Annotated in this window: 47 protein-coding genes (1 of these 47 only partly in view); 20 read left to right on the forward strand and 27 right to left on the reverse strand. The window is 61.7% G+C overall.

The features are described 5' to 3' along the window. From creD to rloA2, 4 genes are all read right to left on the reverse strand, one after another. A protein-coding gene (gene creD, locus PBDP_RS27375) for a cell envelope integrity protein CreD (RefSeq protein WP_109755021.1) crosses the window boundary here: on the reverse strand, positions 1-1,038 show its 5' portion. The gene continues 336 nt to the left of window position 1, outside the view; 1,038 of the gene's 1,374 nt are visible here — the first part of the coding sequence; the start codon lies at positions 1,036-1,038; the stop codon falls past the left edge of the window. A gap of 177 nt (positions 1,039-1,215) precedes the next feature. Then, positions 1,216-2,634 carry a two-component system sensor histidine kinase CreC gene (gene creC, locus PBDP_RS27380; RefSeq protein ID WP_109755022.1) on the reverse strand — a complete coding sequence of 473 codons (1,419 nt, stop codon included), beginning with the start codon at positions 2,632-2,634 and terminating at the stop codon, positions 1,216-1,218. Continuing rightward, a complete protein-coding gene (gene creB / locus PBDP_RS27385; RefSeq protein WP_109755023.1) occupies positions 2,634-3,314 on the reverse strand; it encodes a two-component system response regulator CreB in 681 nt (226 codons plus the stop codon). Before creB ends, creC begins: the two co-directional genes overlap by 1 nt. Positions 3,315-3,383: 69 nt before the next feature. Continuing rightward, positions 3,384-3,890 (reverse strand): retropepsin-like aspartic peptidase RloA2, encoded by a 507-nt coding sequence (gene rloA2, locus PBDP_RS27390; RefSeq protein ID WP_109755024.1) that lies wholly within the window; start codon positions 3,888-3,890, stop codon positions 3,384-3,386. A 355-nt stretch (positions 3,891-4,245) separates the two neighbouring features. Here rloA2 and yihG point away from each other — a divergent pair, with 355 nt between their 5' ends. Beyond that, positions 4,246-5,133 carry a 1-acylglycerol-3-phosphate O-acyltransferase, YihG family gene (yihG, locus tag PBDP_RS27395; protein WP_212801552.1) on the forward strand — a complete coding sequence of 296 codons (888 nt, stop codon included), beginning with the start codon at positions 4,246-4,248 and terminating at the stop codon, positions 5,131-5,133. On the opposite strand, the gene PBDP_RS27400 is transcribed toward yihG, so the two are convergent. Then, on the reverse strand, positions 5,134-5,709 hold the full coding sequence (locus PBDP_RS27400) for a DUF2780 domain-containing protein (protein ID WP_109755026.1): 576 nt from the start codon (positions 5,707-5,709) through the stop codon (positions 5,134-5,136). Positions 5,710-6,010: 301 nt separating this feature from the next. Between PBDP_RS27400 and PBDP_RS27405 the strand changes: the two genes are divergently transcribed. The 3 genes from PBDP_RS27405 to PBDP_RS27415 all read left to right on the forward strand — a co-directional run bounded on the left by PBDP_RS27405 (position 6,011) and on the right by PBDP_RS27415 (position 7,485). Then, positions 6,011-6,433: a DUF3757 domain-containing protein gene (locus PBDP_RS27405; RefSeq protein ID WP_212801553.1), complete on the forward strand. Its 423-nt coding sequence runs from the start codon at positions 6,011-6,013 to the stop codon at positions 6,431-6,433. Between the two features lie 98 nt (positions 6,434-6,531). Beyond that, complete coding sequence (locus PBDP_RS27410; protein WP_109755028.1) at positions 6,532-7,107, forward strand: hypothetical protein; 576 nt, start codon at positions 6,532-6,534, stop codon at positions 7,105-7,107. A gap of 165 nt (positions 7,108-7,272) precedes the next feature. Beyond that, the gene (locus tag PBDP_RS27415) at positions 7,273-7,485 is read left to right on the forward strand and encodes a cold-shock protein (protein ID WP_109755029.1); all 213 of its coding nucleotides are present in this window, start codon (positions 7,273-7,275) and stop codon (positions 7,483-7,485) included. A gap of 170 nt (positions 7,486-7,655) precedes the next feature. On the opposite strand, the gene fdhA is transcribed toward PBDP_RS27415, so the two are convergent. The 8 genes from fdhA to PBDP_RS27455 all read right to left on the reverse strand — a co-directional run bounded on the left by fdhA (position 7,656) and on the right by PBDP_RS27455 (position 17,781). After that, the gene (gene fdhA, locus PBDP_RS27420; RefSeq protein ID WP_109755030.1) at positions 7,656-8,855 is read right to left on the reverse strand and encodes a formaldehyde dehydrogenase, glutathione-independent; all 1,200 of its coding nucleotides are present in this window, start codon (positions 8,853-8,855) and stop codon (positions 7,656-7,658) included. 188 nt (positions 8,856-9,043) lie between these two features. Next, positions 9,044-9,901 carry a formyltetrahydrofolate deformylase gene (purU, locus tag PBDP_RS27425; RefSeq protein WP_039590651.1) on the reverse strand — a complete coding sequence of 286 codons (858 nt, stop codon included), beginning with the start codon at positions 9,899-9,901 and terminating at the stop codon, positions 9,044-9,046. A 183-nt stretch (positions 9,902-10,084) separates the two neighbouring features. Beyond that, positions 10,085-10,717, reverse strand: coding sequence for a sarcosine oxidase subunit gamma (locus PBDP_RS27430; protein ID WP_210641602.1), 633 nt, complete (start codon positions 10,715-10,717; stop codon positions 10,085-10,087). Positions 10,718-10,877: 160 nt separating this feature from the next. Next, complete coding sequence (locus tag PBDP_RS27435; protein ID WP_109755032.1) at positions 10,878-13,895, reverse strand: sarcosine oxidase subunit alpha; 3,018 nt, start codon at positions 13,893-13,895, stop codon at positions 10,878-10,880. Then, positions 13,892-14,221 (reverse strand): sarcosine oxidase subunit delta, encoded by a 330-nt coding sequence (locus PBDP_RS27440; RefSeq protein ID WP_109755033.1) that lies wholly within the window; start codon positions 14,219-14,221, stop codon positions 13,892-13,894. Before PBDP_RS27440 ends, PBDP_RS27435 begins: the two co-directional genes overlap by 4 nt. A 14-nt stretch (positions 14,222-14,235) precedes the next feature. Beyond that, on the reverse strand, positions 14,236-15,486 hold the full coding sequence (locus PBDP_RS27445; protein WP_109755034.1) for a sarcosine oxidase subunit beta: 1,251 nt from the start codon (positions 15,484-15,486) through the stop codon (positions 14,236-14,238). A gap of 21 nt (positions 15,487-15,507) precedes the next feature. After that, positions 15,508-16,761, reverse strand: coding sequence for a serine hydroxymethyltransferase (glyA, locus tag PBDP_RS27450; protein WP_047228145.1), 1,254 nt, complete (start codon positions 16,759-16,761; stop codon positions 15,508-15,510). A gap of 315 nt (positions 16,762-17,076) precedes the next feature. Further along, the gene (locus PBDP_RS27455; RefSeq protein ID WP_212801554.1) at positions 17,077-17,781 is read right to left on the reverse strand and encodes a TraX family protein; all 705 of its coding nucleotides are present in this window, start codon (positions 17,779-17,781) and stop codon (positions 17,077-17,079) included. Positions 17,782-17,976: 195 nt separating this feature from the next. On the opposite strand from PBDP_RS27455, the gene PBDP_RS27460 reads away from it, so the two are divergent. Then, entirely contained in the window at positions 17,977-19,017 is a 1,041-nt protein-coding gene (locus PBDP_RS27460) for a threonine aldolase family protein (protein ID WP_212801555.1), read from the forward strand. 212 nt (positions 19,018-19,229) lie between these two features. Here PBDP_RS27460 and gbcB read toward each other — a convergent pair whose 3' ends face one another. Then, complete coding sequence (gene gbcB, locus PBDP_RS27465; protein WP_060743118.1) at positions 19,230-20,330, reverse strand: glycine betaine monooxygenase reductase subunit; 1,101 nt, start codon at positions 20,328-20,330, stop codon at positions 19,230-19,232. A 284-nt stretch (positions 20,331-20,614) separates the two neighbouring features. Here gbcB and gbca point away from each other — a divergent pair, with 284 nt between their 5' ends. Further along, on the forward strand, positions 20,615-21,910 hold the full coding sequence (gene gbca, locus PBDP_RS27470; RefSeq protein ID WP_109755040.1) for a glycine betaine monooxygenase oxygenase subunit: 1,296 nt from the start codon (positions 20,615-20,617) through the stop codon (positions 21,908-21,910). A 107-nt stretch (positions 21,911-22,017) separates the two neighbouring features. On the opposite strand, the gene PBDP_RS27475 is transcribed toward gbca, so the two are convergent. The 10 genes from PBDP_RS27475 to PBDP_RS27520 form a co-directional block, all read right to left on the reverse strand. Then, positions 22,018-23,262, reverse strand: coding sequence for a metallophosphoesterase (locus PBDP_RS27475; protein ID WP_109755041.1), 1,245 nt, complete (start codon positions 23,260-23,262; stop codon positions 22,018-22,020). 27 nt (positions 23,263-23,289) lie between these two features. Continuing rightward, positions 23,290-25,158: a c-type cytochrome gene (locus PBDP_RS27480; protein WP_212801556.1), complete on the reverse strand. Its 1,869-nt coding sequence runs from the start codon at positions 25,156-25,158 to the stop codon at positions 23,290-23,292. Between the two features lie 157 nt (positions 25,159-25,315). Continuing rightward, positions 25,316-28,768: a GMC family oxidoreductase N-terminal domain-containing protein gene (locus PBDP_RS27485; RefSeq protein WP_109755042.1), complete on the reverse strand. Its 3,453-nt coding sequence runs from the start codon at positions 28,766-28,768 to the stop codon at positions 25,316-25,318. Positions 28,769-29,765: 997 nt separating this feature from the next. Beyond that, entirely contained in the window at positions 29,766-30,332 is a 567-nt protein-coding gene (locus PBDP_RS27490; protein ID WP_116833625.1) for a GNAT family N-acetyltransferase, read from the reverse strand. Between the two features lie 332 nt (positions 30,333-30,664). Next, a complete protein-coding gene (gene etfB, locus PBDP_RS27495) occupies positions 30,665-31,435 on the reverse strand; it encodes an electron transfer flavoprotein subunit beta (RefSeq protein ID WP_109755044.1) in 771 nt (256 codons plus the stop codon). Positions 31,436-31,450: 15 nt separating this feature from the next. Then, entirely contained in the window at positions 31,451-32,671 is a 1,221-nt protein-coding gene (etfA, locus tag PBDP_RS27500) for an electron transfer flavoprotein subunit alpha (RefSeq protein ID WP_109755045.1), read from the reverse strand. Further along, complete coding sequence (gene dgcB, locus PBDP_RS27505) at positions 32,671-34,620, reverse strand: dimethylglycine demethylation protein DgcB (RefSeq protein WP_212801557.1); 1,950 nt, start codon at positions 34,618-34,620, stop codon at positions 32,671-32,673. The genes etfA and dgcB overlap by 1 nt, the downstream gene beginning before the upstream one ends. Positions 34,621-34,789: 169 nt before the next feature. Then, positions 34,790-36,850 carry a dimethylglycine demethylation protein DgcA gene (gene dgcA / locus PBDP_RS27510; protein ID WP_109755047.1) on the reverse strand — a complete coding sequence of 687 codons (2,061 nt, stop codon included), beginning with the start codon at positions 36,848-36,850 and terminating at the stop codon, positions 34,790-34,792. A gap of 15 nt (positions 36,851-36,865) precedes the next feature. After that, entirely contained in the window at positions 36,866-37,396 is a 531-nt protein-coding gene (locus PBDP_RS27515; protein ID WP_003177589.1) for a 4-vinyl reductase, read from the reverse strand. Between the two features lie 79 nt (positions 37,397-37,475). Then, entirely contained in the window at positions 37,476-38,453 is a 978-nt protein-coding gene (locus PBDP_RS27520) for a dipeptidase (RefSeq protein WP_030139307.1), read from the reverse strand. 235 nt (positions 38,454-38,688) lie between these two features. On the opposite strand from PBDP_RS27520, the gene PBDP_RS27525 reads away from it, so the two are divergent. Beyond that, positions 38,689-39,090, forward strand: a complete 402-nt coding sequence (locus tag PBDP_RS27525; RefSeq protein WP_109755048.1) for a lysozyme inhibitor LprI family protein — start codon at positions 38,689-38,691, stop codon at positions 39,088-39,090. Positions 39,091-39,147: 57 nt separating this feature from the next. Then, a complete protein-coding gene (locus PBDP_RS27530; protein ID WP_116833628.1) occupies positions 39,148-39,564 on the forward strand; it encodes a DUF3010 family protein in 417 nt (138 codons plus the stop codon). A 155-nt stretch (positions 39,565-39,719) separates the two neighbouring features. Here the strand turns inward: PBDP_RS27530 and PBDP_RS27535 are convergent, their stop codons facing one another. Further along, entirely contained in the window at positions 39,720-40,679 is a 960-nt protein-coding gene (locus tag PBDP_RS27535; RefSeq protein ID WP_109755050.1) for a GlxA family transcriptional regulator, read from the reverse strand. A gap of 193 nt (positions 40,680-40,872) precedes the next feature. On the opposite strand from PBDP_RS27535, the gene PBDP_RS27540 reads away from it, so the two are divergent. The 6 genes from PBDP_RS27540 to PBDP_RS27565 all read left to right on the forward strand — a co-directional run bounded on the left by PBDP_RS27540 (position 40,873) and on the right by PBDP_RS27565 (position 46,371). Continuing rightward, complete coding sequence (locus PBDP_RS27540) at positions 40,873-41,817, forward strand: choline ABC transporter substrate-binding protein (RefSeq protein WP_109755051.1); 945 nt, start codon at positions 40,873-40,875, stop codon at positions 41,815-41,817. A gap of 70 nt (positions 41,818-41,887) precedes the next feature. Further along, positions 41,888-42,775: a 3-dehydrocarnitine:acetyl-CoA trimethylamine transferase CdhC gene (gene cdhC, locus PBDP_RS27545; RefSeq protein WP_109755052.1), complete on the forward strand. Its 888-nt coding sequence runs from the start codon at positions 41,888-41,890 to the stop codon at positions 42,773-42,775. 158 nt (positions 42,776-42,933) lie between these two features. Further along, entirely contained in the window at positions 42,934-43,899 is a 966-nt protein-coding gene (locus tag PBDP_RS27550; protein WP_212801558.1) for an L-carnitine dehydrogenase, read from the forward strand. A gap of 165 nt (positions 43,900-44,064) precedes the next feature. Then, positions 44,065-44,541 carry a thioesterase family protein gene (locus PBDP_RS27555; protein WP_116833629.1) on the forward strand — a complete coding sequence of 159 codons (477 nt, stop codon included), beginning with the start codon at positions 44,065-44,067 and terminating at the stop codon, positions 44,539-44,541. A 20-nt stretch (positions 44,542-44,561) separates the two neighbouring features. Further along, on the forward strand, positions 44,562-45,725 hold the full coding sequence (locus PBDP_RS27560; RefSeq protein ID WP_109755055.1) for a gamma-butyrobetaine dioxygenase: 1,164 nt from the start codon (positions 44,562-44,564) through the stop codon (positions 45,723-45,725). A 382-nt stretch (positions 45,726-46,107) separates the two neighbouring features. Then, entirely contained in the window at positions 46,108-46,371 is a 264-nt protein-coding gene (locus tag PBDP_RS27565) for a hypothetical protein (RefSeq protein ID WP_109755056.1), read from the forward strand. Positions 46,372-46,486: 115 nt separating this feature from the next. Here PBDP_RS27565 and gbdR read toward each other — a convergent pair whose 3' ends face one another. Continuing rightward, complete coding sequence (gene gbdR / locus PBDP_RS27570) at positions 46,487-47,590, reverse strand: choline metabolism transcriptional regulator GbdR (protein WP_039590608.1); 1,104 nt, start codon at positions 47,588-47,590, stop codon at positions 46,487-46,489. A gap of 572 nt (positions 47,591-48,162) precedes the next feature. Then, complete coding sequence (locus PBDP_RS27575) at positions 48,163-49,539, reverse strand: L-serine ammonia-lyase (protein ID WP_116833631.1); 1,377 nt, start codon at positions 49,537-49,539, stop codon at positions 48,163-48,165. 425 nt (positions 49,540-49,964) lie between these two features. Between PBDP_RS27575 and PBDP_RS27580 the strand changes: the two genes are divergently transcribed. The 6 genes from PBDP_RS27580 (at position 49,965) to betA (ending at position 57,438) form a co-directional block, all read left to right on the forward strand. Next, on the forward strand, positions 49,965-50,912 hold the full coding sequence (locus PBDP_RS27580) for a choline ABC transporter substrate-binding protein (protein ID WP_109755058.1): 948 nt from the start codon (positions 49,965-49,967) through the stop codon (positions 50,910-50,912). A 71-nt stretch (positions 50,913-50,983) separates the two neighbouring features. Continuing rightward, on the forward strand, positions 50,984-51,829 hold the full coding sequence (gene choW, locus PBDP_RS27585) for a choline ABC transporter permease subunit (RefSeq protein ID WP_003206355.1): 846 nt from the start codon (positions 50,984-50,986) through the stop codon (positions 51,827-51,829). Then, positions 51,826-53,004, forward strand: a complete 1,179-nt coding sequence (choV, locus tag PBDP_RS27590) for a choline ABC transporter ATP-binding protein (RefSeq protein WP_212801559.1) — start codon at positions 51,826-51,828, stop codon at positions 53,002-53,004. The genes choW and choV overlap by 4 nt, the downstream gene beginning before the upstream one ends. Before the next feature lie 339 nt (positions 53,005-53,343). Next, a complete protein-coding gene (betI, locus tag PBDP_RS27595; RefSeq protein ID WP_109755060.1) occupies positions 53,344-53,964 on the forward strand; it encodes a transcriptional regulator BetI in 621 nt (206 codons plus the stop codon). Between the two features lie 80 nt (positions 53,965-54,044). After that, positions 54,045-55,517, forward strand: a complete 1,473-nt coding sequence (gene betB, locus PBDP_RS27600) for a betaine-aldehyde dehydrogenase (RefSeq protein WP_212801560.1) — start codon at positions 54,045-54,047, stop codon at positions 55,515-55,517. A 217-nt stretch (positions 55,518-55,734) separates the two neighbouring features. Beyond that, the gene (gene betA, locus PBDP_RS27605; RefSeq protein WP_116833633.1) at positions 55,735-57,438 is read left to right on the forward strand and encodes a choline dehydrogenase; all 1,704 of its coding nucleotides are present in this window, start codon (positions 55,735-55,737) and stop codon (positions 57,436-57,438) included. The last annotated feature ends 233 nt before the right edge of the window (positions 57,439-57,671 follow it).

Below are 57,671 nucleotides of genomic sequence, written 5' to 3' on the forward strand. Positions count from 1 at the left end.
CGCCAGCGCCACACCCACCAAGGCGTACTGGACCGGGTGCACCGCCAGGCTCTTGAGCACTTCGAAAAGGAAGAAGCCGGCGAATGTCAGGGCGATGAACAGCAGCGCATATTTGATTGCCCGGTCGCTCTTGAGGTACTGGTCCACTGGGTCGATGAAGCTCACGCCGAAGGCGCGACTGCGGAACGCTTCGCAACTATCGCTGGGTTCGCAGGCTTGCAATGTTTCCAGGAGGTTGGTGGAGAAAAACGACGTCTGCCAGTCAGCGCTGAAGCCCTGCTCATTGATCTCACGATTGACCGGCAGGTAGTTGCCGATAAAGCTTGGATGGGGCCAGTCGGCCGACAGGTGCACCTTGGTGGACTTGCCCACTGGCAGGACCTGGAACTCGCCAGTGCCTTGAAGGCGCAGGTCAAAACCGAAGGTCAGCTCGGGGCCACCCTGGGCGGTGATCATCGGCAGCGGCACATGCACCCCCTGCCCCAGCCAGCCGAGCCGAGAACCGGGCAGGAAGTCGACGGTCTGCTGGTTCAGCGTCAGGGTCAGCGCGTTCTCGATGCCACGAATATCGCTGATCCCCACGCTCAGGTACGGTTCATCGAAACGGTAATCGGCAAAGTCCTTGGCGGCGATACCGTAGCGCTCCGGCACCTTGAAGCGGCCATCTATCCGGTTATCGGCGTGGAACAACCGCGCTTCGTAGATCCCCCGGGCACGGGTTTCAGTGCGGACCTGGCCGTCGAGCTCGAACTCTTCCGGCAAAAAATACAACTCGCCCGCCCGCTCGACGGTTTCCAGAAAACGCACGCCGGTTTTCTCGTTGGTGTTCCAGACTTTCACGCTCTTGCGAAACGGCACCACGATCATCGGCCCGATCAGTTGCTGGCTGTAGCTGGAACTGCGGGCGATATCCTGCAACACACCGTCGCGCAGCTCCTGGCGCTCGTCGATGAGGCCGTTGATCATCAACAGCGGGATCATCAGCAAAAGAATCAGTAGGGCAATCATGCCCAGTTTTATGGCGAGGCTGCGGTTCATGTGGGGCTCTCCCTGTTCGAATGAGGGAGAGTCTGGGGTGGTTGTGTGCTGGGCTTATGGAGAGATTATGGAGATTGTGTGGAGACTGGACGGCCCCCTTCGCGAGCAAGCCCGCTCCCACAAGGACTGCACTGAACCTGTGGGAGCGGGCTTGCTCGCGAAGGCCACGCCTCGGTTTCAGGGCAACCGCAACACCACCTCGACCCCACCCTCGACATTGCCAATCCCGAACTCCCCTCCATGCAACTGCACCACCTCCTCCACAAAGTTGAGCCCCAGGCCGGTGCTCTTGCGACCGCTGTCCGGCCGCGGCAGGGAGTAAAAGCGCTCGCTCAAGCGTGGCAGCGCATAGTCGGGAATCGGTGCGGCCTGATTGAACAGGCGAATCTCGACACGATTGCCGCTGCGCTCGGCGCTGATGCGTAGCAGACCGTTGACGGGGGTGAAGTCCAAGGCGTTTTCCAGCAAATTGCCCAAGGCCTGGCGCAACAGGAACGGCTCGCCGGTCAACGCCAGATCGGCAGCAATGCGCTGTTCAACGCTCAACTGGCGACTTTCGATCCAACCGCCGCGCGCTTCCAGCAACTCATCCATCAACGCCGCCAGCGGCACCGCGACTTCTTCTTCCAGCCCTTGGCGCTGCTCGATCTGGGCCAGGTTCAGCAGCCGTTCGATCAACTGCTGCATGCGCACGCTTTCGGTGCCGATGTTACTGACAAAGCGTTGGTGCTGGGCGGCAGGCATATCGCTTTGCAGCAGCTCGGCGGCACCGCGAATCGCCGCCAGCGGACTCTTGAGCTCGTGGGTCAGGGTATGCACGTAACGCTCGACGTAAGCCTTGCCTTCGAGCTGGGTACGCATGTGTTCCACGGCGCCCGCCAGTTGCTCGAACTCGCCGCCGCGATAATGCGGCACTTCCACCCGACGCCCCTGGCTGACCGCCTGGGCATAGGCCGTCAACCGTCGCAGCGCCGCGCTGAGCCACCAGGACAGCAAGCCGCCCAGCAACAGACCCAGGGCCACCAACCCGGCGCCATACGCCAACAGTCGCCGCTCGGTGCGATCGACATAAGGCTGCAATGAACTGTTGGGCTTGGCGACCGTGACGACACCGATGATCCGGCCGTTGTCGCGGATCGGCGCACCGACATGCATCACCGAAGACGTGGGGTCATCCGGATCGCTGCGGCTCGAACGGGCGCCGTAGTGGCCGCGCAGAGTCAGGTAGACGTCGTTCCAGCGCGAATAATCCTGGCCCACCGCCACACCACTGGAGTCGAGCACCACGATGCCCTTGGCATCGGTGACATAGATGCGGTGGCTGACCTGGTTCTTCGGCAAGCCCCAGATCGTCGCCGCCGGCTGGCGCTCGCCGTAGGCCTTGAGCAATTGCGGCCAACGATTCTGGTTGAGGGTGCCGGCCTTGAAATCGTCCCGCAGGATCTCGGCCATCAGGTTGGCCGTGTCCACCAGGGTTTCTTCAGTGGACTGGCGCACGCCAGGGCGGATTTCCTCCATCACCGTGTTGAGCACGAAATAGCCGGTCAGGGCGATAAACAGCACATACACCAGGAAAATCCGGATCCCCAGAGACATCAGCTGTGCCCCGGGCTGTAGCTGTAGCCCAGGCCTCGATGGGTCTGGATCGGTTCGGCCTCGGCCCGGACCAGGCGCAACTTGGCACGCACGCTCTTGATGTGGCTGTCGATGCTACGCTCGTAGCCGGCATCGCTGGCCACGCCCAGGGCGTCGAGCAGTTGTTCGCGGCTGAAGACCCGTTCAGGTTGTTCCAACAGACAGTTGAGCAGGCGGAATTCATGGCGGGTGAGGTTCAGCGGTTTGCCGCGATAGCTGATTTGCACGCGATCGGCATCGACCTGGAACAGCGCCATGCCCGGCTCCATCAGCGGTCGCGGCGCCACACGCTTGAGGATCGCCCGGACCCTGGCCGCCACCTCGCGGGGGCTGAAAGGCTTGACCACATAATCGTCGGCACCGATTTCCAGTCCCACCACCCGGTCGATCTCAGCATCCCGGGCTGTCAGAAAGATGACTGGAACGTCGCTGAAACGTCTGAGATTTTTACAAGTCTCGAATCCGCTGATATCCGGCAGGCCCACATCGAGGATGATCAGGTCCGCCGGCGTGCTTTTCTGATGCTCGAGGGCGGCAGCGCCGAGGCTCAGCCAAGTGGTGTCGAACCCCTCCCCTTGCAGGGCAAACACCAGCGTATCGGCAATGGCGGCTTCGTCTTCGACAATCAGGATATGAGGCATGGCTTGCGAGCCCGGCAATAAAGTTGCCGGAACGGTGCCCCAAGCCTCGGGGCACGTCAATCGGGGAAATCAGCAGTCGGGCTTGTCTGCGGTGAAGCGGCGGGCCGGGTTCACCGCTGCGCCGAACTCGCGCAGGGCCTTGGCGCCGATCAGCAATGGGTAGTTGAAGCTGCTGCGGTCGGTCAGGTTGACCTCCACCGTGCGCTTGACGTTGCCCAGGCACAGTTCCAGGTCGACCACGGGGCGCTTGGTTGGCGCGATTTTTTCGTCGTCGTCTTCATCTTCTTCGGAACGGGTCTTGATCTTGCTGATGCGGGCGATCTTGTGTTCGTAGACCTTGTTGCTCGCATCCTTGGTCGCCAGGCGGAATCGCACCCAATCATCACCGTCGCGGGTAAAGGTCTCGATGTCCTTGGCCGACAGCGAGGCAGTCAGCGCACCGGTGTCCATCTTGGCCTTGAGCACTTCGCCGCCGATTTCCGGCAACGCGATGTATTCATAGCGCCCGTACAGGGTCGGCTCGGCGGCCAGCACTGGAAGGGCTATCAGGGAAAACAGGGCGAGGACTGACTTCATGGAGTTAGGGCTTCCATTGTGGGAGTGGGGTTTTAGACCGTGGCTGCTGAATTCGTTCGGTTGATTTCGATAGCAATGGCTAAGAGAAACGCCAGCCAAGCGCGACCTCTGTGGCGAGGGGATTCATCCCCGCTGGGGTGCGAAGCGCCCCCTGAGAGCCTGACATCTCGGTACACCTGGCTATTCGAGTTGACTGTTTTGGGGTTGCTTCGCAACCCAACGGGGATGAATCCCCTCGCCACAAAAAGCCAGCCCAGTTTAGCCAAGCCCAAGTGAAACTTTCGTCCACACCGATTTGGCCTACCGCCCGAAGCTTGCTTATCATGGCCCGCCCACCCGTTTGCAAGAGTCATCTATGCGCCGCCTGCTCACCGGCTGTTTCGTCACCCTGCTGCTGTTGCTCAACACCCTGGTGCTGTTCGGCCCGTTGATGGTGTTCGCACTGCTAAAACTGGTCCTGTCCGGGCGTTTTCGCGACTACGCCTCGTGGGCGGTGATGTGGATCGCCGAAACCTGGGCCGAGATCGACAAGCTGATCTTCGCCCTGTGCATCCCCACCCGCTGGGACATCCGTGGCGGCGCGGACCTGCGCGGCGATACATCCTACCTGGTGATCAGCAACCACCAATCCTGGGTCGACATCCCCGCCCTCGTCCAGACCCTCAACCGACGCACGCCATTCTTCAAGTTCTTCCTCAAGAAAGAGCTGATCTGGGTGCCGTTTCTGGGGCTGGCCTGGTGGGCACTGGACTACCCATTCATGAAGCGCTACACCAAAGCCTTCCTGGCGAAAAACCCGGAACTGACCGGCAAGGACCTGGAAATCACCAAGGCCGCCTGCGAGCTGTTCAAGCGCCAACCGGTCACCGTGGTCAATTACCTCGAAGGCACGCGCTTCACCGCCGCCAAAAGCCAACAGCAACAGTCACCCTTCACCCACCTGCTCAAGCCCAAGGCCGGTGGCGTGGCGTTCGTGCTGGCGGCCATGGGTGAACAACTGGACGCGGTATTGGACGTGACCGTGGTGTACCCGCAGGAACGGATCCCCGGGTTCTGGGATTTGATCAGCGGCGCCGTGCCCAGGGTCATCGTCGATATCCAGACCCGTGAACTGGACCCGGCGCTGTGGCAGGGCGATTACGAAAATGATCCGGTGTTTCGCCAGTTTGTTCAGGATTGGGTTAATCAGCTCTGGATGGAGAAGGATCGGCGTATTGCTGCCTTGCGCAACGAACGCGCCTGATCAGACGCCACTGCCAGCCCCCCAAATACCTCCCAGATTCTGCAACAACGAACTACCCACCCCCTGCTGGCCAAGGTACTGCAGGATGACCGGGGCAAACTGCCCGATCATGCCGCTGTCCATGCCCAGCGCGCTGAAGGCGTTATTCAAGTCATTGGTGTCCTTGACGTTACCCAGCAGCCCGTCGAGCAAGGCGTTTTTGTCCGATCCGCCACCGAGCAAGCCGCCCAGGCCGTTGAGCCCGCCGATGGCGCTGTTGCCGGCGATCTGATCGAGACCTGGCACGCTTTTGCTCAATTCCGAGAACTGCGGTTCGCTTAGCCGGTTCTTCGCCAGCCCCAGCATCGCACCGGCACCGCCGATGGCCTGTTCCGGGGTGATCTTGAGGTCCGAGCCCAGGGTATTGAGCAACCCGGCGGCTTTCGGTGCAGCGGCCACGGCGCCGTCCTTCTCACCTGAGTTGCCCTGCATCGCCGACATCACATTAGCCGCATCGCTGAGGCTGAACTGCGCGAAAGCCGGGCTGGCGGCCAGTGTCAACAGGCAAGACAGTGCAAAACCGCGTGAAACCTTCATCCGGGACATCCTCTTGAGCATGAAAAAGCCGCTCTTAAAGAGCGGCGTGAAGCGTGCGTTGGACTTGCGCGGACGGCGATTGTTCCTAAACGTATTACATGAATGGCCGATAGCCATTACAGAAAAATCCTCAGGGGTCGTCAGAAACGTCTGATTTACCGAAAACTGCGTCTTTTTATATAGCTAAAAGTTACCAAATATCCATACACAGTTCTAAATTGACATAAATGACAGCCAACATTGACAGTAGCCCGCCCGACCGAAGCCGTGAATCGTTGAACTGAGCCCTGGAGCCTGGCACATGAAAAAAATACTGGCTGAAGGCGCGGTCTTGCTTTTGCTGATCATCGGCCACGTCCATGCCGGTGAAATAACATGCCCCGCCGTCACTGACATTCACAGGAATATTGAATCGCTGGAAGACGTTTACACCGTCGGGGAGCGGGAAGAGCGTGACTGGAAAAGCGAAAGCCTGGTGGAGGTGGTCGAGCCGACCTCGTTGCAGTTCGAAGGTGCCGAATACGTTATTCATGAGGACGATGGGGACGAACAGACAGCCCCCCGTGCGACCATCACGTGCAGATACGGGGCGATCAATCTGAAGTTGGACGATCAACAAATCCTGGAACCGGCTTTTTCAAAGTGGATGAGCAATCGCTGCGAAAGCCCGGATACCCGAATGTGCAGGTTGATGGACGGCGACTACTTCAACTTGATCTATTGATCGGCAATGGTAACCGCGTCACTGTTCCAGCACCGCCGCTCACAGCCCTCACCTGCACCATTACCGTACAGTGCGGCTTCCTCCAGCAGAGTTTGCCCATGAACGTGAAAGTCGGCGGCGCCACCCTCGCGGTCATCCTGACCGGCATGCTCATCGCCCTGGGTGTCAACGAATGCCAGCGCGGCCCGCTGAACCCGGAACTGGCCGATGGCACGAGTGAAGAGCAGAAGACCTGGCTGACCATCGAACACCGCATCAAGCGCTCTGACCCGGCCCTGACCGAGGTAAGCCGCGATCAACAAGCGCTGACCGTGCTTTACCGTCCAGGCGCTTGCGCGGAGGACTGCGAGCCCTGGGTCCCGCACATGCTGCGCGTTGTCGGCCACGGCCTGGCAGCGCTCAATGGCGCACCAGAGGGCAAGCAATACACGCAAGTGACGGTCAAGGCGCGACTGCTGACCGATGATGACGTGGAACTGGTCTATGACATGCCGGGCTTCGACGCGATCAAGACGCAACAGGATGGCTACGTCACTTTTGCCAGCATGCCCCGCAACCTGAAATTCAGCGGCGATGCCCTGGCCCAAGCGCAGAACTATTGCCAAGGCCCTAGCGCCAAAGGTTTCTACCCTGAATTCTGCGAACGGGTCGAGACCGCAACTGCCCAGCAGTAACCGTGGCGAGGGAGATTGCTCCCGCTCAAGTATTGCCTACTGTCAATGTTGACAGTAGGCAGCCGTCCATACGGCCTCTAAGCTCAGTCGTGACAACGAAAACAAGGCTCTGGGCAAACCACAGTCCCTGCGCCTTTCTTCATTCGGGCAAGCAGGACAATAAAAATGAACGACCGAATCAAAGGAACCGTTAAATGGTTTAACGATGCGAAAGGCTATGGCTTCATTACCTGCGGCAAAGGAGGCGAGGAACTGTTCGTTCATTACTCGGCGATAGCCGGCGAGGGTTATAAAACGTTGAAACAGAGGCAGACCGTTTCGTTTGAAATCGAGAAGGGGGATAAAGGCATGCAGGCCACGAGAGTGACGCCGGAATAAACGATCCGGGAGCCATCCTGAGGTGGGTGAGCGGTTGACTCCTTGTATGTTCGGTAACGTGCCAGCTATCACCTCGATCAAAAACGCTTCAGTCCTGGAAAGCCGCCGTCTGTAGGGCTGAATAAAAAGGGCGACATCTCTGTCGCCCTTTTTCCGTCTTGCCTACAACGTTATGCCGCACTGAACAACTTATGCGGATCAATCACAAACTTCTTCGGCACGCCCGCATCGAACTCGCCATAACCCTTCGGCGCGTCATCCAGGCTGATCACCTGTACGCCAACGATTTCAGCAATGTTGATGCGGTCCCACATGATCGCCTGCATCAGTTGGCGGTTGTACTTCATGACTGGGGTCTGGCCGGTGTGGAAGCTGTGGGATTTGGCCCAGCCCAGGCCGAAGCGGATGCTCAGGCTACCCATTTTGGCTGCTGCATCGACGGCGCCCGGGTCTTCGGTGACGTAGAGGCCAGGGATGCCGATTTTGCCGGCGACGCGGACCACGCCCATCAAGGAGTTGAGCACGGTGGCCGGGGCTTCGTGCTTGACGCCGTCATGGCCGTGGCCGCGGGCTTCGAAGCCTACCGCATCGACGGCGCAATCGACTTCCGGTTCGCCCAGCAAGGCAGCGATCTGTTCGTGCAGCGGGGTGTCCTGGGACAGGTCGGCGATTTCAAAACCCTGGGCCTTGGCGTGAGCCAGGCGGACCGGGTTGACGTCACCAATGATCACCACGGCGGCACCCAGCAGGCGCGCGGAGGCAGCGGCCGCCAGGCCAACCGGGCCGGCACCGGCGATGTAGACGGTGCTGCCAGGGCCAACGCCGGCAGTGACGGCGCCGTGATAGCCGGTCGGCAGGATGTCGGACAGGCAGGTCAGGTCGCGGATTTTCTCCATGGCCTTGTCGCGATCCGGCAGCTTCAGCAGGTTGAAGTCGGCGTACGGCACCAGCACGTATTCGGCCTGGCCGCCGGTCCAGTCGCCCATGTCCACGTAACCGTAGGCACCGCCGGCACGGGCCGGGTTGACGCTCAGGCAGACGCCTGTGTGTTGCTCCTTGCAGGAACGGCAGCGCCCGCAAGCCACGTTGAACGGCACCGACACCAGGTCGCCGATTTTCAGGTTCTCGACGTCGCTGCCCTTTTCGATCACTTCACCGGTGATTTCGTGACCCAGGACCAGACCGGTCTGGGCAGTGGTACGGCCGCGCACCATGTGCTGGTCGGAGCCGCAGATGTTGGTGGAGACCACGCGCAGGATGACACCGTGCTCAATCTTCCTGCCGCGCGGGTCCTGCATTTTTGGATAGTCGATTTTCTGTACTTCGACCTTGCCGTTGCCGAGATACACGACACCACGATTGCCAGACATGCTTTCACCTCGCTGTTGTTTTTATGGAACTGCGTTGCCCAGGCAGGCAGCGCGTTGATTGCTCGGGTAGTGCTTGTGTCTTGTTTCTTTGTTGTCTGTGAGGGCCTCTTCGCGAGCAGGCTCGCTCCCACATTGGATCTTTGTGTGCTCCCCTATTCCGTGGGAGCGAGCCTGCTCGCGATGTCGGCCTAAAGAACGACAGTACGATTGGCGTTCAAGAACACCCTTCGCTCGATGTGATAGCCCACGGCCCGGGCCAGGGTCAGCCCTTCGATGTCCCGCCCCTTGGCGATCAAATCCTCGGGATAGTGACTGTGGTCCACCACTTCCACGCCCTGGGCGATGATCGGGCCTTCGTCCAGGTCGTTGTTGATGTAGTGCGCCGTGGCACCGACCAGTTTCACGCCTTTGTTGTAGGCTTGGTGATATGGCTTGGCGCCCTTGAAGCCCGGCAGCAGCGAGTGATGGATATTGATCGCCTTGCCGTCGAGCTTGCGACACAGCTCCGGCGACAGCACTTGCATGTAGCGGGCAAGGATCACCAACTCGGCACCGGTGTCTTCGATCACCTGCCACACCTGTCGCTCCTGGGCCGGCTTGTCGTTCGGGTCCAGGGGGAAATGGTAGTAGGGAATCTGGTGCCAGTCGGCCAACGGCTTGAGGTCGGGGTGGTTGGAGACCACGGCCACCACGTCCATGGACAACTGGCCGATGCGCTGGCGGTAGAGCAAATCGTTGAGGCAGTGATCGGCCTTGGAGACCATGATCACCACTTTGGGCCGGTAGTTGGGTGGCGTCAGTTCGAAGACCATGCCAAAGGCTTGCGCGCGTTCGGCCAGGCCGGCACGGAAGTTTTGCTCGTCAAAACCGTCGGGCTGGCGGAACTCCACACGAATGAAAAAACGCGCCGAGAGCCGGTCGTCGAAGGAATGGTGCTCGGTGACATAGCAGCCCTGCTCGAACAGAAAGCGCGTCACCGCGTCCACCGTGCCGAGCACGCTGGGGCAGTCGGCGGTCAAGATCCATGTATCCGGGGCGCGGCTCATTGCGGTGACTCCTGTTTGTTATGGATAACCCCCCGGCCGTACACAGAACCTGTGGCGGAGGATTTATCTGTGGGAGCAAAGCTTGCTCGCGATAAAAACAACGCGGTCTATCTGGAACTCAAGCGCCTGTATCGCGAGCAAGCTTTGCTCCCACAGTTCTGCTTCCACAAGGACTGCAGTGTTTCAGGCCTGGACGCTCAAGCCATACTCAGCCGCCGCATCCTGCAACCACAACCACCAGTAATCGGAGAAGCTGCGGCGGATCACCAGTTCCCAGGTGTCTTCGCCGGTGTGGCGGATCACCAGTTGCGACTTGGCGAACACCGTACCCACGGCCTTGCCCACCGGGAAGTTGCTTGGGTGTACATCGTAGCTGGTGGATTTCATCAGCACGTCGCGCACGTTCGGGCCGGACAGTTCGAGGATCTGCTGGCCGCCGCTGACGTTGACGATCTGGATGTGCAGATCGCCCAGCGCTTCACGCAGTTTTTTCTCGGCAGCGAACTCTTCGCCACTCGGCACCACCAGCAGCCACTCGTCCGGGCCGAGCCATTGCAGGCTGGTTTCACCCTTGACGATGACGGTCAGGGCGCCTGGCAATTCCAGGCCCAGGGCCTTGTGCACGCCGGCGGCGAACGCCGGGTCGTGGCCATCGCCACGAATGGTCAGGTGACCCAGGAGTTTTTTCTCGCGCACGGTCACACCGGCGTTCTTGCGGCCCTTGCCCACCAGGCTGGCGAGGTCGGCATGGTGCAGCGACGACTCGGCCTTGGCCCCGGTGGTTGGGCGTTGTTGGTACACGTTGACTGCGGTCATATGGAGCACCTGTCTGAATGCTTGTTCGACCTGCCGGTGTGTGGTGCTGTGGGAGCAAGGCTTGCCCGCGATGAACGATAACTCGGTCTTACGGCTACCGTGTCGCCTGCATCGCGAGCAAGCTTTGCTCCCACACGCCCCTCACCACAGGGCTTAAGTGTTAAATATTCTGCCGGTCGCCTTTCGGATCGAAGAACACCGAAGAAACGATCTCTGCCTCGATCACGCTGCCGTCGGCCAATGGTGCGAAGACGCGCTCGCCCATCCGCTTGAGGCCCCCCTTGACCACACCCATGGCAAATGAATAACCCAGGGAGTTGTGGGCATAGCTGGAAGTCACGTGGCCAACCATGGTCATCGGGATCGCCTGCTTGGTGTTGAACACCAGTTGCGCGCCTTCCGGCAGCCAGACATTCGGGTCAATCGGCTTGAGGCCCACCAGTTGCTTGCGGTCTTCGCGCACGCAATCTTCGCGATTCATGCCACGCCAGCCGATCCACGAAAACGGTTTGGTCCGGCCTACGCACCAACCCATGTTCAGGTCGTCCGGAGTCATCGAGCCGTCGGTGTCCTGGCCGACGATGATGAAACCCTTCTCGGCCCGCAGCACGTGCATGGTCTCGGTGCCGTACGGGGTCAGGTTGTACTTCTTGCCGGCCTCGACGATCTGCTCGAGCACGCCCATGGCGTAGTCGGCTTGCACGTTGACTTCGTACGACAGCTCACCGGTGAACGAAATGCGGAACACCCGCGCCGGCACGCCGCCCACCAGGCCTTCTTTCCAGGTCATGAACGGGAAGCCGTCCTTGTCCAGGTCGATGTCGGTGACTTCGCTCAGCAGCTTGCGACTGTTGGGGCCCGACAGGGTCATGGTCGCCCAGTGGTCGGTGACCGAGGTGAAGTACACCTTCAGGTCCGGCCATTCGGTCTGCTGGTAGATCTCCAGCCATTGCAGCACGCGGGCCGCACCGCCGGTGGTGGTGGTCATGATGAAGTGGTTCTCGGCGACGCAGGCGGTCACGCCATCGTCGAACACCATACCGTCTTCCTTGCACATCAGGCCGTAGCGGGCCTTGCCCACGTCGAGCTTGGTCCAGGCGTTGGTGTAGATGCGGTTGAGGAACTCGCGGGCATCCGGGCCCTGGATGTCGATCTTGCCCAGGGTCGAGGCGTCCAGCAGGCCGACGCTGTCGCGCACGGCTTTGCATTCGCGCTTCACGGCGGCATGCATGTCTTCGCCGTTCTTCGGGAAATACCATGGGCGTTTCCACTGGCCGACGTCTTCGAATTCGGCACCGTTCTTCACATGCCAGGCATGCAGCGCGGTGAAACGCACTGGCTCGAAGATGTGCCCACAGTGCCGGCCAGCTACCGCGCCGAAAGTCACCGGCGTGTAGTTCGGGCGGAACATGGTGGTGCCCATCTGCGGGATGCTCACGTTCAGCGAACGAGCCGCGATGGCCAGACCGTTGACGTTGCCCAGTTTGCCCTGGTCGGTGCCGAAGCCCAGTGCGGTGTAGCGCTTGACGTGTTCCACCGACTCGAAACCTTCGCGGGTGGCGAGCTCGATGGCGGCGGCGGTGACGTCGTTCTGCAGGTCGACGAATTGCTTCGGCGCCCGTGCGGTGGCTTTTTCGTGCGGTACCTGGAACAGCGCCAGGGTCGGCTCTTCGTGACGGCTCAGGGCTTTGGGCAATACGCCCTCGACCGCTTTGAAACCGGCTTCGCTGGCTGCGCGCACGCCGCCTTCAAAACCGTCGGCCAAGCTGTCGCCGAGGCTGTAGACGCCATTCACGCCGCCGACACACACGCGCTTCTGCGGTGCTTCGCCCGGTACGAAACCGAGGATGTCTTCACGCCAGATCGGCTTGCCGCCCAAGTGCGAAGCCAAGTGAACCACCGGGCTGTAGCCGCCAGAGCTGGCGACCAGGTCGCAGTCCAACCACTCGCCGGGGCTGGTGACTTTGTGGGCGCGGACATCGATCGCGGCGACACGTGCCCCGGTGACGCGCTTGCTGCCACGCGCCTCGATCACGGCGCTGCCGGTGAGAATGCGGATGCCCTTGGCACGCGCCTCTTCCACCAGCGCACCCCGTGGGTTGCTGCGGGCGTCGGCGACGGCCACCACTTGCAAGCCGGCGTCGAACCAGTCCAGGGCCACGCGATAAGCGTGGTCGTTGTTGGTGCTCAGCACCAGTTTCTTGCCCGGTGCCACGCCATAGCGGCGCACGTAGGTGGAGACCGCGCCAGCCAGCATGTTGCCCGGCACGTCGTTGTTACCGTAGACCAGCGGGCGTTCGCAGGCGCCGGTCGCCAGCACCACACGCTTGGCGCGGACGCGGTTGATGCGCTGGCGGACCTGGCCAATTGGCGCACGGTCACCGAGATGGTCGGTGAGGCGCTCGTGGATGGTCAGGAAGTTATGGTCGTGATAACCGTTGACCGTGGCGCGTGGCAGCAGCACCACGTCCGGCATCGACTTGAGTTCAGCAACAACAGCGGCCACCCACTCGGTCGCCGGCTTGCCATCCAGGCTTTCGCGAGAATCGAGCAGGCTACCGCCGAACTCCTCCTGCTCGTCGGCCAGGATCACCCGCGCGCCGCTGCGGGCCGCAGCCAATGCGGCGGCCAGGCCAGCAGGGCCGGCGCCGACAATCAGCACGTCGCAGTGACGGTTCATGTAGTCGTAGGTGTCCGGATCGTTCTCGGTCGGCGAGCGACCTAACCCTGCGGCCTTGCGGATGTACTTCTCGTAAGTCATCCAGAACGATTGCGGGTACATGAAGGTTTTGTAGTAGAAACCCGGCGGCATCAGCTTGCCGCCGACCTTGCCGAGAATCCCCATCATGTCGTTGTTCACGTTCGGCCAGCCGTTGGTGCTGGTGGCGACCAGACCCTGGTACAGCGCCTGTTGCGTGGCACGTACGTTAGGGATTTGCGTGGCTTCGGTGGCGCCGATCTGCAGCACCGCGTTCGGCTCTTCGGCACCGGCGGCGAAGATGCCGCGCGGGCGGGAATACTTGAAGCTGCGACCGATGATGTCGACACCGTTGGCCAGCAGTGCAGCGGCCAGGGAATCGCCTTCGAAGCCTTTGTAGGTCTGGCCGTTGAAGGTAAAGCTCAGCACTTTGTTGCGGTCGATCCGTCCGCCGTTGGACAGGCGATTGATCTGGCTCATACCTTCTCTCCCAGAGCCTGTGCGGCCGCTTTCGGACTGTCAGCCTTGTCGGTGAATTGCGGCTTTTGGCCGATCTTGTAGGTTTCGAGAATCTCGTAGGTCACGGTGTCGCGAGTCGCGTTGAAGTACTGGCGGCAACCGGCGGCGTGAATCCACAGCTCGTGGTGCAGGCCGCGCGGGTTATCGCGGAAGAACATGTAGTCGCCCCACTGCTCGTCGGTGCAGGCGTTGGGGTCCAGCGGACGCGGGATGTGCGCCTGGCCGGATGCATGGAATTCCTCTTCGGAGCGCAGTTCGCCGCAGTGAGGACAGAAGATGTGCAACATAGGGATTTCTCCTGTTAGTGGGCGACGGCAGCAGCGCCGTGTTCGTCGATCAGTGCACCGTTGTGGAAACGGTCGATGGAAAACGGCGCGGCCAGTGGGTGCATTTCACCCTTGGCCAGGCTTGCAGCGAAGACGTTGCCCGAGCCCGGGGTGGCCTTGAAGCCGCCGGTACCCCAACCGCAGTTGAAGAACATGTTCGGCACCGGGGTCTTGGAGATGATCGGGCAGGCGTCCGGCGTGGTGTCGACGATGCCGCCCCACTGGCGGTTCATGCGCACCCGCGACAGCACCGGGAACATCTCGACGATGGCCTGGATGGTGTGCTCGATCACCGGGTACGAACCACGCTGGCCGTAGCCGTTGTAGCCGTCGATACCGGCACCGATCACCAGGTCCCCCTTGTCGGACTGGCTGATGTAGCCGTGCACGGCGTTGGACATGATCACGCTGTCGATGATTGGCTTGATCGGCTCCGACACCAGCGCTTGCAGCGGGTGGGATTCGATCGGCAGGCGAAAGCCCGCGAGCTTGGCCATGTGCCCGGAGTTACCGGCCGTCACCACGCCGACGCGCTTGGCGCCGATGAAACCCTTGTTGGTTTCCACGCCGATGCACACGCCGTTTTCCTTGCGAAAGCCGATCACTTCGGTCTGCTGGATCAGGTCCACGCCCAGGGCGTCCGCCGCCCGGGCAAAGCCCCAGGCCACGGCATCGTGACGGGCCACGCCGCCGCGACGCTGGACGGTGGCGCCCATCACCGGGTAGCGGGTGTTTTTCGAGCAATCCAGGTACGGGATCTCGTCGGCCACTTGCTTGGCGGTGAGCAATTCACCGTCCACGCCGTTGAGGCGGTTGGCGCTGACGCGACGCTCGGAATCACGGATGTCCTGCAGGGTGTGGCACAGGTTGTAGACGCCACGCTGAGAGAACATCACGTTGTAGTTCAGGTCCTGGGACAGGCCTTCCCAGAGTTTCATCGCGTGTTCGTACAGGTGCGCCGATTCGTCCCACAGGTAGTTGGAACGCACGATGGTGGTGTTGCGCGCGGTGTTACCGCCGCCCAGCCAGCCCTTCTCGACCACGGCCACGTTGGTGATGCCATGTTCCTTGGCCAGGTAGTAGGCGGTCGCCAGGCCATGCCCGCCACCGCCGACGATGACCACGTCGTAGACTTTTTTCGGCGTCGGCGTGCGCCACATCCGCTGCCAGTTTTCGTGATGGCTGAGAGAGTGTTTGAAGAGGCCGAAGCCCGAATAGCGTTGCATAGTCATTACTCCAAAACCGACTCAGCGATAAACCGGGAAGTCCGCGCACAGGGCCGCTACTTGCTGGGCAACGTTGGCCTCGACATCGGCATCACCGAGGTTGTCGAGGATGTCGCAGATCCAGCCGGCCAGCGTGACGCACTGGGTAACCTTGAAGCCGCGGGTGGTCACCGCCGGGGTGCCGATACGCAGGCCCGAGGTCACGAACGGCGATTGCGGGTCGTTCGGCACGGCGTTCTTGTTGACGGTGATGTGGGCGCGGCCCAGGGCGGCATCGGCGTCCTTGCCAGTCAGGCCCTGACGGATCAGGCTGACCAGGAACAGGTGGTTATCGGTGCCGCCGGACACTACATCGTAGCCGCGCTTGATGAACACGCCAGCCATGGCCTGGGCGTTATCGATCACTTGCTGCTGATAGGCCTTGAAGCCTGGCTCCGCCGCTTCCTTGAAGCACACCGCCTTGCCGGCGATCACGTGCATCAGCGGGCCGCCCTGGGCGCCGGGGAATACCGCGGCGTTGAGCTTCTTCTCGATCTCTTCGTTGGCCTTTGCCAGGATCAGGCCGCCACGTGGACCGCGCAGGGTCTTGTGGGTGGTGGTGGTGACCACATCGGCGTACGGCAGCGGGTTCGGGTACAGGCCAGCGGCGACCAGGCCCGCGACGTGAGCCATGTCGACGAACAACAGGGCACCGACCTTGTCGGCGATCTGGCGGAAGCGTGGGAAATCCAGGGTCTTGGAGTAAGCGGAGAAACCGGCCACGATCATCTTCGGCTTGTGCTCGACCGCCAGGCGCTCGACTTCGTCGTAGTCGATCAGGCCGGTGGTGGTGTCGATGCCGTATTGCACCGCGTTGTAGAGCTTGCCCGAGGACGACACTTTGGCGCCGTGGGTCAAGTGACCGCCGTGGGCCAGGCTCATGCCCAGGATGGTATCGCCAGCCTGCAGCAGGGCCAGGTACACGGCGCTGTTGGCCGAAGACCCGGAGTGCGGCTGGACGTTGGCGTAATCGGCGCCGAACAGTTGTTTGGCGCGCTCGATGGCCAGGGCTTCGACTTTGTCGACGTGCTCGCAGCCACCGTAGTAGCGCTTGCCCGGATAGCCTTCGGCATACTTGTTGGTCAGGCCGCTGCCCTGGGCCTGCATCACGCGCTTGCTGGTGTAGTTCTCTGACGCGATCAGCTCGATGTGATCTTCCTGGCGTTGCTCTTCGGCGTTCATCGCCGCCAGCAGTGCATCATCGTAGCCTTGGATTTGGTCTTGCTTGCTGAACATCGCGTCTCTCCCAGCGGCGGCGGTGCGCCTTTCGTCTCGGTGAGGCACGGACCGTTCGGTCGTGCCCTTTGGATGCGATGGTATGGCTGGCGCAGGCAGGTCAAATGCCTATGGACGCCACGCAAAGGTGCGTTTACGACATGCGCTCAAAGAGTCGGAGAGCAAGGGCTGCGGGATAGCACTGTGGGAGCAAAGCTTGCTCGCGATCCAGGCGCCTCGGTTCATGGGAGACCGCGTCGCTTTCATCGCGGGCAAGCCTTGCTCCCACAGGCATTGTTCCCACAGCTTTGCTCCCAAAATGCTGCTCCCACAGGGCTATGCGGCGATCTGGCGAACCGCGAGCAACAGCAGAAAATGCGCGGGATACAGCACGTAGGCCCAGCGCCGCATGGGCGGTGGATGAAAACGACCAGCCTGTCGCAAAAGCATCAACCCAAGCCATGGCGCGATCAGGCAAGCCACCAGGCCCCAAAACGCCACCCCATCCCCCAGCCATGCCGCGCCATACAACACCCGCCATTGGTTGGCCGCCACGCAAACCAGCCCCGGCAACAAGGCCATGTACAAGGGACGCCTGAAGACCAGCAGCATCGCCAGCGGCAGCAGCACGCCAAAGAAGCCGAACATCAGCTGCGACGAAAACAGCGCCGCCAGCAGCAACGCCGCCACGGCCAGGCATCGGGCTTCCAGGGTGGGCGTTTGCCAACAACGCGCCACAAGCAACCCGAGCACCAGCGTCGGCATGACGTTCAGCGTGGAAGGGTCGGGAATGAACAAGCGGTAGGGGATCTCGCTGACGGCACTGAATAACAGCAGCCAGCCCAAGTACCGCCATGGAGCAGCGCTGGCACCACTGCGCGCCAGGTTCGCCGCCATCGCCAAGCAGAACCATGGGAACGCCAACCGCCCCGGCACATAGAGCCAATCGACGGAAAAACCGACATATCGCAGATGATCGAAGACCATCGACAAAAGCGCCAACCACTTGAGCAGGTCCAAGGCACCGTCACGCCTGCTCATGAGTAAAGCGACTCGATGACTTTGTGATTTCCTGACAGAAACATCCGGTGTGTTCCCTCGCTAATCTTGGGTAAAGTGCGCACCAGTATCGACCACGGCGCTGTGGACCCAAACACGCCGAACCAGGGAACGCCCCATCCGGGCGTTCCGCCAGGGATCTCTTTATCCAGGACTCTCTATATCAGGAGCAAGGCCATGACCGACAAGAGTCAACAGTTTGCCAGCGACAACTATTCCGGCATTTGCCCCGAAGCCTGGGCGGCCATGGAAGAAGCCAACCAGGGTCACCAACGCGCCTACGGCGACGACGAGTGGACCCACCGCGCGGCGGACGATTTCCGGGCCTTGTTCGAAACCGACTGCGAAGTGTTCTTTGCGTTCAACGGCACGGCGGCCAACTCCCTTGCCCTGTCCTCGCTGTGCCAGAGTTATCACAGCGTGATCTGCTCGGAAACCGCCCACGTCGAAACCGACGAATGCGGCGCACCGGAATTTTTCTCCAACGGTTCCAAGCTGCTGGTGGCGCGCACCGAAAACGGCAAGCTGACCCCCGAGTCGATCCGCGAGATCGCCCTCAAGCGCCAGGACATCCACTACCCCAAGCCACGGGTCGTGACCCTGACCCAGGCCACGGAAGTCGGCAGCGTCTACACCCCGGATGAAATCCGCGCCATCAGCGTCACCTGCAAGGAACTGGGGCTGAACCTGCACATGGATGGCGCGCGGTTTTCCAACGCCTGCGCCTTCCTCGGCTGCTCCCCGGCGGACCTGACCTGGAAGGCCGGCGTGGACGTGTTGTGCTTCGGCGGTACGAAAAACGGCATGGCGGTGGGCGAAGCGATCCTGTTCTTCAACCATGACCTGGCCGTGGATTTCGACTACCGCTGCAAACAGGCCGGGCAACTGGCCTCGAAAATGCGCTTCCTCTCCGCGCCCTGGGTCGGCCTGTTGCAAAACGACGCCTGGCTCAAGCACGCCCGCCACGCCAACCACTGCGCCCAATTGTTGGCTGAGCTGGTCAGCGACATTCCCGGCGTGGAACTGATGTTCCCGGTCCAGGCCAACGGCGTGTTCCTGCAACTCTCGGAGCCAGCCATCGCCGCACTGACCGCCAAGGGCTGGCGCTTCTACACCTTCATCGGCAAGGGCGGCGCACGCTTCATGTGTTCATGGGACACGGAAGAGGCGCGGGTAAGGGAATTGGCGGCGGATATTCGGGAAGTGATGGCGGGCTAGGAAGACAGGCTCAAAGCCTGCCCAGCCCATCTGTGGAAGAGGTCTATCTGTGGCGAGGGGATTTATCCCCGCTGGGCTGCGAAGCAGCCCTAAAACCTGCGGATGCGGTGTATCAGGTTAACCGAATTGACTGCTTTGGGGCCGCTTCGCGGCCCAACGGGGATAAATCCCCTCGCCACAAGATCTTCAGCGCCCACCAGTGAGAGTGCTGATCAAAACTCGATCCGCACATCCCCCTTCGGCACGCTGCAGCACGACAGGATGTAACCCTCGGCCTCGTCGTCTTCGGTGATCCCGCCGTTGTGGTCCATTTCCACTTCCCCGCCCAGCTTCAACACCTTGCAGGTGCCGCAGATGCCCATGCCGCAGGCCTTGGGGATCATCATGCCGAGCTTGGCGGCGGCGGCGTGTACGGTTTCTCCCGGTCCCACGCGGATGCTCTTGCCCGAGGAGGTGAACTCCACCAGGTGCAGGTCTGCCGCATCGACTTCCGGAGCGTCAGCCGCCTGTTCGGCCTGTTCCACCGCGTCGGCACGGGCCTCCGGTGGTGTGGCGCCGAAGGACTCCTCGTGGTAACGCTTCATGTCGTAGCCGGCGGCTTCCAGCAGGCGCTTGACCGCGGTCATGTACGGGGTCGGGCCGCAACAGAACACTTCGCGTTCGAGGAAATCGGGCACCATCAATTCCAGCATCTTGTGGTTCAGATAACCGCGATATCCGGCCCAGGGCTCGCCCAGGCCATGTTTTTCACAGATCAGGTGCAAGCTGAAGTTGTCGATCCGCGACGCCATGTGTTCCAGCTCGCGGTGATAGATGATGTCCTTGGGCGAGCGGGCGCTGTGGATGAAGGTCATGTCGACATTGGCGTTGGTGTCGTAGAACCAGCGCGCCATGGACATGCACGGCGTGATCCCCACGCCACCGCTCAGGTACAGGACTTTCGGGCTCGGGAAATCGATGGCGTTGAACAACCCCACCGGCCCGTGCACCGCCAACTCCTGGCCTTCATGCAGGGTGTCGTGCAACCAGTTGGACACCTTGCCCCCCGGCACGCGCTTGATGGTCACCGAGAAACTGTAGGGCACCGACGGCGAGCTGGAGATGGTGTAGGAGCGCATGATCGGCTGGCCTTCGATTTCCAGCTCCAGGGTGACAAACTGCCCCGGCTTGAAAAAGAACATGATCGGCTGGTCGGCCATGAAGCAGAAGGTGCGCACATCCCAGGTTTCCTGGATGACTTTGACGCAACGTACGATATGTCGGCCATTGGCCCAGGTCTGGGTCGTGACCGGGTTCAGGAAATTATTGGACATGCTGATCTCCACGGCCGACTGCCGGCCTTCATGATGGCGATTGTGCGCAGGCGCCTGGGTGACCATTTACCTATCTGCGACATTCACATACTTATCGCGACCAGCCCCCAACTACCGGGGCTAGCGCGTCGGGAACAGATTGGGCCATGTCGCCCATGGATAAGGTTGCGCCCCTGCGCGGCCCCACACTCGCCTCAACAGACAAACACAATTTTCTGCCTTGCGTAGCACAACCGATCAGCCACTTTTTTGATGGTCACGTAGAGGGCCATGAGGATAAAACGATGGACGTCACCACCACCCTGAGCCTGGGCGATCCGCTGGAACCCGCACGCAAGGCCACCGCACAGATGCTGCAGGAGCGCGAGCGTACCTTCTCGCTGCCACAACCGTTCTACTCCGATGAGCGCCTGTTCGATATCGACATGCAGGAAATCTTCCAGAAAGAGTGGTTGATCGCCGGCATGACTTGCGAAATCCCGGCCAAGGGCAACTACCTGACTCTGCAAGTCGGCAAGAACCCGATCATCGTCATTCGTGGCGCCGACGGCGTGGTGCATGCTTTCCATAACGTCTGCCGCCACCGTGGTTCGCGGCTGTGCACCAGCGACAAGGGCAAGGTCGCCAAGCTGGTCTGCCATTACCACCAGTGGACCTACGAGCTGGACGGTCGTCTGCTGTTCGCCGGTACCGAGATGGGCGCCGACTTCGACATGAAGCAGTACGGCCTCAAGCCCGTGAACGTGAAGACCTCTGGCGGCTACATCTTCATCAGCCTGGCCGAGAACCCGCCAGCCATCGATGACTTCCTGTCGACGCTGAACCATTACATGGAACCCTACGACATGGAGAACACCAAGGTGGCGGTGCAAACCACCTTGATGGAAAAGGCCAACTGGAAACTGGTGCTGGAAAACAACCGCGAGTGCTACCACTGCGGCGGTTCGCACCCGGAACTGCTCAAGACCCTGCTGGAATGGGACGACGTCACCGACCCACGCGCCGACCAGGCGTTCAAGGACCATGTGGCCGCTTCCGCCGCCGCCTGGGAAGCCGAGAAGATCCCTTACGCCCACGCCAGTTTCGGCCTGCGTAACCGCATCGTGCGCATGCCGCTGCTCAAGGGCACCGTGTCGATGACCATGGACGGCAAGCAAGGCTGCGCCAAGCTGATGGGGCGCATCAAGAACCCGGACCTGGGCTCGATGCGCATCCTGCACCTGCCGCACTCGTGGAACCACTGCATGGGCGACCACATCATCGTGTTCACCGTGTGGCCGATCAGCGCCCAGGAAACCATGGTCACCACCAAGTGGCTGGTGCACAAGGACGCGGTCGAAGGCGTGGACTATGACGTGGCACGCATGCGCCAGGTCTGGGACGCCACCAACGACCAGGACCGTCGTCTGGCCGAAGAAAACCAGCGCGGTATCAACTCCACCGCCTACCAGCCAGGTCCTTACTCCAAGACCTATGAGTTCGGCGTGGTGAACTTCGTCGACTGGTACAGCGAGCGCATGCTCAACAACCTCGGGGCCGAACCGGCACCTTACCTCAAGGGTGTTCCAGTCCAGGGCTGACAACTAAAAGCATCGCGAGCAGGCTCGCTCCCACAAGGGATCTTTGGCACACCGAAGATCAAATGTGGGAGCGAGCCTGCTCACGATAGCGGCCTCCCATCACCCGATTACTGTGAAGACCACCGCACCGAACCATCCTCCCCATAAAACGTCTCGACAATCTCCTCCCCCTTCAGTTGCACCTTCACATACCCATTCAACACCCGCAGCGGATACGCCTCGTCTCCCGCCAACTGGGTTTCCGACCACAACACCCGCACATGCCCGTTCAGCTCGCTGGTGGTGCCATAGGGAATCGCCCCGTGCCCAGCGCAACGCGCATGCAATCCGCCTTGCGGCGCATAGCAGATGCCGTTGTGCAGATGCCCCCAATACCAGTAATCCGGCTCGCGCCCCAGGGCGTCGCACACCGGTTGGTAAAGTGCAGTCTTGTTGTGCCCGGAAATATCGAAGCCCTGGTGATGACTGAGCACCATCAGCTTCTTGCGCTTGGGCAGGGTTTTCATCCACTCGATCTGCTGCGTATTGAGAGTGCCGTCCATGTACAGGTTCATGGCGTCCGAGGCATAGGCAGTGTCCAGGCCGACCACGAGCCAGTCGTCGTTGTACAAGGCAAAGTAGCTGGTGCCTTGTTGCACCGGGAAACGCTTGGCCAGTTCCTTGAAATAACCGTGGGCACCGCTGTACATCTCGTGGTTGGAGTTGAGGGTGAACGAGCCCTGCTTGCCCTGGGGCCAGCCGGCCATGTCGACGTCTTCCTGGGAATGGGTCCCGGCGTAATACACATCGCCCAGGTGGATGGTGAAATCGGCCTCGGCCAGCTGCATCTGATTGGCCACGGCCACCGCCGGTGCGTGACTGTCGAAAGGCCCGGTGCCCCAGTCGCCGGCAATGGCCAGCACCACGTCGCTGTCCATTTTCACCAGCGCCGGGTTGGTGGCGAACGTTGCGTGATGGCGCAGGTTCTCGATCCACTTGAGCAGCGCCTCGCTCCACAACAGGTCCAGCAGTTCCCATTTGCGACAGCCGAGCAAGGTGCCGTCCTTGAGTACCTGAGTAGGGAGCTCGGCGACGGTTTGCGGCAAGGGGCTGGGATTGCCGATCTTGAGGATCGACAAGCCATGGGCCAGTTCCCACGGTACGGCCGGTTCATCGTCCGGCAGCTCACCATGCTTGATGACGTATTGCGCCTGGTCGTGACCTCGCTGCAGCAGCTTGACGATGGCCTCGAACTCTTCGGGTTCGAGCTCGTTGACGAGTTTCTGCCAGGACATTTCCAGCCGCGTGACCAACCCGTGCAGGCGGACCTTGACCTTGTCGAACTCATGTTCCCAATGGTGCAGTAATGACATGTGAACGCTCCTTCGCAATGCCCCGGGCTACAGGGTCTTCATGAATTCGATCAGGGCTCGCTTGTCGACGTCCGACAGCTGCGTGCCATACAGGTGGCCGCCGTTGTGGTTGCCTTCCAGGCGGGTGTCGTATTTGAAATCCGCCGACGCCTTCATTTGCGCGCCGCTGGTGATGAAGCCGACCTTCTCCTGGTCGTAGATGTCGGAGCCGGTGTAGAACACCTGCGGACGTTGTTCCGGCGCTTGCAGCAGATCCCACAGGGTCGGCACCGAGCCATTGTGCAGGTACGGCGCACGCAGCCAGATGCCGTCGGTAGGCGTGTTGCTGTAGCTCTGGGTCTTGCGGTAGGCGCCGAAGTCGAACGGTGGTTTCTTGAAGCCGTGGAACGCTGCCACCAAGCCCGTGGTGAAGGAGTTCAGGCGATGGGGATCGGTGCCCAACTGGTCGATGTTGGTAGTGACCTGGCCGGTGTCGCTGCGGCCGAAGTCATGGCAGCCGGCGCAGTTTTTCTCCCAGATCGGCTTACCTTGGGCGACTTTGGCCTGGTCCAGGGCGAACGGCCAGGCCGGGGCCTTATGGCCCAGCAGCCAGTTGGTCACCCGGTTGAAACTCGGCGGCAGCACCGATTCCGGCGTTGCGCCCACGGCCATGGCCGCTGCGTAGTTGCGCTCGTGGATCTTGTTGTTATTGCCGTCCCAATGCAGGTACATCGACTCGCGGGGCTTCTGGTTCCAGACCTGCGGCAGATCCACGGTGCCGATGGTGGAGTCATCCGGGAAGCCGAACACCACCATTTTGGTCGGGTTGAAGGTGTCGGTCCGCCCAGGGCCTTGGGCCGGACGCAGTTTCTGCCAGGCGTAGGACTGCTTCTGCTTGAGCAGCGCGCTCTTGGCCATCGGGATGATCAGGTAACGGTTGTAGAGCTTTTCGAAAAAACCCAGTTGGAACTTGCTGTTGATCGCCGCCATGACCGCATCGGGGGTGAATTTCGGGTCGCTGGCACAATCGTAGGCGAACCACTGGAAGGCTTGCAGTTGCAAGGTATTGGCCGGCGCGCTGGCGACCGGAATCGCTACGTCAGTGGCATTGGCCCGGTAGGAACCGGTATGGCACAGAGCGCAGTTGGGCTCCACGGTGGGGTAGCCGAGCTGCCGCTTGGCCATGCCGATGGGCAGGTCGTTGCCGTTTTCATAGAGGAAACCGAACACCTCGTAACCGCCCGGCTTGGGCAGTTTTTCCGGGCACATCTGCGGCAGTACGGCAAACAGGTAATAGGGAATCCGCGCCTCGATGCCCAGGCCGATGGCGGCGTATTTGTAATGGTCTTCGTCTGAGGCGAAGTCCGGTTGCGGCACTTCCCGGATCATCTGGTACCAGGTCTGGTAGCCAATGAAACCCAGCAGCGCTACCACCAGCAACGTGCCGACCTTGAATCCGTGGCTCTGCCAGCGCAGCGCCCAACCGGCGCGCCATTCCCGCCACCCGGCGCAAAGCAAGGCCAGCGGACGATTGACCTTCGGGCTGCCCAGGTACAACAGCACGCCCAGGATCAGGAACATGCTCAGGTCGCCCATCAACATCGGCACGAACAACGAGCCCTGGTTGTTGGTGTTGATCAGGTAGATCCAGAACACCACCGCCACCAGCCGCGACAGCACGCACAACCACGAATGCACCACGAAACGTGGCGCGTTGAACCCCGAGGGCATGTAGAACAGGCTGATCCCCACCAGCAACATGCCGGCGTTCTCCAGCCAGGGATCGGACAATACGGGTGGCAGGCCGATCATGGACGTCAGCAACGCCGGCGCGAACAGCGCCGGGATCGCGAAGAACATGTTCATGACAATCCCGACCCAGATGATGCGTTGGAACCAGCGGATGTAAGTGTTCATGGGCATCCTTTTTCCTTATTCCTGACTCGCCACAAAACCCATGTGGCGAGGGAGCTTGCTCCCGCTGGGCCGCGTAGCGGCCCCCAAGACTTCAAAAGCGACGACTGCTTCGCAGCCGAGCGGGAGCAAGCTCCCTCGCCACGGGTCAGTCGCGACTTCAGCCCAACGCGGTCTTCTCCAGGTGCCCAAGGATGATCGGATACACATCCACCACCGCATCCTTGCCGAACATGCAGTCGATGTGACCGTACCCCGGCACTTCATGGCGGCTGAACAACTGCGGGCCATGCATCTCGCACAGTCGCTCGTAGGTCTTGAGGGTGCTTTGCGGCAGGTAGCACTGGTTGTCGGCGCCGCTGATGAAGCAGATCGGCAGCTTCAGCCGATCGAAATGCGGCATGTAGACGTCATTGCCCTTGAAGTCCACCAGATGCCCCTTGCGCACGATCAGCGCCAGGTGCTCGAAGGTCTGAATGTTCGACTCGCCGAACAACTCATGCAGGTTGTCGTGCAGGGTTTCATTGAGGGTGTCGTGGCGGTACAGCGACGCATACATGAAGGTGATGCGATGGCAGACCGGGTTGGTGCAATAGCCCTGGGCCTCGATCCGGGCATAGCCGTTGAGGGCCTTGTCGTAGAGTTTGTTGAACCAGCTTTCCTTGGTGTCGGCGTAGGCCGTGAGGGACTTGATGCCGATGGCATCGAGCATCCCCGGCAAGTGCAAACCGGCCTTCAACCCGGTGGCGGTGGCGACCACCGTGTCGGCGGCGATCTGCGAGCAAACCACCGAACGCACCCCTTGCAAGCCTGCCAGCATCGACATGAAGAACGTCGTCGCGCCATAGCAATGCACCACGCACTGCACGTCACGGGCCAGGGTCGCTTGCTGGATCTGCTCGATGGCGGCCTTGAAGTCGTACTGGGCCACCTGGTCGCCGTTCCATTCATGCTTGCTGGCCGGCAGCAGGATACTCACGCGCAAATCCAGCAGCCAGACGTCGTACTCGTACTTGCACAGGTACTCCAGCAGGTTGGTGTGGATGGTGTCGGTGGAGAAAATATTCGAGCCCACGCCCAGGCCATGGACCAACATCACCGGGCCTTTGGTACCGGCCTGGTAACGGGTCAGGCGCAACTCGACGTTGTCTTCGGTCTGGAAGAAATGCACCACCGGTGCCGGCGCAACCAACGGCCGTTTCAAGCGGGGCGGCGCATCCGGGTTGAAGTAGACGTCGCCGGCGAAAACCCCGCCGTAGCTTTCCCACAGGATCCCGGCGAAGAACTTGCCGAACCGCGCCAGTGCCTCCACACGCTCACGCTCGTTACGGGCGTTGAGCACTTTCATGGTGGTCATCTGCTTGGCGAAGTCGGCCGGCAGAATGTGCATCACCCCGGAGCCGATCACCGCGCCGGTCTTGTCCGGCCCGCGATAGAGCGTGACGTAAAGGGTGCTGGTGTCGTGCCAGATGTTCAGCACACCGTTGTCCTCGGGCACGGTCTTGAAGGCGCTGAAGTAATAATCGCTGCCGTCTTCGGCGGTCAGCTTCATGTCGTAGTTCATGTGCCGCACGCCAACCTGCTCCTGGTACTGCTCGAACAGATTGAATACGCCGTTGCTGGCGACCAGCGGCTGCGACGACAGCAGCGGTGCATCGAGGGTGCCCACCAGGGTCGCGGCGTGCTCCGGTTCCTTGATCAGGCGATTGAGGTCGGCGGCAGTGATGGTCAGGGTGAATTCGATCGGCGAGTTGTCGGCCTTGCCCCGCTTGGCCGCCGCTTCGTACAGGCTGAGGTCGGTGCCCTGGGCTTGGGTGAAGGCGGTGGAAAAGTAGCCCTTCATGGTTTCGGTGAATTGCACGCCGAGTGTCGGCGCCGCCACGGGTTTGCTCGGGGCCGAGGGCAGCGTGTAGTCAATGATCCAGCCCCGATCCGCCGCCAGCAGCCCCATGTTGCGCTCGCTCACCGCCGAGATGGTCAACAGTGGGTTGACCGCCAGGGACGTCGGGATCACTGCGCCGTCGCTCACGTACAGGCCTGGGTAGACATCGGTACCGCTGGCGCCACTGAACACCTGGCCCTTGTGGTTGACCACTCCTTGCGTCGCATCTTCGCCCATCACACAACCGCCCAACGGGTGGACCGAGACGATGCTGTGCTTGAGCAGCTTGGTCCAGATCGGATTCTCGACCCAGATCCCACCCAGGGCCTTGGTGCTCTGGTGCAAGCGTTCATTGCCGAGGGTGACGTTTTCCTGTTCGCCGACGCCTGGCCAATCGATGCGCAGTTGGTCCTTGTTATCGAGCAGCATGCGGCCCTTGGCGTTGTCATGGCTCATGATCAGGTAGGTCTGCATGTTATGCAGCGCACCATGGTAGGGGCCGCGCAGGAAACTCTCGGCTTCCCGGCCCTTGTACTTGAGGCTGGCACCGAAGCCGGTATCGGTGGGCACGCCGATCATCCCGGCGAATGCCGCCATGCTCGGCACCATGGCTGAGCCAAGGGCACCGGGAATCGAACCTTCCTCGATGACCATGCGGCTGCGCCAGTCGCCTTCGGTACGCATGTCGATGATTGAGGTAATGCACGGTCCCACCGGTTCCAGCTCCTTGGCCGAATGGGCGCCAAAGCCGATGCCGTTGATGACCTGGTCGCAGTTGTGGCCGAAACCGAGGATGTCGCCATTGCCGCTCATGTTCTCGCCCAACTGGCTGGACATCGACAGGCCCTTGTCTCGCGAGCGCAACATGATTTCGGTGGAACCCAGGGTACCGGCGGACACCACCACGATATCGGCCCGCACGAACAGGGTCGGCGCCGAGAACATCTCGCGGCCACTGTCCAGGTATTGGAAGTGCACGATCCAGCCATCGCCGTCGCGTTCCAGGTGCCGCACCTCGGCCTGGCAGAAAATCTCTGCGCCGTGGTTCCAGGCATCCGGCAGGTAGTTCATCAGCGTGGTGTTCTTGGCCTTGTTGTTACAGCCCGAGACGCAATCGCCACAGCCATTGCAGGGCAACTGTTCGACGCCGACGTGGTTGAGGTTGTTGGGCAGCTTGTCGAAGGTCACGTTGATCGGCGGCTTGTAGAAATGCGCGCCTTGCTTGAGGTAGTCGGCCGACTTCTTGTGGGCGTCGAGCTTGGGCAGGTTCGGCTGCGAAGCCGGATAAGGATTGGGCTTGAGCATCTCCCGGGCCCGGGCGTAGCCGTCCTTGAGCAGCGTGTCGCGGTGTTCGCGCACCGCCTGGGGCCAGCGCGGGTCCTCGAACACACCGGGCTCCGGCTCCAGCGCAACGTTGGCATTGATCAGCGAAGTGCCGCCCAGGCCACAACCGACCACCACGTTCTGCTGGGCGTTGACGTGCAGGTCGAACAGCCCGGTACGCGAACCGATGTGCCCATCCGGGTCGTGGACTTGCAGTTCCTCGGTGGCCGCCACCAGGGTGTTGGGGTATTCGCCGGGCTGGATTTCCCGGCCACGCTCCAGCAGGCAGACCTTGCGCCCGGCCCTGGACAGGCGCGAGGCAGCAATGCCACCACCGTAGCCGGAACCGATGACGATCACGTCGTAGTGCTCCTGGATATCACTGATGGGGGTCGAGATCCGTGTCATGTTCAAGTCCTCTCAGGCAGATGGGGCAACTCTGCGGTTGCCTGCAAATCGACAGGCGCACGAACGCCTGGCCACCGTCCCTTGCAGGGTCCGGCGGCAGTCAGCGGTGCTACAGGGGGAAAACCCGGGCGCTATAGACGCGCACGCTGATTGGCGGCGCGTCGATGAATGCGTTTATGTAAAGAGGTGGGAGATGCCGGGACACAGGTCACCGGTGAGAGCGGGTGCAAGCGGGGGGCCTTGCTATCCATCATGTGTTCTCCCTGAACCTGATGTGGATAAAGTGCGATGTCCTTGTGCCATGGAAGTGAAGACAGCCGACAGACCCTCGTCAAGGGTGTGCCTTAGAACTGTATGAAATTTGATCTATCGCGATTTGCGCTATGCAAACCGTGGCTTGTAGCGTTCGGCGAACAAGTTATCCACACGACCACCCACAGCAAATGGGGACAAGTGTGGGTATGCCCGGTATTTTTTCAGCGACAAAGTGAATAAAAACCGTGACTTATGGACAATGATGGTTTTTCCGGGCTGCCGGTTGCTTTTTGATCAATTGCCTGCAAGCCTTTCCCAACAAGGCCTTTAGAGGTGAGCGAACACCTTATCCACAGAAGAGCCAACAGTGTTTGGGGGTAATTTTGACGATTCTGTGGAAAACCCTTTGGACGGCTTGTAAAGCGGGGTTTTCCCGGGGTTTTCCTGATAAAAACGGCCAATCGATCATTTTATGATCAATCCACTGAACACCCCGGCCCGTATGGCTTGCAGCGTAGAGCGAACATCTTATCCACAGAAGCGCCAACAGAGATTGGGGGCAAGTTGGTGCTGGAACTGCCTCTTACTCACAGATAAAAACCAATAAAAACCGTGGGTTAGGCTGACTGTTTTTTGAGCGAAGGCCTGCAGGGCCTGATTTGCATGGGGTGCAGCGAGGGGCAAACAGGTTATCCACAGAGGCGCACACAGGGATTGTGGGTAAGCAATCCTCCTGTGGGTCTCAAGGCCGATGCATGAGGTACGCCTCCCCCGTCACCCGAATCATTGGATGCGGGACAACCTGACAGGTCTTGACGATGCCAAAGCCATGGCGCTCATAGAACCGGCGGGCGCCGGTATTCGCGGCGTAGTCGATCAGGCTCAGGCCGTTGAGCGCCAGTTGATCGGCCCGCTGTTGCGCCCGTTCGAGAAAGCGCGCGCCGAGGCCCTTGTTGCGCCAGCCTTCATGCAGGGCCAGGCTTGAAATGTAGAGGGTATCGGGGACTTCCATGTCGGCGTAGGGCGCCAGGATCGGATCGGTGGTGGGAGTCGCCAGCGGATCATCACGTGTCACATAACAATGCATCATGCCGATGACCCGTCCGCCGGCTTCTGCGATAAGGCAGTTCTGATAGGAAAAATCGACATCCTCGCGGGCATAACGAGCAGCACCCACGTCCAGCAAGTCCTGCCCTGGCTCCGCTATTTGGCTCCAGATGTAATCCGATGCGCCCTCTGAGGAAATCCGGAACAAACGAGCGATCTCCCGGGTATCCGTGGGCAAGGCTGGACGAAATTCAACTTCCATTGATATGGCTCCTTTGGCTGACAAGCGGTTTTCTTACGCGCAGGTTTGAGGCGCGGCAACACGTCGGGACAGCGGTTTTATGGCTGGATGTTGCGGCAGGTCAGGTTGATCGTTTTTTAAGCGAAGGCTCGAAAGGCCTGATTGGCGCGGTGTCCGGGTAGGACCGAACAGGTTATCCACAGAGGCGCGCACAGGGATTGTGGGTAAAAACCGCAACACCTTGTGGGAGCGAGCCTGCTCGCGATGAGGCCATGCCAGTCAACATGGATGTGAATGTAAGACCGCTATCGCGAGCAGGCTTGCTCCCACAAGGGTTTGTGGTGAGCCTGGATTTAGCGAACCACCCCTTCCTCCACCAACAACTTGAGAATCGCCTCGGCCCCCGCCTCCGCGCTCACGCCCTTGAGCACTTGCCCGCCTCCGCCACTGGCCTTGGCCGTGGCGGCCTTCATGCGGTCGGCGCCGCTCTTGGCCTTGATCACTTTCAAGCGTTTGGGCCGTGGTTTGGCCGGTTGCAGGGTTGCCACCGCCAGCAGGGTGTCGTCGATCACTTCGACTTCCTCGGCATGCAACGCCCCACGCCGGGCCGGGCCGTAGGCGCTTTGCCGAGGTTTTGGCGCAGCGTTATCCACAGTGGCCAGAAACGGCAGGCGCACTTTGAGGCGTCGGCGTTGCCCACGCGGCAAGGCTTGCAGCACCAGGGCCACGCCGCCGTCGATGGACTCGACCTGAGCGAGCCCAACCACCAGCGGCCAACCCAGATTCTCGGCCAGCAGGAACGGCAACATGCCCGAGCCTTCGCCGGTTTCCGCCTGGCTGCCGGTGAGCACCACTTGGGCGCCGGCGTCACGCAGGTAGTCAGTCAGGGCTGGCAACGCATCAGCGCCGACGGGGTTTTCCAGGACGTGGAGTTCGTCCAGGCCCATGCCCAGGTAAGCCCGCAGGGCCGGTTCGGCCACGTCGCCTGCGTGCAGCACTTGCAGGTCATTGCCAGCCAGTTGCAGGCCCAGCTCCACGGCCCGGGCGTCCTGTTCGGCACGGCGGGGCCGACCGGAGGTGGGGTGAGCGCCGATGGACACCAGGCTGATCACTTGAGTACTCATGATTGAATCCTTAGCTTAAGCCGCATCGCGCTTGGCTTCGTTGCGGTAAGCCTCTACCGCCGCGATCAAGGCCTGGAGAATCGCCGCGCTGTCGCCGATCACCGACAGGTCTGCCCGTTTGATCATGTCGCAGCCCGGGTCGAGGTTGATCGCCACCACTTTGTCGCAGGCACCGATACCTTGCAGGTGCTGGATCGCCCCGGAAATCCCCACGGCCACGTAGACCCGCGCCGTGACCCAGGTGCCGGACGCGCCGACCTGACGGTCGCGAGCCATGAAGCCGTCGTCCACCGCCACCCGCGAAGCGCCTTCGGTAGCGCCCAGGGCCGCAGCGGTCTTGTGGAAAAGCTCCCAGTCCTTGACCCCGTTGCCGCCGGAGAAAATGAATTCGGCCTCGGCCATTGGGATCGCCCCCGGGTCCACCGCCACCGCGCCAAGATCCTCGATGCGCGACAAACTGCGCGCCACGCTTGTGGATAACTCCACCGGCAGGGCTTCGTGACGGGTTTCGCTGACCGGCTCGGCGCATTCGGCCGCTGCCAGGATCAAGCGCGCCAAGGGTCGGGCCAAGTCTTGCAGGCCCGCGCCGGCACGGCCGATGCATTCCTCGCCCTTGACCTGCCAGACCCGCGTCGCCGGGCGTTCGCCCAGGGCCGCGGCAAAACGCCGGCCCAGTTCGCCGCCACCGGTGCGGCTGTCGGGCAGCAGCCAATGGCGTGGGTTGAATTGGTTATCCACAGCCCGAAGGCCTTGCACCCGTTGTTCCGGTGCATAACCGCTGAATTCCTCGCCTTCCAATACCAGCAAGCGGTCGACACCGGCCGTGGCGAAGGCGTTTTCCTTGTGCTCGCCGAACACCACCGCCAGCACCGCGCCTTCCGCGCCGGCAAGCTGATGGGCCAGGCCCAACAGGTCGCGGTCGTGGCTGCTGAGACGGCCACCGACCATGTCCGGAACGACACAAATGTGGAACGCCGGTTGCGGTACTTGATGCAGCGGCAGTTGCACTTCGGTGGCGGCGGTACGTTTGGTCGCCCCCCCCTGCTGGGCACCGCTACGGTCGATGCGCTTGATGCCGTTGGGGCCGATGAAACCGACGCCATGAACGTTCTTGCGAATGACGCCGTTCGGCCCCATCCAGCTGTGCTGTACCGGTTGCATGGCCGCATGCAACGGGTGCAGGCGGTTGCGGGCGATCCACTCGGCGCGAGGGTCGCGGCGGATGATGTCGCTCATTAATGCACCTCCGCGGGTTCACGTTTGGCTGGGGCCACGGGCTTGCTCGGGGCCGCGTCTTCCAGCAGCGCATCGGCCACCAGTTCGGCGATGTCCTTGATCATCGGTCGAGGTTCGACCACACCTTCAAGCATCGCGGTGCATTGTGGACAACCCACGGCCACCAGCTCGGCACCGGTTTCGCGGATGTCTTCCATGCGCATGTCGGGGATCCGCTGCTTGCCCGGGATGTCGGTGATCGGCGCACCGCCGCCACCGCCGCAGCAACGGGAGCGGAAACCGGAACGCTGCATTTCCTTGACCTCGATACCCAGCGAACGCAGTACTTGGCGCGGCGCCTCGTATTCGCCGTTGTAGCGGCCCAGGTAGCACGGGTCGTGATAAGTCACGCTGTCGCCCTTGTGCTGGCCAAGGTTCAGCGCGCCGGCGTCGATGATTTCCGCCAGGTAGGTGCTGTGGTGTTGCACCAGGTAGTTGCCATCGAAGGCGCCGTATTCGTTTTTCAGCACGTGGAAGCTGTGGGGGTCGCAGGTGACGATGCGGTTGAAGCTGTACTTGGCCAGGGTCTGGATGTTGCGTTTGGCCAACAGCTGGAAGGTCGCTTCGTCACCCAGGCGCCGGGCCACGTCGCCGCTGTCGCGTTCTTCGAGGCCAAGCACGGCGAAGTCGACTTTCGCGGCTTTGAGCACTTTGACAAAGGCGCGCAGGGTGCGTTGGTTGCGCATGTCGAAAGCACCGTCGCCAACCCAGAACAGCACGTCGGTGGATTTCTTTTCGCTAAGCAGATTGAGGTTCAGGTCCGCCGCCCAGTTCATCCGTCCGCCCGGGGCGAAGCCGCCCGGGTTGTCGGTGGCGATGAGGTTTTCCAGGACCTCGGCGCCCTTGTTCGGCGTCGCGCCTTTTTCCAGGGTCAGGTGCCGGCGCATGTCGACGATGGCATCGACGTGCTCGATCATCATCGGGCATTCCTCGACGCACGCCCGGCAGGTGGTGCAAGACCACAGGGTCTCGGCGTCCACCAGGCCGTTGACGATCGGCTGGTGCGGATTGCCGCTGTGTTCGCCCACCGGTTTACCCGGATACGGGCTGCCGGCGAATTTCGCATCGGTGCCGCCGGCCAGGCCGACGACCATATCCTGGATGAGTTTCTTCGGGTTCAGCGGCTGGCCGGCGGCGAACGCCGGGCAAGCAGCCTCACACTTGCCGCACTGCACGCAGGCGTCGAAGCCCAGCAGTTGGTTCCAGGTGAAGTCCTTGGGTTTTTCCACACCCAGCGGTGCGGCGGGGTCGTTCAGGTCCAGCGGCTTGAGACCGGTGGAACGGCCACCGCCAAAGCGCTCGGCACGGCGGTGCCAGGCCAGGTGCAGGGCCCCGGCGAAGGCGTGCTTCATCGGCCCGCCCCAGGTCATGCCGAAGAACAATTCCGAGACGCCCCACAGCACACCGACACCCAGGATCGCCGCCACCAGCCAACCGCCGAAGTTCTCCGGCAGGATGCCCGCCACCGGCAGGGTCACCAGGAAGAATGACGCCGAGAAGGCCAGCAGGCTTTTCGGCAGGCGCATCCACGGTCCCTTGGACAAACGGGCCGGCGGATTGCGTCGACGCAGGTAGACGAAGATCGCACCGACGAACATCACCGCCGACATCAACAGCAACGCGTAGCCGAGCCAGCGGTTATGCAGGCCAAAGCCGTGGACCAGGATCGCCAGCACCACCGACGCCACCGCACCACCGGCCGTGGCCACGTGGGTATTGGCAATGTATTTGTCCCGCGCCACCACATGGTGCAAATCCACCATGTAGCGCTTGGGCATGGCGAAGAGGCCGCCGATCAGGTCGACCTTGGCCGGTCGGCCCCGGCGCCACATGTTTACCCGCCGCAAGGCGCCGAGGACCGCGAGGCCCAGGGCAGCGAACAGCAGGATGGGAAGAAGGGTGTTCAGCATGGTGAAGCTCCCAAAGACCTCAGGTCTTGCAGGCACAGAAACCTGGATGTCTTGCTCGATTCCTGTGGGAGCAAGGCTTGCCCGCGATGCAGTCGACTCGGTCAGTCAGATGCTGCGCGTCGCATTTTTCGCGGGCAAGCCTTGCTCCCACAGGGTTATCCACAAGCCGTTAGAAATCCTTGCACAACCGCAGGGCGTCGTAGATGGCAGCGTGGGTATTACGCTGGGCCACGCAGTCGCCGATGCGGAACAGCAGGTAGCCCTCGCCGCTCTGCTCCAGGCACGGTTGGGGCTTGATCGCGAACAGGGCTTCGACGTCGATCTGGCCCTTGTTGCGCGACCCTTCCTTGAGCGCGTAGTAGATTTCTTCGTCCGGCCGCACGCCGTTTTCCACCACCACCTGGTCCACCACACGTTCTTCCTTGGCACCGGTGTATTCGTTCTCCAGCACCGCCACCAGCTTGTCGCCTTCGCGGTAGACCTTCTCCAGCATCATGTCCCCGGTCATGATCACTTCCTTGGGGTACATGCTGCGGTAGTAGGTAGGGAACGACGTCCCGCCAATCGCCACGCCCGGCTTGATGTCGTCGGTGACGATCTCGACCTGGCTGCCCTTGTCGGCGAGGAAGTCGGCCACCGACATGCCGGTGAACTCGCAAATGGTGTCGTAGACCAGCACGTTCTTGCCTGGCGCGACCTTGCCGTCGAGCACGTCCCAGCTGCTGACCACCAGCCCTTCGGCGGCGCCCCAGTGCTCGTTCTGCTCCAGGTTCGGATGCCCGCCGACAGCCAGTACCACCACATCTGGACGCAGGTCCATGATGGTCGCCGCATCAGCCGCCACGCCCAGGCGCAGGTCGACTTTCAACCGCGCCAGCTCCAGTTGGAACCAGCGGGTGATACCGGCGATCTGGTCCCGTTGCGGAGCCTTCGAGGCCGTGGTGATTTGCCCGCCGATGAATTCTTTCTTCTCGAACAGGGTCACGTCGTGCCCACGTTCGGCGGCCACACGCGCCGCTTCCATCCCGGCCGGGCCGGCACCAACGACCACCACCTTGCGTTTCGGCCCGGTGGACTTCTCGATGATGTGCGGCACGCCCATGTATTCACGGGACGTCGCGGCGTTCTGGATGCACAGCACGTCCAGGCCCTGGTACTGGCGGTCGATGCAGTAGTTGGCGCCGACGCACTGCTTGATCTGGTCGATCTGGCCCATCTTGATCTTGGCGATCAGGTGCGGGTCGGCGATATGGGCGCGGGTCATGCCGACCATGTCGACGTAACCGCCCTCCAGGATCCGCGTGGCCTGGTTCGGGTCCTTGATGTTCTGCGCGTGCAGGACCGGGACCTTGACCACTTCCTTGATACCGGCGGCCAGGTGCAGGAACGGCTCCGGTGGATAACTCATGTTCGGGATGACGTTGGCCAGGGTGTTGTGGGTGTCGCAACCCGAGCCCACCACGCCGATGAAGTCCAGCATGCCGGTGTCATCGTAGTACTTGGCGATCTGCTTCATGTCCTCGTGGGACAAGCCGTCCGGGTGGAATTCGTCACCGCAGATGCGCATGCCCACGCAGAAGTCGTCACCGACCTCGGCACGCACGGCTTTCAACACTTCCAGGCCGAACTTCATCCGGCCTTCGAAGGTGCCGCCCCATTCGTCGGTACGCTTGTTGACCCGCGGGCTCCAGAACTGGTCGATCATGTGCTGGTGCACGGCGGACAGTTCGACACCGTCCAGGCCACCGGCCTTGGCCCGGCGCGCCGCCTGGGCGTAGTTGCCGATCACCCGCCAGATTTCTTCCGGCTCGATGGTCTTGCAGGTGGCGCGGTGCACTGGCTCACGCACACCGGATGGCGACATCAGCGTCGGCCAGTTGAAACCATCCCAGCGCGAGCGCCGGCCCATGTGGGTAATCTGGATCATGATCTTGGCGCCATGCTTGTGCATGGCGTCGGCCAGGTTCTGGAAGTGCGGGATGATGCGGTCAGTGGACAGGTTCACCGAACTCCACCATTCCTGCGGGCTGTCGATGGCGACCACCGACGAGCCACCGCAGATCGCCAGCCCGATGCCGCCCTTGGCCTTTTCTTCGTAATACTTCACGTACCGGTCGGTGGTCATGCCGCCGTCGGTGGCGTAGACCTCGGCGTGGGCGGTGCTGAGCACGCGGTTGCGGATGGTCAGTTTGCCAATCTGGATCGGCTGGAACATTGCTTCAAAAGCCATGGCGCAATCCTCGACTTACAACGGCTTGACGATGAACAGGCCGTCGTCGTGGCCTTCTTCGGAACCGCCATAGACCTGTTCGGCCACGGTGCGGATCTTGCTGCCGCGAGCGGCCAGGATCTGGTCCATGGCGCCGGCGAACCAGCCGGTGAACATGTAGTCGACCTTGCGCCCGACCTTGCCGTACACATAGACGAACGCCGAGTGTTCGAGCTTGACGCTGGCGGTGCCTTTGTCCAGGTCGATGTCCTGGATCTTGAACAGACCCCAACCACGCTGGGACAAGCGCTTCATGTAGTGCTCGAACACCGCGACCCCTTCCAGGCCATGGCATTCGGCTTCTTTTTCACACCAGTGCCAGGCGGATTTGTAGCCGGCCTTGTAGAGAATCTCGGCATAGGCGTCGGCGCCCAGCACTTCTTCGATGCCCATGTGGTTGTTGACGAAGAAGTGACGCGGCACGTACAGCATCGGCAGGGCGTCGGAGGTCCAGACACCGGTTTCGCTGTCGACTTCGATAGGCAGTTGCGGGGCGATCTTGGCCATGAAAACTTGACTCCGGAAATTCGTGGTATTGCCTGCGGCGCAGAGGGCCGCAGGTAGAGGATTAGCGGTGCGGTGGCGGTTACTCGCCCCAGACGTCTTTCAAGACGTTGACCCAGTTTTCGCCCATGATCTTGCGCACCACCCGCTCAGGATGGCCGCGCTTGAGCAGCGTCTCGGTGAGGTTCGGGAACTCGCCCACAGTGCGGATGCCCAGGGGGTTGATGATCTTGCCGAAGCTGGTCAGACGACGGGCGTAGCCCTTGTCGTGGGTCAGCATTTCGAAGAAATCCTGGCCGTGGCCCTGGGTGAAGTCGGTACCGATGCCGATGGCGTCTTCGCCGACGATGTTCATGGTGTATTCAATGGCTTCGGCGTAGTCGTCGATGGTCGAATCGATGCCCTTGGCCAGGAACGGCGCGAACATGGTCACGCCAACGAAGCCGCCGTGGTCGGCGATGAACTTCAGTTCCTCATCGGACTTGTTGCGCGGGTGCTCTTTCAGGCCCGACGGCAGGCAGTGGGAATAGCAGACCGGCTTCTTCGATTCGAGGATGACTTCTTCGGAAGTCTTGGAACCGACGTGGGACAGGTCACACATGATGCCGACCCGGTTCATCTCGGCGACGATTTCACGGCCGAAGCCCGACAGGCCGCCGTCGCGCTCATAGCAACCGGTGCCGACCAGATTCTGGGTGTTGTAGCACATCTGCACCACACCCACGCCGAGCTGCTTGAAGATCTCGACGTAGCCGAGCTGGTCTTCGAAGGCGTGGGCGTTCTGGAAGCCGAAGATGATGCCGGTCTTGCCTTGTTCCTTGGCGCGACGGATGTCGGCGGTGGTTTTCACCGGGATCACCAGGTCACTGTTCTCGCGGATCAGTTTCTGGCTGGCAACGATGTTGTTGATGGTGGCCTGGAAACCTTCCCACACCGACACGGTGCAGTTGGCCGCGGTCAGGCCGCCCTTGCGCATGTCTTCGAACAGGTCGCGGTTCCACTTGGCAATGATCAGCCCGTCGATAACGATGCTGTCGGCGTGCAATTCGGCTGGGCTCATCAGGCAGTCCCCTTTTGTCAGCGATTCATGCGCCGAATCGTGTGCCGGCGCTTTGGGGCCAGCATATGCCTGAGGGCCGTGGCGACCGGGTGCAAAAACGACAGGGGAATTGCCGAAAGCGTCAATCCGCGACAATGGGCTATGCCCGGCCCACCCTGCCCGTCTGTTCTTTACCCGACGCTTGCGCCAGAATCCGCTGCATCACTGGCTTTCACTGGACTCGAGCGGCGACGCAATGAAATCAATCTTCCTGGCTTTGGCACTGATCAGCACCGTCGCACACGCGACCGAAGACACCGAACCCAACCCCTGCGACGCCGTGGAAAACGACGTCCAGACCCTGGCCTGCTCGGCCTATGGCAAAACCGCCGCCGAACAACTGCTCAATGAAAACCTGCAAAGCCTCAACGAACGCCTGCAAACCCGCTACGCCAGCGACAAGGCCCAACTCAGCGACATCACCGCCAAGATCAAGAACGCCCAACAGCTGTGGCAAAAACAGCGCGACGCCGACTGCGCCATCGCCGCCTTCCCGGCCAAACCCGGCAGCGAAGCCTACAAAATCGCCGAAAACGACTGCATGGCCCAGGTGAGCGACGATCGGTCGGAGTTTTTGGAGTCGATAGGGCAGGAGTGATGCGTCAGGAGCCGTTCCGCGCGGTAAGCTGCGCGCATCATTGGTAAAGGGACTCACATGAAAACCTGCGGCATCGAAATCAAAGGCAGCGAAGCGATCATCGCCGTTGCCTCGCTGGATCAACAGGCACTGACCCATATCGCCCTCAACACCAAGAAAATCGCCCTGGACGACGATGACGAAGCCGCCAACGTCAAGGCCTTCGCCGCTCAGGTGCGGGCGTTCGTGGTGGATAACGGTATCGAACGCATCGCCATCAAGAAGCGCAGCAAGAAAGGGGAATTCGCCGGAGGGCCGACGACGTTCAAGATCGAGGGGGTGTTCCAGTTGCTGGAGGGCTGCGAGGTAACGCTGCTGTCGCCGCAGACCATCAATGCGCAGAGCAAAAAGCATGACTTCGCCCTGCCGGCGACGCTGAACAAGTATCAGCATGAGGCTTATAAGGCAGCATGTTCGGCGCTGGTGAAGAAATAGATCTTTCCAACCGGACACAGTACCTGTGGCGAGGGAGCGCCCAGGCTCCTGAGCATCTTGGCCACCACCTCCAGCTTCGAATCGGTGAGTTTTATACTCAATTATGACGACAGGTATAATTTATAGTCGCGAGCATAATTGAGTATAAAACCCTGTCAAACCAGCTCCCGTCCATCCCCCTGCCGCCGCCGATCCTCCCGTGGGCAGCGCGCGAACCGTGCCCGATAGCTGCGGGTAAAGTACGACGGTGACTCAAAACCGCAGGCAATGCTCACTTCCAGCACGCTCATGTCGGTCTGACGCAGCAATTGCCGGGCCTTTTCCAGGCGCAAGCGCAGGTAGAAATTGCTCGGGGTGTCGTTCAGGTGCAGGCGGAACAGCCGCTCGAGCTGGCGGCGGGTAACGCCAATGGACTCGGCCAGTTCAAGGGTACTCAGGGGCGGTTCGCTGTGAGTTTCCATCTCGCCGATGACGTGCACCAGCTTCTTGTTGCGAATGCCGTAGCGGCTGGCGATTTCCATGCGCTGGTGGTCTTTGCGCGGCCGGATGCGCCCCAGCACGAACTGTTCGCTGACCTGGATCGCCAGTTCCGAACCATGGGCCTGGCCGATCAGATCAAGCATCAGGTCGATGGACGCAGTGCCGCCGGCGCAGGTGATGCGGCGACGGTCGATTTCGAACAGTTCCTGGGTCACGCTGAGCTGTGGATAAGATTCCTTGAACGCCTCGATCGCTTCCCAATGCAAGGTCACGCGGTGCCCTTCCAACAGGCCCGCCTCGGCCAGGACCACGCTACCGGTGTCGATGCCGCCGAGGGTCACGCCTTCATTGTCCAAACGATGCAGCCAACGCTCCAGGGCCGGGGTGGCGAATTTCAGCGGTTCGAACCCCGCCACCACCCAGAGCGTCGCGCCCTTCTTCAATGGCTCCAGCGCAGCATCGGCGTTGACCGACATGCCATTGCTCGCCAGCACCGCCCCACCATCGGCGCTCAGCACATGCCAGCGGTACAGCTCGCCACGAAAACGATTGGCGACCCGCAACGGCTCGATGGCCGAAATGAAGCCGATGGCCGAGAAACCCGGCATCAACAAGAAGTAGAAATCCTGGGACATGGAGCGCACTCGGTTGACGGGCAGCGTGCGGACCTTGATACGCCAGTTGCAAGCGACGTTCAAGCGTACAGGTCGCTGCAGTGCAAGAGCACGTCGCCGCTGTGCGTTTTGCCCCGCCCGAGGCTGCGTAACTTGGCATCACCGGCGCGCAGACTCCGGGCCCCATAACAATAAGCTGCCGAGGAACCTGACAATGAAACGACTGATCAGCTACTGCGTTCTTGCACTCAGCGCTACCCAACTCCTGAGCCCGGCCGCCATGGCAGCCGAGCCCGCCGCGTGCCAGAACGTGCGCCTGGGCGTGGTCAACTGGACCGACGTCATCGCCACCAGCGCCCTGACCCAGGTGATGCTCGATGGCCTCGGCTACAAGACCAAGCAAACCAGCGCCTCCCAGCAAATCATCTTCGCCGGCATCCGCGACCAGCGCCTGGACCTGTTCCTGGGCTACTGGAACCCGCTGATGACCCAGACCATCACCCCGTTCGTCGAGGCCAAGCAGGTCAAGGTGCTGGAACAACCCAGCCTCAAGGATGCCCGCGCGACCCTGGCCGTGCCGACCTATCTGGCCGACAAGGGCCTGAAGACCTTCGCCGACATCGCCAAATTCGAAAAAGAACTGGGCGGCAAGATCTACGGCATCGAGCCCGGTTCCGGCGCCAACACCCAGATCAAGGCGATGATCGCCAAGAACCAGTTCGGCCTGGGCAAATTCCAGCTGGTGGAGTCCAGCGAGGCCGGCATGCTCGCCGCCGTGGACCGCGCCGTGCGCCGCAAGGAAGCCGTGGTGTTCTTTGGCTGGGCACCGCACCCGATGAACGTCAACGTGCAAATGACCTACCTCACTGGCAGTGACGACGCTCTCGGCCCGAACGAAGGCATGGCCACCGTATGGACCGTCACCGCGCCGGACTACGCCCAGCAATGCCCGAACGTTGGGCGCTTGCTGAGCAACCTGACCTTCACCGCTGAAGACGAGAGCCGGATGATGCAACCGCTGCTCGATCACAAGGACCCGCTGGAGTCGGCCCGGCAATGGCTCAAGGATCATCCGCAAGACAAGCAGCGCTGGCTCGAAGGCGTGACCACCTTCGACGGCAAGCCCGCTGCCGACAACCTGAAGCTGACCAGCAACTGATCAACCTTTATCCCCCTGCGCAGCACCCATGGCTGCGCAGTGACTCATCACGCCTGAAGGAATCCGCACCATGAACCACGACGTCATCATCACCTGCGCACTCACCGGTGCTGGCGACACGACCGCCAAGAGCCCGCACGTGCCGGTCACCCCGAAACAGATCGCTGCCGCCGCCGTCGAGGCGGCGAAGGCCGGGGCCACGGTGGTCCACTGCCACGTTCGCGATCCGCAGACCGGCAAGTTCAGCCGCGATGTGGCGCTGTACCGCGAAGTGATGGAGCGCATCCGTGAGGCGGACGTCGACATCATCGTCAACCTCACCGCCGGCATGGGCGGCGACCTGGAAATCGGTGCCGGCGAACGACCAATGGAGTTCGGCCCCAACACCGACCTGGTGGGGCCGTTGACCCGCCTGGCCCACGTCGAAGAGCTGTTGCCGGAAATCTGCACCCTGGATTGCGGCACCCTGAACTTCGGCGACGGCGACACCATTTACGTCTCCACCCCGGCGCAACTGCGGGCCGGGGCCAAGCGCATCACTGAACTGGGGGTCAAGGCCGAGCTGGAGATCTTCGACACCGGCCACCTGTGGTTCGCCAAGCAACTGATCAAGGAAGGCCTGCTGGACAACCCGCTGTTCCAACTCTGCCTGGGCATCCCGTGGGGCGCGCCGGCTGACACCACCACCATGAAAGCCATGGTCGACAACCTGCCGGCGGATGCCGTGTGGGCCGGCTTCGGCATCGGTCGCATGCAAATGCCGATGGCCGCCCAGGCGGTGCTGCTGGGAGGCAACGTAAGGGTCGGGTTGGAAGACAACCTCTGGCTGGACAAAGGCGTGCTCGCCACCAACGGCCAACTGGTGGAGCGCGCCAGCGAAATCCTCAGCCGCCTCGGGGCGCGGGTGCTCACGCCGGCTGAGGGCCGCAAGAAAATGGGACTGACCCAGCGCGGCTGACCAAACACTTATCTCCCCCTAGGGACACAACCTGTGGGAGCAAGGCTTGCCCGCGATGACGGTATGTCAGTCGACATCCCTGTTGAATCTACTGCCGGCATCGCGGGCAAGCCTTGCTCCCACAGGGGATCACCGAACTATTTTTTCAGGACATCACTATGAGCTTCATCACCGACATCAAAACCTTCGCCGCCCTGGGCAGCGGTGTGATCGGCAGCGGCTGGATCAGCCGCGCCCTGGCCCATGGCCTGGACGTGGTCGCCTGGGACCCCGCGCCGGGTGCCGAAGCGGCGCTGCGCAAACGCGTCGCCAACGCCTGGGGCGCGCTGGAAAAACAAGGCCTGGCCCCTGGTGCTTCGCAGGATCGGCTGCGCTTTGTCACGACCATCGAAGAATGCGTACGCGACGCCGATTTCATCCAGGAAAGCGCCCCCGAGCGCCTGGAATTGAAACTCGAGCTGCACGCCCAGATCAGCGCCGCCGCCAAGCCGAACGCGCTGATCGGTTCCAGCACATCGGGGCTGCTGCCGAGCGAATTCTACGAAGGCGCCACCCACCCGGAACGCTGCGTAGTCGGCCACCCGTTCAACCCGGTCTACCTGTTGCCACTGGTGGAAGTGGTGGGCGGCAAAAACACCGCGCCCGAGGCCGTGCAGGCGGCGATGCAGGTGTACGAATCCCTCGGCATGCGGCCACTGCACGTACGCAAGGAAGTACCCGGTTTCATCGCCGACCGCCTGCTCGAGGCGCTGTGGCGCGAAGCCCTGCACCTGGTCAACGACGGCGTGGCCACCACCGGTGAAATCGATGACGCGATCCGTTTCGGTGCCGGCTTGCGCTGGTCGTTCATGGGCACGTTCCTGACCTATACCCTGGCTGGCGGCGATGCCGGCATGCGGCACTTCATGGCCCAGTTCGGCCCGGCGTTACAGCTGCCGTGGACCTACCTGCCAGCGCCGGAGCTGACCGAGAAACTGATCGACGACGTAGTGGACGGGACCAGCGCGCAACTGGGCAGCCACAGCATTTCGGCCCTGGAGCGCTATCGTGATGATTGCCTGCTGGCGGTGCTGGAAGCGGTGAAGACCACCAAGGCCAAGCACGGAATGGCCTTCACCGAGTAACCCCTGGCTTTTTGGGGCCAGCCTATCTGGCCTCATCGCGAGCAGGCTCGCTCCCACAGGGGATTTTCTGGGTGAAATAATAGTGTTCACACCGCCAAATCCCTGTGGGAGCGAGCCTGCTCGCGATAGCGCCAGCCCAGTCACCTCAATTGTCGGACCTGAATCATGCCCACCCTCACCACCTACCAAACCCGCATCCTCCCGGATTGGGTCGATTACAACGGCCACCTGCGCGATGCCTTTTACCTGCTGATCTTCAGCTACGCCACCGACGCGCTGATGGACCGGCTCGGCCTGGACAGCCAGAACCGCGAGGCCAGCGGCCACTCGCTGTTCACCCTCGAACTGCACCTCAATTACCTGCACGAAGTGAAGCTCGACGCCGAAGTGGAGGTGCACACGCAAATCATCGGCCACGACGCCAAGCGCCTGCACCTCTACCACAGCCTGCATCTGGTTGGTGGCGATAAAGAGCTGGCCGGCAACGAGCAAATGCTGCTGCACGTCGACCTGGCCGGCCCGCGCTCGGCGCCCTTCACGGAACCGACCCTGGACCGCCTCAAAGCCCTGCTCGACCAACAAGCCGACCTGCCGACTCCGGCGTACATCGGTCGGGTCATCGCCCTGCCTCCCGCCCGATAAGCCTCGAACAGGAGATCGCCATGAACACCGCTGCCGCTTTTGCCGACTTCCGCCGTTATCCCCTGATCTTCGCATTGACCGCCGCAAGGCCCTTGGCCGACCGGGTGCAAGTCACCTGGGCCGACGGTCGGACCAGCCCCTTTCATCATCAATGGCTGCGGGACAACTGCCCTTGCCCCCAATGCGTCTACAGCGTCACCCGCGAGCAGGTGCTGGAGATCATTGATGTACCCGAAGACTTGGCACCCGCCGCAACCCGCCTCGACGACGAAGGTTGCCTGTGCGTGGATTGGCAGGACGGCCACCAGAGCCGTTTCGACCCGGGCTGGTTGCGCGCCCATGCCTACGACGACCAATCCCGGGCCGAACGCCTGGCGAACAAGCCCAAAAGCCAACTATGGCGACGTGATCTGCAATTGCCGGTATTCGACTACCGGACGCTGATGGACGATGCCGATGCCTTGCTGCAATGGCTGCTGGCGGTGCGCGACATCGGCCTGACCCAAGTGCGCGGCGTGCCCACCGAACCCGGTTCGCTGAAGCTGATCGCCCAGCGCATTTCGTTCATCCGCGAAAGCAACTTCGGCGTGCTGTTCAATGTGCAATCCAAGGCCGATGCCGACAGCAACGCCTACACCGCTTTCAACCTGCCGCTGCACAGCGACCTGCCAACCCGGGAGCTGCAACCGGGGTTGCAGTTCCTGCATTGCCTGGTGAATGACGCCGAGGGTGGCGAAAGCATTTTTGTCGACGGTTTCGCCATCGCCGAGGCCCTGCGCCAGGAAGATCCCGAGGCCTTTGCTGCGCTGTGCGAAATCCCGGTGGAGTTTCGCAACAAGGACCGCCACAGCGACTACCGCTGCCTGGCGCCGATCATCGCCCTGGATGCCCTGGGACAGGTTGCGGAAATCCGCATGGCGAACTTCCTGCGCGGGCCGTTCGACACCTCGGTCGAGCAGATGCCCAGGCTTTACCGCGCCTATCGCCGCTTCATCGCCCTGACCCGCGAGGCACAATTTCGTTTGGTACAGCGCCTCGAACCCGGCCAGCTTTGGTGCTTCGACAACCGCCGCACCCTCCATGCCCGCAACGCCTTCGACCCGGCCACCGGGGCCCGGCATTTCCAGGGGTGCTATGTGGATCGGGATGAGTTGTTGTCGCGGATTCTGGTGTTGCAAAGGTAGACCGCGTCATCGTTCATCGCGAGCAGGCTCGCTCCCACATTAGATGCTGTGAATGACACAGAACCATTGTGGGAGCGAGCCTGCTCGCGATAGCGGTCTTTCCGGCAACCCATCTCCCCCTGATTCACCGAGGCAAAAAAATCCCCGATCAAGCCGTGACAGGATCGGGGCAGGTGCGTTACTGGAGGAGCTGTCGCGCGAGGGTGACCAAACCATCGTGAATCAGCTTGGAGTCAGTGTGCCCAGTCCAGGCCCGTGCAAGTTAGCCGAAAACGACGCCTCCATAGTCATTCATGACATGGCGACCATTTGCCCTTGCCGCCGCTTCGGGTGGCTACCAGAATCGAGACACGACCCCAATCCCTGAACAAGGAAAAGCGTCATGATGTACGCCGATTTGATCGACCAGGAAGACCTGCTGGGCCACCTCAAGGCCCTGGGGCTGCAAATACCCAGCGGCTCCACCGCCGAACAGGCGTGCGAGTGCGCGGTACGTGGGCTGGACAGGGCCCGCGCCAATGATTTGCGGCGCATGGTCAAGGACATGTACACCAGCAGCGCCACCATCCTGCCGGCTGTGCGTCAGGCGATCGATAAGCAGCTGTTGCCGGCTCTGATGGAGTATCAGCAGAACCACAGCGGCTGATAAACCAAATCGCGAGCAAGCTTTGCTCCCACGGATCTCCGGGGAGCACGCTGTCTACTTCACCCAGAAGACTTCCCGTGGGAGCAAAGCTTGCTCGCGATGAAGGCGCCTCGGTCTAGAGCCTCACACTGGCAAACGTCGACTCATTGCGCGCCTGGCTCAACGCCGACAGCGGGCCTGACAGCGGCGACAGCACCAGCGCCTGTGGCAGCGGCATCATCGCCACCTGTTGCGTGGTGTTGGAGCCTACGCGTTCGTCACGCGGTGGAATGCCGAAGTATTCGCGGTAGCACTTGGAGAAGTGCGGGGTGGAGACAAAGCCGCACACCGAGGCCACCTCGATGATCGACATCGGCGTCTGCTTGAGCAGTTGCCGCGCGCGAATCAGCCGCAACTTGAGGTAATAGCGCGACGGCGAGCAATGCAGGTACTTCTGGAACAGCCGCTCCAACTGACGGCGGGACACGGCGACGTACACCGCCAGTTCGTCCAGGTCGATCGGCTCTTCGAGGTTGGCTTCCATCAGCGCGACGATTTCCTGCAACTTCGGCTGGTTGGTGCCGAGCATGTGCTTGAGCGGCACACGCTGGTGATCCTGCTCGTTGCGGATGCGCTCGTAGACAAACATTTCCGAGATCGCTGCCGACAGTTCGCGACCGTGATCGCGGCTGATCAGGTGCAGCATCATGTCCAGCGGCGCGGTGCCGCCAGAGCTGGTGAAACGGTTACGGTCGAGGGTGAACAGACGGGTGCTCATCGAGACCCGAGGGAAGGCTTCCTGCATCGCCGCCAGGCATTCCCAGTGCACGCTGCAATCGAACCCGTCCAGCAGGCCGGCGCAGGCCAGGGCCCAGCTGCCGGTGCAGACCGCACCGAGGCGACGGGATTGACGGGCCTGGCTCTGCAGCCACGACACGTGTTCACGGGTGACAGTGCGCTGGATGCCGATGCCGCCACAGACGATGACAGTGTCCAGGGACGGCGCCTTGTGCATGGAGGCGTCGGGGGTGATCTGCAAACCGTCGCTGGCCCAGACCTGGCCGCCATCGACGGTGAGGGTGGTCCAGCGATACAGCTCGCGACCGGACAATTGGTTAGCCATGCGTAGCGGTTCTACCGCGGACGCCAGGGAAATCAGCGTGAAATTGTCCAGCAGCAAAAAGCCGATGGATTGAGGCGCACGGTTCTGGGGTTGAGCCCCGGAGTTGGACGTCGTCATCGCGGTATCTCCTCACACAAAGCGGGTAATGGCCTCAGGCGGAGGCTCTTGTTATTGCCATCATTCTCTTGCCGAGACGGGCTTTATCGGGATAGAGCAATTGCCATGCCTAAAATTGAATGCGTGTTCAATAAATCCTGAAAACGACATCGCGGCCTGTCTATATAAGGCGTGTGTCGAGTGCGGGTTATAAGCGCCATCAGTGGCGGCAGGCACCTGTCACAGCGGGCTGTGAGCAGATCGGTAGCACTTGTGGGAACTGGGCTGCGCCGCTTGCGCGACGAGTATCACCACAGGTACGGACGACGGACGGTCGAGGGGCGTATGGAGGCAAACCCGACAACCGGTGTCTTGTCTGTTTGCGACGCGCTAAAAGGTGGCGCATTTGCGGATGGGTGTTCATTTTACGAGCGATTTTCGATCTCGTGAATAAAGGGAATCTGTGTGGGAGCAAAGCTTGCTCGCGAGGACAGTATGTCTGTCGACATCCATGTTGAGTCCACTGCCGCCATCGCGGGCAAGCCTTGCTTCCACAGGGTCCCTCTTGTCACAAAGGGTTGTGCGAACGCAGCTCAGCACTCCACCGCACTGACCGCCAAGCCGCCGCGCGAGGTCTCTTTATATTTGTCATGCATGTCGGCACCGGTATCGCGCATGGTGCGGATCACCCGGTCCAGGGAAATGAAATGCTGGCCATCCCCGCGCAGAGCCATTTGCGCGGCGTTGATGGCTTTCACCGCGGCAATCGCGTTGCGCTCGATGCAGGGCACCTGCACCAGGCCACCCACCGGGTCGCAAGTCAGGCCCAGGTTGTGCTCCAGGCCGATTTCCGCCGCGTTGCACAGCTGTTCCGGCGAGGCCCCGAGGATCTCCGCCAGGCCTGCCGCCGCCATGGCGCAAGCCGATCCCACCTCGCCCTGGCAACCGACTTCGGCACCGGAGATCGACGCGTTCTTCTTGCACAGGATCCCGACGGCCGCCGCACCGAGGAAATAATCCACGACGTTGGCATCGGTGACCGCTTCGCTGAATTTCATGAAGTAATGCAGCACCGCCGGAATGATCCCCGCCGCACCGTTGGTCGGCGCCGTGACCATGCGCCCACCGGCGGCGTTCTCCTCGTTGACCGCCAGGGCGAACAGGTTGACCCATTCCATGGCACTGAGGGTCGAGCCAATGACATTGGGTTTGTTCAGCTCTTGCAGGCTGCGGTGCAACTTGGCCGCACGCCGGCGCACATTCAAACCGCCGGGCAGGATGCCTTCATGCTTGAGGCCCTGTTCGACGCAATCCTGCATGGCCCGCCACAGTTTCATCAGGCCGCTACGAATCTCATCCTCGGAACGCCAGACCTTTTCGTTGGCCAGCATCAACTCGGCCACCCGCAAGTTGTGGATACGGCACAACTCAAGCAATTCTTCGGCACTGGAGAAATCATAAGGCAGCTCAGTGCTGTCCAGATCCACCACGCCGCTGGAGGCCTGGGCCTGATCGACGACAAAGCCACCGCCCACCGAGTAATAAGTGTCACGGTGCAACTCGCCGTTGGCGCCCTCGGCCACCAGGGTCATGGCATTGGGATGGAATGGCAGGTTCTCGTCGATCAGGCGCATGTCCCGGGACCAGATGAACGGCACCGGCAGGCGACCGTCGAGCAGCAAGGTATGGGTTTCGCGCAGCCGCTCGATACGCGGGCCGATCTGCGACGGGTCGATTGCGTCCGGCCACTCGCCCATCAAGCCCATGATCACGGCGTTGTCGCTGCCGTGACCGATACCGGTGGCCGACAGCGAACCGAACAACTGCACCTCGACCCGACGCACGTCATTGAGCAGGGCCTTTGCCTTCAGTGTTTCAACGAACAGCGCCGCCGCACGCATGGGGCCCACGGTGTGGGAGCTGGACGGGCCGATACCGATTTTGAACAAGTCGAAAACGCTGATTGCCATTGCCGATAACCTCCAGAACAGGCACATCCGGGCGCAGGAGCGTCCGGTGACGGAGCTGCTACGCTCAACGCCGGGATGGCCGCATCATCCGGTTTTTACCTGGGGGCCCGACGTCTGACACCGACGCAATCATGCCTGGCAGCGCCGCCCCTTCCCGACCCCGGTTTTGCGCCGTTTTTCTGCGTGTCAGAGGTCCTCCAGGGGCGGAAAAAATCTGTAAACGACGTCACCGACACTGGATGCGACCATCCCTGTACTGGATACGACCCACCCTGTAGGCGTCAGATTTGCACTGGTACATGATCGGTTACGGCTCGTTTGCAAGGCCGCGTGTCAGAGAGTGCCCACGCGCCACCAACCGCAACATCCAATTAAGCGCGGTTGTCCTGACAGGACACTGCCGATAAAACACCAGGAGTCCACCCATGAAAGGTTCCACGTCGTTGTTGTTGGCCGCCATGCTGAGTCTTCCGATGCTGGCCAACGCTGCTGAACCCGAACAGTGCAAAACCGTCAACTTCTCCGATGTCGGCTGGACCGACATCACCGTGACCACCGCCACCACCAGCGTGGTGCTCGACGCTCTGGGCTACAAGACCAAGACCACCATGATTTCCGTGCCGGTGACCTACAAGTCCCTGGCCGACGGCAAGAACATGGACGTATTCCTCGGCAACTGGATGCCGACCATGGAAAACGACATCAAGGCCTACCGCGAAGCCGGCACCGTGGACACCGTGCGCACCAACCTCAAGGGCGCCAAGTACACCCTCGCCGTGCCCCAGGCCTTGTATGACAAGGGCCTGCACGACTTCGCCGACATCCCTAAATTCAAGAAAGAACTGGACGGCAAGATCTACGGGATCGAGCCCGGCAACGACGGCAACCGCCTGATCCAGAGCATGATCGAAAAGAACGCCTTCGGCCTGAAAGACGCCGGCTTCAAAGTCGTCGAATCGAGTGAAGCGGGCATGCTCTCGCAGGTTGACCGCGCCGCCAAGCGTGGCACCGATGTGGTGTTCCTCGGCTGGGCGCCACACCCGATGAACACCCGCTTCAAGATCCAGTACCTGACCGGCGGCGACGACTTTTTCGGCCCCGACTTCGGTGCCGCGACCGTGGCAACCAACACCCGCAAGGGCTACAGCCAGGAATGCAGCAACGTTGGCCAGCTGTTGAAAAACCTGGAGTTCACCGTCGACATGGAAAGCACGCTGATGGGCAACGTGCTCGACGACAAGATGAAGCCTGAGGCCGCCGCCAAGGCCTGGCTGAAGAAAAACCCACAAGTACTCGATACCTGGTTGGCTGGCGTGACCACCATTGACGGTAAACCTGGCCTGGAAGCCGTGAAAGCCAAACTTGCGCAGTAACTGCTTATGTTATGCCGGGCGGGTTCGCTCGCCCGGGCTGTTTATTCCCTTGCATGCGGACGTTCACTACCATGCTCATTGATCAGAAAATACCTTTAGGCCAGTACATCGCCGGCTTCGTTGAATGGTTGACGCAACACGGCGCCAGCACATTCGACGCAATCGCGCTGTTCCTGGAAACGATGATTCACGGCGTGACGTTTGCGCTGACCTGGTTCAACCCGTTGGCCCTGATCGGCCTCATCGCGCTACTGGCGCATTTCATCCAGCGCAAATGGGGCCTGACCGTATTCGTCATCGCGTCTTTCCTGCTGATCCTCAACCTGGGTTACTGGCAAGAGACCATGGAAACCCTCGCCCAGGTGCTGTTCGCGACCCTGGTTTGCGTACTGATCGGCGTGCCGCTGGGCATTGTTGCCGCGCACAAGCCGATGTTCTACACCCTGATGCGCCCGGTACTCGATCTGATGCAGACCGTACCGACCTTCGTTTACCTCATTCCTACCCTGACCCTTTTCGGTCTGGGTGTGGTCCCGGGCCTGATCTCCACGGTGGTGTTCGCGATTGCCGCGCCCATCCGCCTGACCTACCTGGGCATCCGCGACGTTCCGGACGAACTGATGGACGCCGGCAAAGCCTTCGGCTGCTCCCGTCGCCAACTGCTGTCGCGTATCGAACTGCCCCATGCGATGCCGAGCATCGCGGCCGGTATCACCCAGTGCATCATGCTGTCGTTGTCGATGGTGGTGATCGCCGCGCTGGTGGGTGCCGATGGCCTGGGCAAACCCGTGGTCAACGCACTGAACACCGCTGATATCGCCCTGGGCTTCGAAGCCGGCCTGGCGATCGTATTGCTGGCGATCATGCTCGACCGAATCTGCAAGCAACCCGACGCCAAAGTAGGGGGTGACGCATGAGCATAATTCGTTTTGAAGACGTTGACGTGATCTTCGCCAGGGATCCGCGCGAGGCCCTCAAGCTGCTCGACCAGGGCATGACCCGCAACGAAATCCTGAAGAAAACCGGACAAATCGTCGGCGTGGAAAAAGCCAGCCTGGACATCGAGAAAGGCGAAATCTGCGTGTTGATGGGCCTGTCCGGCTCCGGCAAATCCAGCCTGCTGCGCTGCATCAACGGCTTGAACACCGTCAGCCGCGGCAAGCTGTTCGTCGAGCACGACGGCCGGCAGATCGACATCGCGTCCTGCACCCCCGCCGAACTGAAGATGATGCGCACCAAGCGCATCGCCATGGTGTTCCAGAAGTTCGCCCTGATGCCTTGGCTGACAGTGCGCGAGAACATCAGCTTCGGCCTGGAAATGCAGGGCCGCCCGGAAAAGGAACGGCGCAAGCTGGTGGATGAAAAGCTTGAGCTGGTGGGCCTGACCCAGTGGCGCAACAAGAAGCCCGACGAGTTGTCCGGCGGCATGCAGCAACGGGTCGGCCTGGCCCGCGCCCTGGCGATGGACGCCGACATCCTGCTGATGGACGAACCCTTCTCCGCGCTCGACCCGCTGATCCGCCAGGGCCTGCAGGACGAGTTGCTGGAGCTGCAACGCAAGCTGAGCAAGACCATCGTGTTCGTCAGCCATGACCTGGACGAAGCCCTGAAGCTGGGCAGCCGCATCGCGATCATGAAAGACGGCCGGATCATCCAGTACAGCAAGCCGGAAGAAATCGTACTGAACCCGGCGGACGACTACGTGCGCACTTTCGTCGCTCACACCAACCCGCTCAACGTCCTCTGCGGTCGCAGCCTGATGCGCACCCTGGACAACTGCAAGCGCATCAACGGTTCGGTGTGCCTGGACCCGGGCGGCGACTCCTGGCTCGACCTGGCCGAGGGCAACACCATCAAGGGCGCCCGGCAGAACGGCGCGGCGCTGGACCTGCAAAACTGGGTACCCGGCCAAGCCGTCGAGGAACTGGGCCGCCGTCCGACCCTGGTGGACTCCAACATCGGCATGCGCGACGCCTTGCAGATCCGCTACCAGACCGGCAACAAACTGGTGCTCCACGATAACCAGAAAGTCGTCGGGATCCTGGGCGACAGCGAGCTGTACCACGCACTGCTCGGCAAGAACCTGGGCTGAGCCCACAGACAAAAACGCCGCGAGATGTTCGCGGCGTTTTTGTTTGTGTGGTGCTAACGGCTAACAACTCTGGGGCTGCTTCGCAGCCCAACGGGGCGGTGCGACGTTTCGCTAAATCCCCTCACCACAACAGTATTCCAGCTATCAAGCGCATTAAGCCTACATGCCAACCGACGAGTGTTATAAAGACATCCCCAAAAGTCCTCGCCCCGGTAAACAGCGACGACTTGTCATAGAATTTATTTTTTGTTGATTGAACGTTCAATCAAAACAAAATAGACTGGCTTTCATTCCGGCAAACGACATTCGTGCGCCGGATGGCCTAAGGAGATGTGCTAGATGCCCAAGGTCGGTATGCAACCCATCCGCCGTCAACAATTGATCGAAGCCACGTTGCAAGCGGTCGATCAGGTCGGCATGGGGGACGCCAGCATTGCGCTGATCGCCCGTTTGGCCGGTGTTTCCAACGGGATCATCAGTCACTACTTTCAGGACAAGAATGGCCTGATCGCGGCCACGGCCCAGTACCTGATGACTGTCCTGAGCGAGAACGTCACCGCGCGCCGCCAGGCGCTCGAGGACTCGAGCCCACGGGCTCACCTGAAGGTGATCATCGAAGGCAACTTCGACGCCAGCCAGGTCAACGGCCCGGCAATGAAAACCTGGTTGGCCTTCTGGGCCACCAGCATGCATCACCCGTCATTGCACAGGTTGCAGCGGATCAACGACCACCGCCTGTACTCCAACCTGTGTTGCCAGTTCCGCCGCGTGTTGTCCCTCGATGAGGCCCGCAGCGCGGCACGGGGCCTGGCCGCGCTGATTGACGGTTTGTGGCTGCGCGGAGCGCTGTCGGGAGACGCGTTCGATACCGCCCAGGCGCACCGGATCGCTTACGAATACATGGATTTCCAACTGGCCAAGGCAGGGGTATCAGAGCACACAGAACCGCTCGGCTCCTGAACCGTCGCCGAACCGCGTAGTCAGCTATAGACGACACGCTCGGTGGCCAGCCAACCACTTTATGCACTTGCGAGGACTTTATGGCCCGTTTCGAACTGCAAAAACTCTACATCGATGGCGCGTACAGCGATGCCAGCGGCGATGCCACTTTCGAAGCCATCAACCCTGCCAACGGTGAAGTTCTTGCCCAGGTGCAGCGCGCCACGTTCGAGGACGTCGAGCGCGCCGTGGTCAGCGCCGAGAAGGGTCAGAAGGTCTGGGCCGCCATGACCGCCATGCAGCGTTCGCGCATCCTGCGTCGCGCTGTGGAAATCCTGCGCGAGCGCAACGATGAGCTGGCCGCCCTGGAAACCCTCGACACCGGCAAGGCTTATTCCGAAACCCGCTATGTCGACATCGTCACCGGCGCCGACGTGCTGGAATACTACGCCGGCCTGGTGCCTGCCATCGAAGGCGAGCAGGTGCCGCTGCGCACCACGTCGTTCGTCTACACCCGTCGCGAGCCCCTGGGCGTGGTGGCCGGTATCGGCGCGTGGAACTACCCGATCCAGATCGCCCTGTGGAAATCCGCCCCGGCCCTGGCAGCCGGTAACGCGATGATCTTCAAGCCGAGCGAAGTCACCTCGCTGACCACCCTGAAACTGGCCGAGATCTACACCGAAGCCGGCGTTCCAGCGGGTGTGTTCAACGTACTGACCGGCAGCGGCCGCGAAGTCGGCACCTGGCTGACCGAACACCCGCGCATCGAGAAAATCTCCTTTACCGGCGGCACCGACACCGGCAAGAAAGTCATGGCCAGCGCCTCGAGTTCTTCGCTCAAGGACGTGACCATGGAACTGGGCGGCAAGTCACCGCTGATCATCTTCGACGATGCCGACCTGGATCGCGCCGCCGACACCGCGATGATGGCCAACTTCTACAGCTCCGGCCAGGTCTGCACCAACGGTACCCGCGTGTTCGTGCCGAGCCACCTCAAGGCCGCCTTCGAGGCCAAGATCGCCGAGCGCGTGGCGCGCATCCGCATCGGTAATCCAGAGGACGAAAACACCAACTTCGGCCCGCTGGTGAGCTTCGCCCACATGGAAAGCGTGTTGGGCTACATCGAGAAAGGCAAGGCCGAGGGCGCGCGCCTGCTGTGCGGCGGCGGGCGCTTGACCGACGGCGAATTGGCCAAGGGCGCGTTCGTCGCTCCCACCGTGTTCACCGACTGCACCGACGAGATGACCATCGTGCGTGAAGAAATCTTCGGCCCGGTGATGAGCATCCTCACCTATGAAACCGAAGAAGAAGTGATCCGCCGCGCCAACAACACCGACTTCGGCCTGGCCGCCGGCGTCGTCACCCGCGACCTGAACCGCGCCCACCGCGTGATCCACCAGCTCGAGGCCGGTATCTGCTGGATCAACGCCTGGGGCGAATCGGCGGCTGAAATGCCGGTTGGCGGCTACAAGCAATCGGGCGTGGGCCGGGAGAACGGCATCAGCTCGCTGAACAACTTCACACGCATCAAATCGGTACAGGTCGAACTGGGCGATTACACGTCGGTGTTCTGATCCGACATGAGGCCTTGAGTGAACGCCGTTGTGGCGAGGGGATTTAGCGAAACGTCGCACCGCCCCGTGGGGCTGCGTAGCAGCCCCTCTCAAGCCCCCCTCATTCTTCAGACAAACCCAGTCGCTGATTTACGACTGTTGCGCAGCCGAACGGGGATAAATCCCCTCGCCACAGGCAACCGCGACCTGAACCCAATTCAAAAAGAGGGTGCATTTCATGTCCCAAGAATTCGATTACATCATCATCGGTGCCGGCTCGGCCGGTAACACCCTGGCCACTCGCCTGACCGAGGACGAAGGCGTCACCGTCCTGTTGCTCGAAGCCGGCGGCCCGGACTATCGCCTGGACTTCCGCACGCAAATGCCCGCCGCCCTGGCCTTCCCGCTGCAAGGCCGGCGCTACAACTGGGCCTACGAGACCGACCCGGAGCCGCACATGAACGGCCGTCGCATGGAATGCGGGCGCGGCAAGGGCCTGGGCGGTTCGTCGTTGATCAACGGCATGTGCTACATCCGCGGCAACGCCCTGGACTATGACAACTGGGCCAAGCTGCCGGGCCTGGAGGACTGGACCTACCTGGATTGCTTGCCGTATTTCCGCAAAGCCGAAACCCGTGACATCGGCCCGAATGACTATCACGGCGGTGATGGCCCGGTCAGCGTGACCACGCCCAAGGCCGGCAACAACCCGCTGTTCCACGCCATGGTCGAAGCCGGCGTGCAGGCCGGTTACCCGCGTACCGAAGACCTCAACGGCTACCAGCAGGAAGGTTTCGGCCCTATGGACCGCACCGTCACGCCCAACGGCCGTCGCGCCAGTACCGCGCGTGGTTACCTGGATATCGCCAAGAAGCGCTCGACCCTGACCATCGTCACCCACGCCCTGACCGACAAGATCCTGTTCGAAGGCAAGCGCGCGGTCGGCGTACGTTACCTGGTGGGCGCGGCCGAAGAGCGCGTCGAAGCCCGGGCACGCAAGGAAGTGCTGCTGTGCTCCGGCGCCATCGCCTCGCCGCAGATCCTGCAACGCTCCGGCGTCGGTCCGGCCAAATTGCTGGAAAGCCTCGACATCCCGGTGGTCCACGACCTGCCAGGCGTCGGTGAAAACCTGCAGGATCACCTGGAACTGTACCTGCAATACGCCTGTACCCAACCGGTCTCGCTGTACCCGTCGCTGCTCTGGTACAACCAGCCGGCCATCGGTGCCGAATGGCTGTTCAACGGCACCGGCATTGGCGCCAGCAACCAGTTCGAGGCTGGCGGTTTCATCCGCACTCGTCCGGAATTCGATTGGCCGAACATCCAGTATCACTTCCTGCCGGTGGCGATTAACTACAACGGCAGCAACGGTGTGAAGGAGCACGGTTTCCAGGCACACATGGGCTCCATGCGTTCGCCGAGCCGTGGGCGGATCCAGGCCAGGTCCAAGGACCCACGCCAGCACCCGAGCATCCTGTTCAACTACATGGCCACCGAACAGGACTGGCAGGAGTTTCGCGACGGCATCCGCCTGACCCGCGAGATCATGCAGCAGCCGGCGCTCGATCCGTTCCGGGGTCGCGAGATCAGCCCGGGCATCGAGGTGCAGACGGACGCGCAACTGGACCAGTTCATCCGTGAACACGCCGAAACCGCGTTCCACCCGTCCTGCTCGTGCAAGATGGGCACCGATGACATGGCGGTGGTGGACGGCGAAGGCCGCGTGCATGGCATGCAAGGGCTGCGGGTGGTCGATGCCTCGATCATGCCGATCATCACCACCGGCAACCTGAACGCGCCGACGATCATGATCGCCGAGAAAATCGCCGACAAGATCCGTGGCCGCAAACCCCTGCCACGCAGCACTGCGCCGTACTACGTGGCTGGTGATGCGCCGGTGCGTGGTAAGCCGATGCGTGAAGTGGGGCCTATGGCGCAGTAAGACATCACACCGCCATCGCGAGCAGGCTCGCTCCCACAGGAGGATTGGTGGTGGCCGCAGATTTTGTGGTCACCAAAGATCCACTGTGGGAGCGAGCCTGCTCGCGATGGCACCCGACCTGGCATCGTAAATCCCCATCTTCCTTGATCCCTCCCCCACCCCAGGCCTACTCTAGAGCCACCGCGTCAATACGCCACACGCCGCTGCACCGCCACTCCAGACAAGGAGGTTCC

This window comes from Pseudomonas sp. St290, assembly GCF_018325805.1.
GTDB lineage: Bacteria > Pseudomonadota > Gammaproteobacteria > Pseudomonadales > Pseudomonadaceae > Aquipseudomonas > Aquipseudomonas bijieensis.

Excerpts from the sequence above, each read along its gene's own strand:
- creC (WP_109755022.1), bottom strand. The coding sequence starts at position 2,634 with ATGTCTCTGGGGATCCGGATTTTCCTGGTGTATGTGCTGTTTATCGCC.
- creB (WP_109755023.1), bottom strand. The coding sequence starts at position 3,314 with ATGCCTCATATCCTGATTGTCGAAGACGAAGCCGCCATTGCCGATACG.
- rloA2 (WP_109755024.1), bottom strand. The coding sequence starts at position 3,890 with ATGAAGTCAGTCCTCGCCCTGTTTTCCCTGATAGCCCTTCCAGTGCTG.
- yihG (WP_212801552.1), top strand. The coding sequence starts at position 4,246 with ATGCGCCGCCTGCTCACCGGCTGTTTCGTCACCCTGCTGCTGTTGCTC.
- PBDP_RS27400 (WP_109755026.1), bottom strand. The coding sequence starts at position 5,709 with ATGAAGGTTTCACGCGGTTTTGCACTGTCTTGCCTGTTGACACTGGCC.
- PBDP_RS27405 (WP_212801553.1), top strand. The coding sequence starts at position 6,011 with ATGAAAAAAATACTGGCTGAAGGCGCGGTCTTGCTTTTGCTGATCATC.
- PBDP_RS27410 (WP_109755028.1), top strand. The coding sequence starts at position 6,532 with ATGAACGTGAAAGTCGGCGGCGCCACCCTCGCGGTCATCCTGACCGGC.
- PBDP_RS27415 (WP_109755029.1), top strand. The coding sequence starts at position 7,273 with ATGAACGACCGAATCAAAGGAACCGTTAAATGGTTTAACGATGCGAAA.
- fdhA (WP_109755030.1), bottom strand. The coding sequence starts at position 8,855 with ATGTCTGGCAATCGTGGTGTCGTGTATCTCGGCAACGGCAAGGTCGAA.
- purU (WP_039590651.1), bottom strand. The coding sequence starts at position 9,901 with ATGAGCCGCGCCCCGGATACATGGATCTTGACCGCCGACTGCCCCAGC.
- PBDP_RS27430 (WP_210641602.1), bottom strand. The coding sequence starts at position 10,717 with ATGACCGCAGTCAACGTGTACCAACAACGCCCAACCACCGGGGCCAAG.
- PBDP_RS27435 (WP_109755032.1), bottom strand. The coding sequence starts at position 13,895 with ATGAGCCAGATCAATCGCCTGTCCAACGGCGGACGGATCGACCGCAAC.
- PBDP_RS27440 (WP_109755033.1), bottom strand. The coding sequence starts at position 14,221 with ATGTTGCACATCTTCTGTCCTCACTGCGGCGAACTGCGCTCCGAAGAG.
- PBDP_RS27445 (WP_109755034.1), bottom strand. The coding sequence starts at position 15,486 with ATGCAACGCTATTCGGGCTTCGGCCTCTTCAAACACTCTCTCAGCCAT.
- glyA (WP_047228145.1), bottom strand. The coding sequence starts at position 16,761 with ATGTTCAGCAAGCAAGACCAAATCCAAGGCTACGATGATGCACTGCTG.
- PBDP_RS27455 (WP_212801554.1), bottom strand. The coding sequence starts at position 17,781 with ATGAGCAGGCGTGACGGTGCCTTGGACCTGCTCAAGTGGTTGGCGCTT.
- PBDP_RS27460 (WP_212801555.1), top strand. The coding sequence starts at position 17,977 with ATGACCGACAAGAGTCAACAGTTTGCCAGCGACAACTATTCCGGCATT.
- gbcB (WP_060743118.1), bottom strand. The coding sequence starts at position 20,330 with ATGTCCAATAATTTCCTGAACCCGGTCACGACCCAGACCTGGGCCAAT.
- gbca (WP_109755040.1), top strand. The coding sequence starts at position 20,615 with ATGGACGTCACCACCACCCTGAGCCTGGGCGATCCGCTGGAACCCGCA.
- PBDP_RS27475 (WP_109755041.1), bottom strand. The coding sequence starts at position 23,262 with ATGTCATTACTGCACCATTGGGAACATGAGTTCGACAAGGTCAAGGTC.
- PBDP_RS27480 (WP_212801556.1), bottom strand. The coding sequence starts at position 25,158 with ATGAACACTTACATCCGCTGGTTCCAACGCATCATCTGGGTCGGGATT.
- PBDP_RS27485 (WP_109755042.1), bottom strand. The coding sequence starts at position 28,768 with ATGACACGGATCTCGACCCCCATCAGTGATATCCAGGAGCACTACGAC.
- PBDP_RS27490 (WP_116833625.1), bottom strand. The coding sequence starts at position 30,332 with ATGGAAGTTGAATTTCGTCCAGCCTTGCCCACGGATACCCGGGAGATC.
- etfB (WP_109755044.1), bottom strand. The coding sequence starts at position 31,435 with ATGAGTACTCAAGTGATCAGCCTGGTGTCCATCGGCGCTCACCCCACC.
- etfA (WP_109755045.1), bottom strand. The coding sequence starts at position 32,671 with ATGAGCGACATCATCCGCCGCGACCCTCGCGCCGAGTGGATCGCCCGC.
- dgcB (WP_212801557.1), bottom strand. The coding sequence starts at position 34,620 with ATGCTGAACACCCTTCTTCCCATCCTGCTGTTCGCTGCCCTGGGCCTC.
- dgcA (WP_109755047.1), bottom strand. The coding sequence starts at position 36,850 with ATGGCTTTTGAAGCAATGTTCCAGCCGATCCAGATTGGCAAACTGACC.
- PBDP_RS27515 (WP_003177589.1), bottom strand. The coding sequence starts at position 37,396 with ATGGCCAAGATCGCCCCGCAACTGCCTATCGAAGTCGACAGCGAAACC.
- PBDP_RS27520 (WP_030139307.1), bottom strand. The coding sequence starts at position 38,453 with ATGAGCCCAGCCGAATTGCACGCCGACAGCATCGTTATCGACGGGCTG.
- PBDP_RS27525 (WP_109755048.1), top strand. The coding sequence starts at position 38,689 with ATGAAATCAATCTTCCTGGCTTTGGCACTGATCAGCACCGTCGCACAC.
- PBDP_RS27530 (WP_116833628.1), top strand. The coding sequence starts at position 39,148 with ATGAAAACCTGCGGCATCGAAATCAAAGGCAGCGAAGCGATCATCGCC.
- PBDP_RS27535 (WP_109755050.1), bottom strand. The coding sequence starts at position 40,679 with ATGTCCCAGGATTTCTACTTCTTGTTGATGCCGGGTTTCTCGGCCATC.
- PBDP_RS27540 (WP_109755051.1), top strand. The coding sequence starts at position 40,873 with ATGAAACGACTGATCAGCTACTGCGTTCTTGCACTCAGCGCTACCCAA.
- cdhC (WP_109755052.1), top strand. The coding sequence starts at position 41,888 with ATGAACCACGACGTCATCATCACCTGCGCACTCACCGGTGCTGGCGAC.
- PBDP_RS27550 (WP_212801558.1), top strand. The coding sequence starts at position 42,934 with ATGAGCTTCATCACCGACATCAAAACCTTCGCCGCCCTGGGCAGCGGT.
- PBDP_RS27555 (WP_116833629.1), top strand. The coding sequence starts at position 44,065 with ATGCCCACCCTCACCACCTACCAAACCCGCATCCTCCCGGATTGGGTC.
- PBDP_RS27560 (WP_109755055.1), top strand. The coding sequence starts at position 44,562 with ATGAACACCGCTGCCGCTTTTGCCGACTTCCGCCGTTATCCCCTGATC.
- PBDP_RS27565 (WP_109755056.1), top strand. The coding sequence starts at position 46,108 with ATGATGTACGCCGATTTGATCGACCAGGAAGACCTGCTGGGCCACCTC.
- gbdR (WP_039590608.1), bottom strand. The coding sequence starts at position 47,590 with ATGACGACGTCCAACTCCGGGGCTCAACCCCAGAACCGTGCGCCTCAA.
- PBDP_RS27575 (WP_116833631.1), bottom strand. The coding sequence starts at position 49,539 with ATGGCAATCAGCGTTTTCGACTTGTTCAAAATCGGTATCGGCCCGTCC.
- PBDP_RS27580 (WP_109755058.1), top strand. The coding sequence starts at position 49,965 with ATGAAAGGTTCCACGTCGTTGTTGTTGGCCGCCATGCTGAGTCTTCCG.
- choW (WP_003206355.1), top strand. The coding sequence starts at position 50,984 with ATGCTCATTGATCAGAAAATACCTTTAGGCCAGTACATCGCCGGCTTC.
- choV (WP_212801559.1), top strand. The coding sequence starts at position 51,826 with ATGAGCATAATTCGTTTTGAAGACGTTGACGTGATCTTCGCCAGGGAT.
- betI (WP_109755060.1), top strand. The coding sequence starts at position 53,344 with ATGCCCAAGGTCGGTATGCAACCCATCCGCCGTCAACAATTGATCGAA.
- betB (WP_212801560.1), top strand. The coding sequence starts at position 54,045 with ATGGCCCGTTTCGAACTGCAAAAACTCTACATCGATGGCGCGTACAGC.
- betA (WP_116833633.1), top strand. The coding sequence starts at position 55,735 with ATGTCCCAAGAATTCGATTACATCATCATCGGTGCCGGCTCGGCCGGT.